This window comes from Mycolicibacterium tusciae (assembly GCF_002086795.1).
Lineage (GTDB): Bacteria > Actinomycetota > Actinomycetes > Mycobacteriales > Mycobacteriaceae > Mycobacterium > Mycobacterium tusciae.
Map to the genome: position 1 here is coordinate 286,222 of NZ_MVIM01000006.1, position 57,671 is coordinate 343,892.

General features: G+C 63.7%; 50 protein-coding genes, 1 tRNA gene and 5 pseudogenes (2 of these 56 only partly in view). 14 read left to right on the forward strand and 42 right to left on the reverse strand.

Annotated elements, in window-relative coordinates; genetic code table 11:
- On the forward strand, positions 1-1,849 hold the 3' portion of the coding sequence (locus tag BST47_RS14000; protein ID WP_083126188.1) for an ATP-binding protein. Its footprint begins 1,283 nt before the window's first position; only the last 1,849 of its 3,132 coding nucleotides appear in the window; its start codon lies beyond the left edge, outside the window; it ends in the stop codon at positions 1,847-1,849.
- Between the two features lie 132 nt (positions 1,850-1,981).
- Positions 1,982-2,251 (forward strand): hypothetical protein, encoded by a 270-nt coding sequence (locus tag BST47_RS14005; RefSeq protein ID WP_083126111.1) that lies wholly within the window; start codon positions 1,982-1,984, stop codon positions 2,249-2,251.
- A 13-nt stretch (positions 2,252-2,264) separates the two neighbouring features.
- Here BST47_RS14005 and BST47_RS14010 read toward each other — a convergent pair whose 3' ends face one another.
- The 3 genes from BST47_RS14010 to BST47_RS14020 all read right to left on the reverse strand — a co-directional run bounded on the left by BST47_RS14010 (position 2,265) and on the right by BST47_RS14020 (position 5,351).
- Positions 2,265-3,065: a mycofactocin-coupled SDR family oxidoreductase gene (locus tag BST47_RS14010; protein WP_083126112.1), complete on the reverse strand. Its 801-nt coding sequence runs from the start codon at positions 3,063-3,065 to the stop codon at positions 2,265-2,267.
- Between the two features lie 175 nt (positions 3,066-3,240).
- Entirely contained in the window at positions 3,241-4,614 is a 1,374-nt protein-coding gene (locus tag BST47_RS14015) for a hypothetical protein (protein WP_083126113.1), read from the reverse strand.
- Positions 4,611-5,351, reverse strand: coding sequence for a hypothetical protein (locus BST47_RS14020; protein ID WP_234809697.1), 741 nt, complete (start codon positions 5,349-5,351; stop codon positions 4,611-4,613). The genes BST47_RS14015 and BST47_RS14020 overlap by 4 nt, the downstream gene beginning before the upstream one ends.
- Before the next feature lie 288 nt (positions 5,352-5,639).
- On the opposite strand from BST47_RS14020, the gene BST47_RS31110 reads away from it, so the two are divergent.
- The gene (locus BST47_RS31110; protein ID WP_234809698.1) at positions 5,640-5,966 is read left to right on the forward strand and encodes a hypothetical protein; all 327 of its coding nucleotides are present in this window, start codon (positions 5,640-5,642) and stop codon (positions 5,964-5,966) included.
- A gap of 17 nt (positions 5,967-5,983) precedes the next feature.
- Here the strand turns inward: BST47_RS31110 and BST47_RS30680 are convergent.
- A tRNA-Ala gene (locus BST47_RS30680) sits at positions 5,984-6,058 on the reverse strand.
- A 476-nt stretch (positions 6,059-6,534) separates the two neighbouring features.
- On the opposite strand from BST47_RS30680, the gene BST47_RS14030 reads away from it, so the two are divergent.
- A complete protein-coding gene (locus tag BST47_RS14030) occupies positions 6,535-6,822 on the forward strand; it encodes a type II toxin-antitoxin system RelE/ParE family toxin (RefSeq protein WP_083126115.1) in 288 nt (95 codons plus the stop codon).
- A gap of 14 nt (positions 6,823-6,836) precedes the next feature.
- On the forward strand, positions 6,837-7,136 hold the full coding sequence (locus BST47_RS14035) for a HigA family addiction module antitoxin (RefSeq protein WP_083126116.1): 300 nt from the start codon (positions 6,837-6,839) through the stop codon (positions 7,134-7,136).
- A 26-nt stretch (positions 7,137-7,162) separates the two neighbouring features.
- On the opposite strand, the gene BST47_RS14040 is transcribed toward BST47_RS14035, so the two are convergent.
- Positions 7,163-7,459, reverse strand: a complete 297-nt coding sequence (locus BST47_RS14040) for a hypothetical protein (RefSeq protein WP_083126117.1) — start codon at positions 7,457-7,459, stop codon at positions 7,163-7,165.
- 377 nt (positions 7,460-7,836) lie between these two features.
- On the opposite strand from BST47_RS14040, the gene BST47_RS14045 reads away from it, so the two are divergent.
- A complete protein-coding gene (locus BST47_RS14045) occupies positions 7,837-8,583 on the forward strand; it encodes a DUF5131 family protein (RefSeq protein ID WP_083126118.1) in 747 nt (248 codons plus the stop codon).
- Here the strand turns inward: BST47_RS14045 and tcmP are convergent.
- From tcmP to BST47_RS14110, 14 genes and pseudogenes are all read right to left on the reverse strand, one after another.
- Positions 8,580-9,731, reverse strand: a complete 1,152-nt coding sequence (tcmP, locus tag BST47_RS14050) for a three-Cys-motif partner protein TcmP (RefSeq protein WP_083126119.1) — start codon at positions 9,729-9,731, stop codon at positions 8,580-8,582. The two genes, BST47_RS14045 and tcmP, sit on opposite strands and share 4 nt — an antisense overlap.
- A 203-nt stretch (positions 9,732-9,934) precedes the next feature.
- Positions 9,935-10,060, reverse strand: a complete 126-nt coding sequence (locus BST47_RS31445; protein WP_272937638.1) for a hypothetical protein — start codon at positions 10,058-10,060, stop codon at positions 9,935-9,937.
- A gap of 1,442 nt (positions 10,061-11,502) precedes the next feature.
- A complete protein-coding gene (locus BST47_RS14060; RefSeq protein ID WP_107528968.1) occupies positions 11,503-13,782 on the reverse strand; it encodes a heavy metal translocating P-type ATPase in 2,280 nt (759 codons plus the stop codon).
- 118 nt (positions 13,783-13,900) lie between these two features.
- Positions 13,901-14,128: a heavy-metal-associated domain-containing protein gene (locus tag BST47_RS14065; RefSeq protein WP_083126190.1), complete on the reverse strand. Its 228-nt coding sequence runs from the start codon at positions 14,126-14,128 to the stop codon at positions 13,901-13,903.
- Between the two features lie 167 nt (positions 14,129-14,295).
- On the reverse strand, positions 14,296-14,589 hold the full coding sequence (locus tag BST47_RS14070; RefSeq protein WP_067394808.1) for a metal-sensitive transcriptional regulator: 294 nt from the start codon (positions 14,587-14,589) through the stop codon (positions 14,296-14,298).
- 260 nt (positions 14,590-14,849) lie between these two features.
- On the reverse strand, positions 14,850-15,290 hold the full coding sequence (locus tag BST47_RS14075; RefSeq protein ID WP_067394810.1) for a hypothetical protein: 441 nt from the start codon (positions 15,288-15,290) through the stop codon (positions 14,850-14,852).
- Between the two features lie 15 nt (positions 15,291-15,305).
- Positions 15,306-16,070, reverse strand: coding sequence for a DUF305 domain-containing protein (locus BST47_RS14080; RefSeq protein ID WP_067394812.1), 765 nt, complete (start codon positions 16,068-16,070; stop codon positions 15,306-15,308).
- Between the two features lie 428 nt (positions 16,071-16,498).
- On the reverse strand, positions 16,499-17,014 hold the full coding sequence (locus BST47_RS14085) for a pyridoxamine 5'-phosphate oxidase family protein (RefSeq protein WP_234787776.1): 516 nt from the start codon (positions 17,012-17,014) through the stop codon (positions 16,499-16,501).
- The gene (locus tag BST47_RS14090) at positions 17,014-17,274 is read right to left on the reverse strand and encodes an SHOCT domain-containing protein (RefSeq protein ID WP_083126121.1); all 261 of its coding nucleotides are present in this window, start codon (positions 17,272-17,274) and stop codon (positions 17,014-17,016) included. The genes BST47_RS14085 and BST47_RS14090 overlap by 1 nt, the downstream gene beginning before the upstream one ends.
- Positions 17,275-17,318: 44 nt before the next feature.
- Positions 17,319-18,567: pseudogene (locus BST47_RS31515) on the reverse strand (heavy metal translocating P-type ATPase); the annotation flags it as partial.
- A 31-nt stretch (positions 18,568-18,598) separates the two neighbouring features.
- Positions 18,599-19,096: a YflT domain-containing protein gene (locus tag BST47_RS14100; RefSeq protein WP_067394814.1), complete on the reverse strand. Its 498-nt coding sequence runs from the start codon at positions 19,094-19,096 to the stop codon at positions 18,599-18,601.
- A gap of 522 nt (positions 19,097-19,618) precedes the next feature.
- Positions 19,619-20,101, reverse strand: a complete 483-nt coding sequence (locus BST47_RS31450) for a hemophore-related protein (protein ID WP_067395762.1) — start codon at positions 20,099-20,101, stop codon at positions 19,619-19,621.
- 1,007 nt (positions 20,102-21,108) lie between these two features.
- Positions 21,109-21,273, reverse strand: a complete 165-nt coding sequence (locus BST47_RS30685) for a hypothetical protein (RefSeq protein ID WP_165604485.1) — start codon at positions 21,271-21,273, stop codon at positions 21,109-21,111.
- A gap of 11 nt (positions 21,274-21,284) precedes the next feature.
- On the reverse strand, positions 21,285-23,312 hold the full coding sequence (locus BST47_RS14110) for a heavy metal translocating P-type ATPase (protein WP_234809711.1): 2,028 nt from the start codon (positions 23,310-23,312) through the stop codon (positions 21,285-21,287).
- Between the two features lie 555 nt (positions 23,313-23,867).
- Between BST47_RS14110 and BST47_RS31640 the strand changes: the two are divergent.
- Positions 23,868-24,059, forward strand: a pseudogene (locus BST47_RS31640) (transposase); the annotation flags it as partial.
- A gap of 188 nt (positions 24,060-24,247) precedes the next feature.
- On the opposite strand, the gene BST47_RS14120 reads toward BST47_RS31640, so the two are convergent.
- From BST47_RS14120 to BST47_RS31455, 4 genes and pseudogenes are all read right to left on the reverse strand, one after another.
- Entirely contained in the window at positions 24,248-25,231 is a 984-nt protein-coding gene (locus BST47_RS14120; protein ID WP_083126192.1) for an Acg family FMN-binding oxidoreductase, read from the reverse strand.
- A 166-nt stretch (positions 25,232-25,397) separates the two neighbouring features.
- Positions 25,398-26,041 (reverse strand): annotated as a pseudogene (locus BST47_RS14125) (alpha/beta-hydrolase family protein); the annotation flags it as partial.
- A gap of 261 nt (positions 26,042-26,302) precedes the next feature.
- On the reverse strand, positions 26,303-26,536 hold the full coding sequence (locus BST47_RS14130) for a DUF2933 domain-containing protein (protein ID WP_067395772.1): 234 nt from the start codon (positions 26,534-26,536) through the stop codon (positions 26,303-26,305).
- Positions 26,537-26,998: 462 nt separating this feature from the next.
- A complete protein-coding gene (locus BST47_RS31455; RefSeq protein WP_272937639.1) occupies positions 26,999-27,127 on the reverse strand; it encodes a hypothetical protein in 129 nt (42 codons plus the stop codon).
- Between the two features lie 730 nt (positions 27,128-27,857).
- On the opposite strand from BST47_RS31455, the pseudogene BST47_RS14135 reads away from it, so the two are divergent.
- Positions 27,858-28,041: pseudogene (locus BST47_RS14135) on the forward strand (transposase); the annotation flags it as partial.
- A 257-nt stretch (positions 28,042-28,298) separates the two neighbouring features.
- Here the strand turns inward: BST47_RS14135 and BST47_RS14140 are convergent.
- Both BST47_RS14140 and BST47_RS14145 read right to left on the reverse strand, forming a co-directional pair.
- Positions 28,299-30,761, reverse strand: coding sequence for a phosphoketolase family protein (locus BST47_RS14140; RefSeq protein WP_083126122.1), 2,463 nt, complete (start codon positions 30,759-30,761; stop codon positions 28,299-28,301).
- A 56-nt stretch (positions 30,762-30,817) separates the two neighbouring features.
- On the reverse strand, positions 30,818-31,747 hold the full coding sequence (locus tag BST47_RS14145) for a DMT family transporter (protein ID WP_234809701.1): 930 nt from the start codon (positions 31,745-31,747) through the stop codon (positions 30,818-30,820).
- A 278-nt stretch (positions 31,748-32,025) separates the two neighbouring features.
- On the opposite strand from BST47_RS14145, the gene BST47_RS14150 reads away from it, so the two are divergent.
- Complete coding sequence (locus BST47_RS14150; RefSeq protein ID WP_083126123.1) at positions 32,026-34,932, forward strand: glycoside hydrolase family 65 protein; 2,907 nt, start codon at positions 32,026-32,028, stop codon at positions 34,930-34,932.
- Between the two features lie 717 nt (positions 34,933-35,649).
- Here BST47_RS14150 and BST47_RS31135 read toward each other — a convergent pair.
- From BST47_RS31135 to BST47_RS30250, 3 genes and pseudogenes are all read right to left on the reverse strand, one after another.
- The gene (locus BST47_RS31135) at positions 35,650-36,135 is read right to left on the reverse strand and encodes a type II glyceraldehyde-3-phosphate dehydrogenase (protein WP_234809702.1); all 486 of its coding nucleotides are present in this window, start codon (positions 36,133-36,135) and stop codon (positions 35,650-35,652) included.
- 28 nt (positions 36,136-36,163) lie between these two features.
- Positions 36,164-36,577 (reverse strand): hypothetical protein, encoded by a 414-nt coding sequence (locus BST47_RS31140; RefSeq protein ID WP_234809703.1) that lies wholly within the window; start codon positions 36,575-36,577, stop codon positions 36,164-36,166.
- A gap of 316 nt (positions 36,578-36,893) precedes the next feature.
- Positions 36,894-37,645 (reverse strand): annotated as a pseudogene (locus BST47_RS30250) (transposase); the annotation flags it as partial.
- Positions 37,646-37,793: 148 nt separating this feature from the next.
- On the opposite strand from BST47_RS30250, the gene BST47_RS14170 reads away from it, so the two are divergent.
- The gene (locus BST47_RS14170; RefSeq protein ID WP_234809704.1) at positions 37,794-38,381 is read left to right on the forward strand and encodes an LOG family protein; all 588 of its coding nucleotides are present in this window, start codon (positions 37,794-37,796) and stop codon (positions 38,379-38,381) included.
- A gap of 516 nt (positions 38,382-38,897) precedes the next feature.
- Here the strand turns inward: BST47_RS14170 and BST47_RS14175 are convergent.
- From BST47_RS14175 to BST47_RS14240, 13 genes are all read right to left on the reverse strand, one after another.
- Positions 38,898-39,164: a hypothetical protein gene (locus tag BST47_RS14175; protein WP_234809705.1), complete on the reverse strand. Its 267-nt coding sequence runs from the start codon at positions 39,162-39,164 to the stop codon at positions 38,898-38,900.
- Between the two features lie 1,339 nt (positions 39,165-40,503).
- On the reverse strand, positions 40,504-40,740 hold the full coding sequence (locus BST47_RS31645; RefSeq protein ID WP_083126127.1) for a transposase: 237 nt from the start codon (positions 40,738-40,740) through the stop codon (positions 40,504-40,506).
- Positions 40,737-40,970 carry a hypothetical protein gene (locus BST47_RS14185; protein WP_133056212.1) on the reverse strand — a complete coding sequence of 78 codons (234 nt, stop codon included), beginning with the start codon at positions 40,968-40,970 and terminating at the stop codon, positions 40,737-40,739. The genes BST47_RS31645 and BST47_RS14185 overlap by 4 nt, the downstream gene beginning before the upstream one ends.
- A 411-nt stretch (positions 40,971-41,381) precedes the next feature.
- Positions 41,382-42,458, reverse strand: coding sequence for a YVTN family beta-propeller repeat protein (locus BST47_RS14190; RefSeq protein ID WP_234809706.1), 1,077 nt, complete (start codon positions 42,456-42,458; stop codon positions 41,382-41,384).
- Between the two features lie 446 nt (positions 42,459-42,904).
- On the reverse strand, positions 42,905-43,162 hold the full coding sequence (locus tag BST47_RS14195) for a heavy-metal-associated domain-containing protein (RefSeq protein WP_420094036.1): 258 nt from the start codon (positions 43,160-43,162) through the stop codon (positions 42,905-42,907).
- Positions 43,163-43,368: 206 nt separating this feature from the next.
- Positions 43,369-43,776 carry a four-helix bundle copper-binding protein gene (locus tag BST47_RS14200; RefSeq protein WP_083126130.1) on the reverse strand — a complete coding sequence of 136 codons (408 nt, stop codon included), beginning with the start codon at positions 43,774-43,776 and terminating at the stop codon, positions 43,369-43,371.
- A gap of 1,063 nt (positions 43,777-44,839) precedes the next feature.
- The gene (locus BST47_RS14205; protein ID WP_083126131.1) at positions 44,840-45,778 is read right to left on the reverse strand and encodes a M56 family metallopeptidase; all 939 of its coding nucleotides are present in this window, start codon (positions 45,776-45,778) and stop codon (positions 44,840-44,842) included.
- Positions 45,775-46,161, reverse strand: coding sequence for a BlaI/MecI/CopY family transcriptional regulator (locus tag BST47_RS14210; protein WP_083126132.1), 387 nt, complete (start codon positions 46,159-46,161; stop codon positions 45,775-45,777). Before BST47_RS14210 ends, BST47_RS14205 begins: the two co-directional genes overlap by 4 nt.
- 149 nt (positions 46,162-46,310) lie before the next feature.
- Positions 46,311-47,021 (reverse strand): L,D-transpeptidase, encoded by a 711-nt coding sequence (locus BST47_RS14215; protein WP_337360515.1) that lies wholly within the window; start codon positions 47,019-47,021, stop codon positions 46,311-46,313.
- Between the two features lie 828 nt (positions 47,022-47,849).
- Positions 47,850-49,058, reverse strand: a complete 1,209-nt coding sequence (locus BST47_RS14225; RefSeq protein ID WP_083126195.1) for an MFS transporter — start codon at positions 49,056-49,058, stop codon at positions 47,850-47,852.
- A gap of 50 nt (positions 49,059-49,108) precedes the next feature.
- A complete protein-coding gene (locus BST47_RS14230; RefSeq protein ID WP_083126135.1) occupies positions 49,109-50,221 on the reverse strand; it encodes a PLP-dependent cysteine synthase family protein in 1,113 nt (370 codons plus the stop codon).
- A gap of 116 nt (positions 50,222-50,337) precedes the next feature.
- The gene (gene lpqS / locus BST47_RS14235) at positions 50,338-50,763 is read right to left on the reverse strand and encodes a putative copper homeostasis (lipo)protein LpqS (protein ID WP_083126136.1); all 426 of its coding nucleotides are present in this window, start codon (positions 50,761-50,763) and stop codon (positions 50,338-50,340) included.
- Between the two features lie 370 nt (positions 50,764-51,133).
- Positions 51,134-52,663 (reverse strand): multicopper oxidase family protein, encoded by a 1,530-nt coding sequence (locus BST47_RS14240; protein ID WP_083126137.1) that lies wholly within the window; start codon positions 52,661-52,663, stop codon positions 51,134-51,136.
- Between the two features lie 759 nt (positions 52,664-53,422).
- Between BST47_RS14240 and BST47_RS14245 the strand changes: the two genes are divergently transcribed.
- The gene (locus BST47_RS14245) at positions 53,423-53,947 is read left to right on the forward strand and encodes a hypothetical protein (protein WP_083126138.1); all 525 of its coding nucleotides are present in this window, start codon (positions 53,423-53,425) and stop codon (positions 53,945-53,947) included.
- 1,111 nt (positions 53,948-55,058) lie between these two features.
- Here BST47_RS14245 and BST47_RS14250 read toward each other — a convergent pair.
- Complete coding sequence (locus BST47_RS14250; protein ID WP_083126139.1) at positions 55,059-56,168, reverse strand: PLP-dependent cysteine synthase family protein; 1,110 nt, start codon at positions 56,166-56,168, stop codon at positions 55,059-55,061.
- On the opposite strand from BST47_RS14250, the gene BST47_RS30495 reads away from it, so the two are divergent.
- From BST47_RS30495 to BST47_RS14265, 3 genes are all read left to right on the forward strand, one after another.
- Complete coding sequence (locus BST47_RS30495; protein WP_133056213.1) at positions 56,160-56,447, forward strand: hypothetical protein; 288 nt, start codon at positions 56,160-56,162, stop codon at positions 56,445-56,447. The genes BST47_RS14250 and BST47_RS30495 overlap by 9 nt on opposite strands.
- 105 nt (positions 56,448-56,552) lie before the next feature.
- Positions 56,553-57,293 (forward strand): response regulator, encoded by a 741-nt coding sequence (locus BST47_RS14260; RefSeq protein ID WP_083126140.1) that lies wholly within the window; start codon positions 56,553-56,555, stop codon positions 57,291-57,293.
- Positions 57,290-57,671: the beginning of a sensor histidine kinase gene (locus tag BST47_RS14265; protein WP_083126141.1), read on the forward strand. Its footprint extends 818 nt past the window's final position; only the first 382 of its 1,200 coding nucleotides appear in the window; its start codon is at positions 57,290-57,292; its stop codon lies off the right edge, out of view. The genes BST47_RS14260 and BST47_RS14265 overlap by 4 nt, the downstream gene beginning before the upstream one ends.

Here is a 57,671-nt window from a genome sequence, read left to right on the forward strand (position 1 = left end):
CACACTCTTGAACGAGCTGCTGGGGACAGACCCTTCGGTCGGCGGGCTGACGGCGGTCATCGCGGAACGCGCGGCGGGCAATCCGTTCTTCGCCGAGGAGATGGTGCGGGAGCTGGTGCAGCGGGGGACGCTGACCGGTGAAGCGGGTGACTATGTCTGTCGGGCGGATGTCGCCGAGGTAACGGTTCCGGACACCGTGCAGGCGGCGATCGCCGCGCGCATCGACCGGCTGAGCATCCCGGCCAGGCGGACGTTACACGCAGCGGCCGTGATCGGAGTCCGCTTCGAAGCGGAACTGCTTGCCGCGCTTGGGATCGACGCGGTGTTCGACGAACTACTCGGTGCCGAGCTGATCGATCAGGCGCGGCTGAACCCGAGCGTCGAGTACACGTACCGGCATCCCCTCATCCGCGCGGTGGCCTATGAATCACAGCTGAATTCCGATCGCGCTCAGTGGCATCGGCGCCTGGCCGCCGCGATTGGCGAGCGTGCGCCGGAGTCGTTGGAGGAGAACGCAGCGCTGATCGCAGAACATCTGGAATCCGCAGGCGACCTGGCGGCGTCCTATGACTGGCAGATGCGTGCCGGTGCCTGGTCGACCAATCGCGATCTGGTCGCCGCACGGCTGAGTTGGGAGCGAGCGTGCCGCATAGCCGATGCGCTGCCCGACGACAGCGAGCTGCTGTCGATGCGTATCGCGCCGCGCACGATGCTCTGCGCGACCGACTGGCAAGCCCGGGAAGTCCAGGACAGTCGGAGCCGCTTTGCGGAGCTGCAGGATTTGTGCGCCGCCGCAGGGGACAAGATCTCGCTCGCCATCGCGATGACGGGTCTGGCCACCGAGCTGCTCTACGCCGGACGCCTGCGAGAGGCGGCGCAACTGTCATCTGAGCAGATGGCGATGCTCGAGCCGTTGGACGACCCCACCCCCGCGATGGGATTGGCGCCCATCGCCTTCTGCAACTGGCTCGGTGTCTTGCAATTCGGCGAGATCGCGCGGTGGTCGCAGACCATCGTGGACCTGGCGGCCGGCGATCCAGTCAAGGGTGCCGGCTACGGCCTGGGATCGCCGCTGGCGATCGGGTTGGCGTGGCGCGGCGCTGCCCGGTGGTGGCGCGGCCTTCCCGGATGGCGCGACGACCTGCACGACGCCGTCGCGATGGCACAACGCAGCAACCCGGAAACCCACTCCGAGGCGATCGCCTGGACTTACGGTTTCGCGGTGCAGTACGGGGTGCTGCGGGCCGACGATCCCGTGGTGCGCGCCGGTGAGGACGCGGTACAGCGGGCCCTCGGGGCCAGCAACTATCGCGCGTTGGGGTTGGCCGCGTACGCGTTGGCTGTGGGGCTGTTGAACCGGGACGACGCGGCCGACCGTCGCCGCGGACTGGAGTGGATGATGCGGGCCCGTGAATTATGGTCGCGCAAGCATGTCAAATTCCTCCTTCCGGTCACCGATATCTGGGCCGCGCGTGAAACAGCCACGCACGGCGACCATGACACCGCGATACAGGAGATGCGCCAAGCCGTCGACGACATGCGCGAGGGCTACCTGTTCTATCGCGTATGGGGCACCGGTGTTCTCGTGGAGACCCTGCTGGAGCGTGGCGACGACGGCGACCGGGCCGAAGCGCTCGAGTTGGTCGACTGGGTGTCGAACCTGGCGGCCGATGGCGGTTCGGTGATGCTGGACCTCATACTGCTGCGGTTACGCGCGCTGATGGCCCGCTCAGACGGCGACGAACCTGCCTACCGCGAGTTGGTAGGCAGGTATGGCGCGATGGCGGAATCGCTTGGCTTCGACGGACATGTCGCGTGGGCCGAGGAACTGACCCAACGTCGTCAGTGAACTCGCGCGCTGCAATCGAGACCACGCCGGAAGCGTGTCCTGAATCACGGTCACGAACGCGCTGCCGGTGGTGTCTTAACTGGTGAAGGCCGTCGGCGATGATGCCCTGGCCCCCCAACCGGAGGTTCACCCATGGAAGTCAACAACGACCGCGGCATGCCGCCGACAGCGACGGGGATGCGCGTGATCGTGTTGCTGCTGGTATCGATTTGCCTCAGCATCGCACTCGGATTGGCGATGCTGATCGCGGCGCTCACACCTGCATCGGTCGCCGCCCCGTCGCCAATGCAGTCCGCGCCGTGCGGTATTGCCGTCCTCTGGCCCCAGAATCTCACGTCCAGTGCCGTCTGCCCCGTCGCGATCTCGTCATCGACGTGCTGCACGCGCCTGCCCATTGGATAACGGACAACGCACGTCAGTGAATTCGAGCGCTGCCGCCGAGGCCGATTTCGAGCACGCTGCCGGTGACGACGCCCGGATCTGTGACCAGATAGAGCAATCCGTGACTCACGTCCTCCGGTTCAATCCAGGGCTGCGGTATCGGATTCGCCCTCATCATCCGTTGGACCAATTCGTCGGGAACATCGTCCGCGCCGACTGGCTGCACCATCGGCGTGTGCACCGTGGTGGGGCAGATGACATTGACGGTGATGCCCTCCTTGGCGACTTCCAACGCCAATGACTTCGCGAGCCCGATGACTCCCCATTTGGTGGCGTTGTACGGCGCCAGTTCCGGGATGCCCATTCGGCCACCCATCGATGAGGTGACGACGATCCGGCCGAACCGCTGCCGTCGCATCACCGGAATGGCGGCCCGCAGCGTGTGGAACACGCCCGTCAGGTTGGTGTCCACGAGTTGGTGCCAGATCTCGTCGGTCACGTCTTGCAGCGGTCCGGTGCTCACGACGCCGGCGTTCGCCACCACGATGTCGAGACTTCCGAAGCTGCTCACGGTTTCTTCGACGGCGGCGCTCACTGCGGCGGGATCCCGCACGTCCATCACGATCGGAAGACAGGCGGAGCCGAGCTCCCCGACCAGATTGGCCGTGTCACGGAGGTCGTCTCCGGTGCCTAGTGGATAGGTCAAGTTCATCGGCCGGGGCGCATCGGCGACTACGACGGTCGCCCCTTCGGCGGCCAATGCCAACGCGTGCGCGCGCCCCTGCCCACGCGCGCCGCCGGTGATCAGAGCGACACGGCCGTCCAGCACACCCATACCGTCAGCTCACCGTCTCGTTGACCGGGTCGACGAAAACTGGTTTCGCTCCGAACATCCCGGCAATTGCGACGGCGAGAATCTGCACCCGAGCTCTGTCTTCGCTCACACGTCGCAACTTACCCCGACGTCGCGCCGACAACGATTCCGCGCCGCGCGTCCGGCAAACGTCGCTCTAGTGCAGACCTTGCGCTCGAAGGTCAGCGAGCATGGCCGTGATCGTCGCGAGGATCTCAGCATCTGGGCTGTGGAAGCGCCGTCCCAGCCGCTGAACACCAGCGTCTATGCGCTGGAGAAGCGCGCGATAGGCGTCACCGGCGGCCTCGGCGTAGCCGGCGGCGGCCTGCGCCTGAGATTGATCGGAGTACCGCGTGGCTAGCGTGGCCAATTCTTGGGTTAGATCCTTTGCCTGCTCTTGCACCTTCGCCGTCAGGTTGCGCGTGAAGTCGAGATCGGGCACGAACGGCGACTCGACGTCCTCAACCAGTACCACCTCCAGCACATGACAGATCTGGTAGAGCATGTCGATCGTGGTTTCGACAGACCAGATCTGGGCACGAAGCTCCGGCGGCGGAACGGGAATCGTCAACAGTTGGGTCGACACTTCGCCCCGCGCCCATCGCTCCATATTCAGGGCGTGGGCCTCCCAGCGAGCGACTTCCGCGTCGGCGGCTTCACGCGCGGCGGCGATCTCGGCCTCGGCGGCCTCCCGCGCGGCGGCCACGTCGCCACTCGCCTGCCCACGCGCCGCCGCCACCTCAGCGGCAGCGTCAGAGCGCACCTTTTCCAACTCGCGGCGCACCCGCTGCAGGGCTTCCTCGCCCGTCGCCCGCTCGGTTGTCCGCTCGGTGCTCCGTTCGACGGCACGCGCCTCCGCGGCGCGAACCGTCTCTTGGGCCGCCGCCACCTCAGCCGCCGCATCGGCGCGAACCCGTTCGATCTCGGCCTGCAGTTGCTGCATCGCCTGCTCGCCGGCTGCGCGCTCGGTCGTCCGTTCGGCGCTCCGCTCACGGGCACGCGCCTCGGCCGCCCGAACCCCCTCTTCTGCTGCCGCGACCTCAGCTGCGGCACCAGCTCGCACCCGCTCGATCTCGGCCTGCGCCTGCTGCACCGCCTGTTGATCGGCTGCCCGTTCGGCCCTTCTTTCGGCGTCCTTGCGCTCGGCCTCGGCCTCCACCGCGCGGACTCGCTCACCCGCCGCCGTGGCAACGCGTGCTGACTCCTCGGCTTCGGCCCGCGCGAGCGAGGCCGCCGCCTCAGCGTCGAGCCTGCCCTGATGCGCCGCGCGCGCCTGCTCCTCGGCCACCCGGCGCAGATGGTCGGCCTCGACGAGTTGCATCGCCAGCGATCGGCGTGGCACCCGGGGCCCATTGCGTTCGCGATGGTGGGCGAGTTCGCGCTCGCTCATCCCCGCCAACGCGACGGCTTCAGCCCGCGGTTGTAACCCCAACCGCTGCGCGGCGGCGACCGACTCCGCCGCCGCGCGTCGTGTCAACGCAGCCCATCTGTCGACGTCGAGGTCCTCGATGTGTTGGCGAGTCGTCGTCATCGGCGACGCCGCCCTCCGCTGGTCTCCGCCACCGTGGCGGAAGGCGTTTCGGTGGAAGACTTTTCAGCGGCGACGGTCGGTGTCGGCATGCTTGGTTTCCGGTGCGCCGATGCAGGCTTGTTGTCGCGAGTCTCATCGGACGGGCGCGTGGTCGTTGCCCCCGCGATGTCGGAAACCGGACCGGCCTGTTGTGCCAGAACCAACAAGAGCTGCTCCTGGTACACCGCCACAGCCTTGGCGAGCGTCTCATCGCCGAGTCGCTCGGCATCACGAAGCAACCCACTCAACAACTCCAGGGTCACCGCGGGCCCAAGCCCCAGAGTCGCCCCCTCGCTCGCGGCGGGCTCGATACCGGCGGTGTCGACCACCCACTGCCAGCGCTCCCACGCCAGAGCGTTCTCCGCGTCGTGACGAGCCTGTTGCTGACGGCTTTCGTCTCGATCTCGCTGCTGCTCAAACCGCTGACGGGCCCGTCTCGACGCATAGAGCACCGCGCACGCCGCGATGGCCGCTGCCAACACTGCCGCTAGGCCGGCAAAGCCAGGCGAGACCACGAAGTCCCGCGCAGGAAGATCTCCGATAATGCCTACCAGGGGTACATGCTCCACCCAGTCAGTCTCGCACCGTGTGGACATGCGCAGTAACGGAAATTCGAAGCAGTGCTCGTGGCTCGACTGCATATGCGCGCGATGCGCATCGCCACAATTGATCGGTCGGTCCCCCACGAATGTGATCAACTTTGCTGATCGCGTTTATTCGGCGCAGGAAGGGGCATGGCTTGACGGTCAGCGACGACCCAAGCACTGCCGCACATAGCGCACCGCGCAGGCCAAGAACCGGAGCACGAGTTGAACGTCCGAAAATGTCTGTCTCTCGTAGCCGCTTGCCTAGCCGCGGCACTTCTATTCGCACCGAGTGCTTCAGCTGAGCCACGACCCACAATCCCTGGAGCCGATGCCGCTATCGCCAAGGCCGAAAGCATCCTCGGGACAGACCAATTCGGCATCTACGGATGTGAAGCGCTGGTGGCCTACGCATTCGGCGTGCCCCAGGAGCAATACGGTTGGGACGGCGCTGCCGAGACCATGTACCAAACCCTCCTCGAACAAGGGGAGATCCACACCGACAGGGACCCGCCCCGTGGGGCACTCGTCTTCAGCAGAGGATTCGTCGGTGCCCATATCGACATCGCCCGCGGGGACGGGACCTATATATCCGGCGGCGTCCAGGGGCTCTCACCGGGATACGGCGACGGGAGCAACATCCAAATCCTGCCCAGTCCCAGTGTGGGGGACGACAACTACACCTACCGCGGTTGGAGTCTGGGATTTCCGGAGTCCGAGCCGCAATGACGCGACTCATCAAGGAGTGGAGCTAAGGGGATTCGAACCCCTGACCCCCACACTGCCAGTGTGGACTGTGATGTGCTGTCCTGTATCGCTACGTCCACGACGTCCCGATCTGTGCAGCTCAACTGCTGGTGTGCGTACTCATGCGTCCCGTGCGTATTTGCCGGTGATCGAGCGTCTTAGGACACCGCTAGGACACGCCGAACAACGTTCGCGCCGGGGCTGCGCGATGAGGGCTTGGGTAAGCGATGCGGGCTCGAGAAGGCTCGCCGCACAGGTATGCGGAGGACGCCGTCCGACCAGTTAGCGTTCAGAGGCTATGGCGAAGCGAGTGAGTCCAGCGATCCTGTCGCCCCGTCGGGAGGCGCTGACGCTCGCCTTCTGATATCGCCGGGTTTACGTCGTTACCTCAGTTCGTGCCTGTCAGACGATCGTGCACTCGTCGCCCAATTCGATTGGACCAAACACAAACGCAACAACGTCGGCCAGCCCACCCGCGTAATCCACCCGCGCTGGCGCGGGTGGTGTACTAACGTTTGACGTTACTAACGCGAACCGTTAGTATTAGCACGTGATCCGGTCGTTCAGCGACGGCGACACCCAGAAAATCTGGGAGCTGCGCTGCCCGAGGGGGATCAGCCAGGAACTGGCGAAAGCGGCTCGCCGGAAGCTGCAACTCCTCGACGCCGCGGAGAACATCAACGATCTGAGGGTGCCACCAGGCAACCGCTTGGAAAAGCTCACTGCCAAAGGCGGCCGTGAAGGGCAACACAGTATCCGCGTCAATGACCAGTACCGAATCTGCTTCGCATGGAGCAATGGCGGCGCCGACGACGTTGAACTGACCGACTACCACTGACAAAGGAGCAGACAATGGCTGATTTCGCACCTACCCACCCCGGCGAGATTCTTGCCGAGGAGTTCCTGGAGCCGTTAGGGATTACCCCCTACCGTCTGGCCAAGGAGATCGGCGTTCCGCAGACGCGCCTGAGTCAGATTATTAGCGGCCGGCGTGGCATCACTGCGGACACAGGACTGCGGCTGTCGCGGGCACTTGGGCTCAGTGACATGTTCTGGATCAACCTCCAGGCGCGCTATGACGCCGACATGGTTCGTATCGACAAGAACGACGAGCTCGAGCACATCCACCCACTGGCCGCCCGCGCCGGGTGAAATAGACGGCCGAACCAGTTGCCAACTCAATCGGTCCGGACTCCAAGCACCTTCGCGCCGATCGTCATCGCCCGCGCCATCGCGGCCGGGTCGTACCACTTCATGTTGTCGGCGCCATTGAGCGCTCGATCGGCGCGGCGCAGCAGGAATGAAGCGGCATCCTCGCGGCTGATCGCATCACAGATAATGGCGGTCGCGGCGTGCTTGGCGTCGTGCCATGACATTCCCGCAAAGGTGTCCTCAGCGGACAGAACCATCGTGAATTTCTGCAGAACTTCGCGGGGCGGCTCACCGCGGCCGATGACTTCGGGCGGCGTGCGCACACGATCAGCTCGAGCGCGCCGGCTTCGGGGTCAGCGGAGGACTCGGGAACGGTGTAGGTGCTCATCGCAGTGCGTCCATAGCGCCGGCGGCCTCAAGCAGCGCATTCGCGAGCTGGCGGGCATCGGCTGCGGTGAGTTCTTTGCAACCGGTGCCATACAGCGAGACGTGGCGCTCGACCCGTCCATCCAGGTACTGCCATCCGTCAACAATGACGCCCGCGCCGATCCTACGCCCGCTCGGCGAGGAATGATCCCGCTGACCTGGTTTTCTTCATCTGCGACCAGGTAATTTCCGCGTGTCGTTCGGCTCGGTTATGGTGTGCAAACTAGGATAATCGAACACGTGTTCGATATGTTGTGAGATTAGGGTGTGAACGATGGCTGATCGATCTGCAATCGAATGGACCGAGGCGACGTGGAATCCGGTCACCGGCTGCGACCGCGTATCCGCGGGCTGCGACCATTGCTATGCGATGACGCTCGCCAAACGGCTAAAAGCCATGGGTTCAGCCAAGTACCAGAATGACGGTGATCCTCGGACATCTGGCCCCGGCTTCGGTGTGACGACCCACCCGCAGGCCCTCGACGAACCTTATCGGTGGCGCCAATCCCGCGTGGTGTTCGTGAACTCGATGTCGGACCTCTTTCACGCCCGCGTGCCAACCAGCTTCATCCGCGATGTCTTCGACGTGTGCCGCGACACGCCGCGTCACACGTATCAAGTCTTAACTAAACGGAGTTTGCGACTGCGCAGAGTGGCCGAAAAGCTGGACTGGCCAAGCAATCTCTGGATGGGCGTCTCCGTCGAGAATGCCGTCGCGCTGCCTCGCGTAGACCATCTACGCGAAGTTCCAGCCGCAGTGCGGTTCCTATCCTGCGAGCCGCTCATCGGCCCACTCGACGGCATCACGCTCGACGGCATCCACTGGGTGATCGCGGGTGGTGAATCAGGACCCAAATACCGCCCAATGGACATCAATTGGGCACGGGGCATTCGCAACGCCTGTGCGGAGGCAGATGTCGCGTTCTTCTTCAAGCAGTGGGGCGGCCGCACACCGAAGGCGCTTGGCCGAGAACTCGACGGTCAACTCTGGGACGAGATGCCCTTAGCCGCAACGGTCTAAGTCACTGCCCTTCGGAGGATGTGCTGATGTGGCTTGGCCGTCTTGGTTACGTGTTCGATCTCGCCCGCCTTCACTAGCGCGCGAACCGCGGCGGTATATGCGGTCTCTTTGGCCTCTCCATATAGGTCGCCGAACACGTCCGTCACGTGATCGACCACCTTTTTCGGTTGGCCGTCAGCGGTCAGCCGACGCAGGTTGTCGGTGATGTGAGCGATTGCTTGGGAGTGCTCGTGCTGGAGTTGGTCTGCCACGGAGTCGAACAACATGCCTTCTAGCTCGTCGGGGTCCGGGCCGAGGAACTCGATCCACTTCTCGCGGGCCTTAGCGCCGGCAGCGCCGAAGACCCAAAAGCCGTAGGTCGCCTGTGTAAGGAATATCAGGAAGTAGACAGGCTGGTGGTGGACTTGCCGACGGACCGGCGCGACGACAAGTCCGTATGCGGTTCCTTTGGTGAGGCGCCTGGCGTATTCAACGGCCACATCGTGGGCCGCCGACTCCCAGTCCTGCCCACCAGAAGCCAGGTGGGATTGCAACGCCACGTCGCGCCACCACTCGCCTCCGCACACAGCGTCAGCCTTCGCGACTCCGCCGAGGTCGAGCAGGCCCTTTTTGAATTGGCCACCGGCTCGCCGGATCAGATCGGCGTTGAAGTTCAGCAAGACCTCGGTCCGCGGCCAGGAGCCCCGCGTGCGGAGGATGTCCTTGATGGAATCCATCGGTAGCACGGCACCGCAGGGGTCAAGGAAGACGAAAAAACTTGCACCATTTGCTAACTGGAGTGCGTCTCCGATGTGACCCCCGCAGTCGCCCTGGTAGCTGTCGATGTGAATATCTCGGGAGCGGTACTCGTCGGCCACTGCGTCGAGGGACCCGAAGTCCTTAGGGTTCTTCTCGACCAAGAGAAGATCGATCTGGGTGGTTGCCTTGACCTTCTGAGCGGCGAGCATCATGTGCTCGGCGGAACCTGCTTCACCAGTGTCGAAGCGCCCGCGGCCAGCGAATCCATCAAACAGCACAGCACGCTTCGGCTTGAGCGTGCTCGCCGTCATAGTCGCGAACCTGATGACGTATTGCTCAAGAATCGCATGCTTGTATACCGACTGCGGCCGAGGGCTTTCGAGCAGCCCGGCGTCTGTTCCGGTAGGCATGGTCTGTCCGCTACTCGTCGCGGGCGCGCTTCGCGCGGTTTCTCGTACCGGAACACATGTTCGATATTCTACCGCCGGGACCGGACAACCAAGCGGAGTGGAAGGCCGCTGGACGAAGACGTGATAGACAACAAAACGCCCCCGGTCACCACATGCACGGTGATGGCCGGGGCGCCCTGCCGTTGGTCAACGCCTACGCGGGCTCAATCCGTGCGGCTCAAGCCGTCGAGTTCGTCGGCGGCGGCGAGTGCGGCCGATGCGAGCGCCCGCAGCTCGCTCGACTGCACCGGCTGGCGCCGACCCTCGTCGATGATTGCGGCCTGTCGCAAGGGTGCCGTCGGACTGCTGCCGTCCCGCGAGCTGAATACGGATGCCAGCGGCGCGACGCTCCGTCCCTCCGAAGTAGCGCACGGGGTGGCCCTCGTCGAGTGGGTCGACCCACTCGGTGAGTCCTGGCGCGTCGGCGGGGCCGTCGACTGCGGGCGGTTTGGCGTTGGACATCGGCTAGCGAACCTTTCTGTAGCTAGCTGGCTGCCAGACTGCTCAAGTCATATTGAGGTCACGAGTACCGATTTCGTACTCGATACAACTTTTGCCCTGCATAGAACGTGTTGCGCGATAATGGGATTGAACCAGCTGCCGCATTGGCCACGGTGCATCCGCATGAATAACCGCTAATATCCACCAATCTGGGCGGTCCCCCTCGCCTATATCAGTGGGTCGGCAAGCCGCCAATGAAAGGCAAGGCAGTCCGTTTACCATGTCTCCCCGGTCAAGCTAGACGACGAGCGTGACCGCCTCCGTCGGAATGCTATCGGCGACCCTGGGCTAAGCGAGGGGTTATGAATTCGATTCGTGTGCCATTCTCAAACTTGTACTTCTGGTCGAATCCTGTTGCTTACAAGGATCTTCCGGCTCTCATGGATAATCTCTATTATCCATCAAATGCGGCTCGTGCGGTTGGCGGCGAACTCGTGATCGATAAGTTCCGCACCGCGCCGATAACGTCGCCCTCCCGTCTGCCACGTGCGCGTTGATGCCAGCGCGGCGCCGAGCCGACTGCGCCACAACAACGGCGATGGTGGTTCTGCTCGCCCGAATGCGCCCAGCGATTCGCCGCAGCACCAACTCAACACACGCGCGGGCCCGAAGATCGGCGGCTGTAGCGTTGCCCGCTTCGATGCGGCTTTGCGAAGAAACTTGCTGCTCAACGCATTTGGGTGCTGGCGGGCCTGAGGGGCGTCGCGCCGCGGTTAGTGATCGTAGGGCCATCTGCCGTCGGCGATTGGGGATTGGGGGTCAAATCGAAAGCGAGCCTCGTCGGGGTTGGTGCCCAGTGCTCGAACGATCTCGGTCCAGCCGTGGCCGTTGGCGCGGGCGTCGTGGACCAGGTGGGGCAACCATCTTTCGGCTTGCTCGATGAGACTGGCGATCAGCGCGATGCTGGCCAGGTCATCGCCGAGCCAGACTCCCCGGCGATCGGCCAGCGCGGCGACGGCGTCGTCGATGAGGGTCGTAGGTGTCCTCGCCGCTGCGCGGATCCGGAGTGATCACCGTTTCACGGCACGTGCAGCGGGCAGCACGACACTGATGTCGCGGTACCGTAAACAAGCTCGTCGATGTCACGGTTGCCTGACATCGAAGCCGGTGAAGTGCGCAAGCAAGCTCCCATCGCACTTTTCCGATATCGCTGTTATGCGGTGTACCAACGGGATTAGTCAGCCCAAAACTGTGGACCAATGTCTGGTATCCATGAACCGTTTCTGCTACTTCAAATGACAGCTTGGTTCGGGGCCCCTGGTGCTGTTGCCTCGGTGTTCACTGCGGATGAGGGTTGATGGGAGGCGTGGCTGGCGAAGCGGCGCAGGCGCAGACTGTTGCTGACCACGAAAACGGAGCTGAACGCCATTGCGGCGCCGGCGATGAGCGGGTTGAGCAACCCGAGTGCGGCCAGCGGCAGGGCGGCGATGTTGTAGGCGAACGCCCAGAACAGATTCCCCTTGATCGTCTTGAGCGTCGAGCGGGACAGCCGGATGGCATCTGCGCCGGCGCGAAGATCACCGCCGACCAATGTCAGGTCAGAGGCCTCGATGGCGACGTCGGTGCCTGTGCCCATGGCTAGGCCCAGATCGGCCTGCACCAGTGCGGCGGCGTCGTTGACTCCGTCGCCGACCATGGCGACAGTGCGCCCCTGCGCTTGCAGGTCTTTCACCGCATCGAGCTTGTCGGCTGGTAGCACCTCGGCGATCACATCTCGCGGGTCGATGCCGACCCGCGCGGCCACCGCGTGTGCGGCGCGCCGGTTGTCCCCGGTCAACAGAACCGGGCGCAAACCAAGCCGGCGGAACTGGCCGACCGCGGCAGCCGAGGTGGACTTTATTGTGTCGGCGACGACAATCACTCCGCGGATCGCCCCGTCCCAGCCCACCCAGACCGGGGTCTGGCCCAGTGTTTCGGCTTGCTCCGCGGCGTCGACGAGGATGTCGGGGGCGGTCAGCGACCACTGTTCCGTAAGGCAGCCGCGGCGCCCGACCAACATGGCGTGCCCAGCGACGACGCCACTGACACCCAATCCGTCGTGGTTGGTGAACCCGTCGACAGACGGCAGCGCGTCACCGTTGGCAGCGGCACTCGCAACGATCGCTTGGGCGATCGGGTGTTGCGAAGCGTTCTCCAAGGCCCCGGCAAGTGTCAGCACCTGCGCGGCGTCCTCGCCGACACCCGGGTACACGGCGATCAGGCTCATCCGGCCGGTGGTGACGGTGCCGGTCTTGTCCAGCACGATGGTGTCGACGCGGCGAGTCGACTCGAGGACCTGCGGTCCCTTGATCAAAATACCGAGCTGGGCGCCTCGGCCGGTGCCGACCAGCAGCGCGGTGGGGGTGGCCAGCCCCAGGGCGCACGGGCAGGCGATGATCAGGACGGCGACGGCGGCGGTAAACGCCGCCGCCGTGTGCCCGGCCAGCAGCCACACACCCATGGTGATCAGGGACAACGCTATGACGATCGGGACGAAGATCGCCGAGACCCGGTCAGCCAAGCGCTGCACAGGGGCCTTTCCGTTCTGGGCGTCGGCGACCAGTCGCGCCATCCGCGCCAGCTGGGTGTCGGCGCCGATCCGGGTGGCGCGCACCAACAATCGTCCGCCGACGTTGACGGTCGCCCCGATGACCCGATCTCCCGGTCGCACCTCGATTGGCACCGATTCCCCGGTGAGCATCGAGGCGTCCACCGCCGAAGCGCCCTCGGTGACAACACCGTCGGTCGCAACCTTCTCCCCCGGACGCACGACGAAGATATCCCCCAAGGCCAACTGGGCAGTGGGGATCCGGGTCTCGGCGCCGCCTCGCAACACCGCGACATCCTTGGCCCCCATGTCCATCAGCGCCCGCAGCGCCGCACCCGAACGCGTCTTCGCGCGTGCCTCGAAATAACGCCCGGCCAAGATGAACACGGTGAGCGCGGAGGCGACCTCAAGGTAGATGTGGTCGGCGCCCCCGCCCGTGGCCGGGAACAGGCTGAACGTCATCCGCATGCCGGGCATGCCGGCATGTCCCAGGAACAGTGCCCACAGCGACCACAGATAGGCTGCAGTGACACCCAGTGAGATCAGCGTGTCCATGGTGGCCCCGCCGTGGCGGGCGTTGACCCAGGCCGCCTGATGAAACGGTAACGCTCCCCAGACCACGACGGGCGAGGCCAAGGTCAGAGCGAGCCATTGCCAGTTCGTGAACTGCAGCGGCGGAATCATCGACAGGACCACGACCGGCACGGTCAACACCAGCGAGATCAGCAGTCGGGTCCGCAACGAGGCGGCCTCGTCGGATTCTGCTGCCGTGGTTTCGACGTCTTCACCGCCGGCGGCCACCGAGGGTGGCGGTGCGGCGGCGGTGTAGCCGGCGGCCGCCACAGCGGCGATCAGTTGTGCGGTGTCGATCGATCCGCGATAGGTGACTTTGGCCTTTTCGGTGGCGTAGTTGACGCTGGCGCTGATCCCGTCGAGCTTGTTCAGCTTCTTCTCGATCCGGGCGGCACACGAAGCGCAGGTCATCCCGCCGATCGACAACTCGACGCTGAGCGGCTCATCGAGCGCGGCCGCGTGATCGGTGGTGCTCACGTGCTGTTGTCTCCTACAGCCGACCCGCTTGCGGAGCGCGGTGCGGTGTTGGTTAGGAAGTGGCCAGGTGGTAGTCGCCGGCCTCGTGCAGCGCGGCGTGCACCTCATCGGTGTCGAGCGGGGTGTCGCTGGTGATGGTGACTGTCGAGGTGCCTGCGGGCACCAGCTCCACGCTCACACCGGTGACGCCGGGCAATGCGGTGAGTTCGTCGGTGACCGCGCCGACGCAGTGACCGCAGGTCATCCCGGTGACGGGGTAGCTGGCGGTGGTGGTACTCATGTCGTTCTCCTGCACGGGTGTGGTTGGGATGGATAGAGCAGTCTGTTGCCGCCCGCAGCAACCGCATCCGGCGGTTGCGGGCTCGGCCAGTGGCACCGAGGAGGTGAGATTCGGTTTCATCGGCTCATTTCGTCGGTAATAGGGGTCGTTCAGTAGGTGGGGTCTGTTCATGAGCGCACGAGACGGGCGATGGCCGCGGAAGCGTCGGTGAGCCGCTGCTGGGCCGCATCGCCGCCTTCCTGGACGGCGTGGCTGACGCAGTGGTTCAGATGTTCGTCGAGCAGCATCAACGCCACCGATTGCAGCGCCTTGGTGGCAGCCGAGATCTGGGTGAGTATGTCAACGCAGTAGGCGTCTTCCTCGATCATCCTCGCCACACCGCGCACCTGACCCTCTATGCGGCGCAACCGCTGCAAATAGCCGTCTTTGGACTGCAGGTAACCGGGCGCCGTCGTGTCCACGACTAGGACTCCTCTCACTTACCCCATGGGGGTATTTGCGTACTATACCCCTCGGGGGTATGCAAGTGTCAAGAGGATGGGAAACGGATTCGAGACCCTCGGCGTCAGAATCGTCCGTCCGCGCAGCGAACTGCGTGATCTCCATTTGGCGGGGTTGTCAACTCGCGCAGCGGCCGTGTTCGGTCACCAGGCGGTTGCAAAGGGCATTAATGCGCGAACTGGGTTCGGCCGTCGGCACGCGAAGGGTAGCCAGACCGGTGTCAGTGGTCATGGTCGAACACGACAAGAGTGTCGGCCAGATTGCCGTCGATAAAATACGCCCGGCACACGAAGGGGTCGTGCAGGGTTCCGCCGACCTCGCTCGGGGCCTCGACAATGCCTTCCACATTCCGAACGGTGATGCGAGAGTGGTCGACGCCGTAGAGGGGCCCCCCTTCCAACGACGAGAACAAGTCTTTCACCTCCGGATCAAGTTGCGTGCTCGTCACGGTGATGTCGGAAAGTCTCGCTGTCGATGGTGACGCTAGCCTCGCGACGACATCACGCTCGCACCGCTCCTGTGCCGCACGCGCGGACGCGTTCGCGACTGTCGAGTTGATGAGTCCGAAACCCCGCGTGCTTATGGCGATCACAACCAGGGTTGCACCACATATCGCAGCGGCTGCAAGAAGCAGCACGCGTGTCCTTCTCTGAGCGGCCATGCAGTCCGACTCTGTCTACAGCGAGGACAGAATCGACTTCATCGTGTCGATCTCCTTCTGCTGGCTGCTAGTGATCGACTTGGCCATCTCCACCGCCGCCTGGTACTGGCCGTTCTCGACCTCGTTCTGCGCCATATCGATCGCGCCCTGGTGATGGGCGATCATTTGTGTGAGAAACAATTTGCTGGCTTCTACGCCTTGCGCGTTCTTCAGGCGGTCCATATCGGCCTGCGACATCATTCCCATACCCGGCATGCTGTTTGCGCCGGGCGACATCGACCCGCCAGGCATCATCGAGTTGTCGGGCATGCTGCTGGAACCGGGCATGTCACCGTGATGGGCTCCACCGCCGTCACCGGGCGTCCCGCTAGCGCTGGGCATCGAATGACTTGGCATCCCAGGCATGTTGCTGGAGCCAGGCATGTCCATCCGGGGCATCGTGGTGGGCATCCCCCAGGCACTAAGCCAGCCCTTGAGTTGTTCGATTTCGGGCATTTGAGCGTCCTTGATTTGCTTGGCAAGGTCGGTGACCCGCGGGTCAATGCCTTGCTTGCCGAGGATTATGTCGCTCATCTCGATGGCCTGCTGATGATGCGGAATCATGTGCTGGGCGAACATCGCATCGGCGTTGTTGTGTGCTTGAGCCCCGGCGGGCATCGAGGTGGAGGCTGCGGGCGTCGAAGGCCCCGATTGTTCAGTGGCGGTGTTGCTACAGGCCCCGACAGCGAAAAGTGCACCCACGGCGGCCACCCCCGCCACCACTGTGTGGATCGATTTCATTTTAAAAGCTCCTTTTCCTGTCCAGCGCACCGGTCGTCGTCATACCTGTCGTTGGTCATCACAAGTCTCGACGTCTTCGCTCTGGCTCGGCTAGCGGTTTCTTGAAGATTCGGTGAAGGCCGGTCCTGCCAGCGGTCGTGAGTGCATAGCGGCTGCGCGCCGCAGGACATCCTAGCCGCTGGTGGTACTTAGGTTCGTCGACTCGCGTGCGAAGCTGCACGCCAGGGCTCGACGGAGTAATCGACGCATCGATGACCCGAGCGAGGGCAAGGTCTCCACCGTGACGACCACGAGCGCACGCCCGGCGGCGCACACGTGTAAGCCCTGGCCGCGATCCGCGACGACAACTAGCAGCCCTTTTGGCACTTGCATCTCGATGACGCGCCAGTATTGGAAGACTCGGTCGCGGTACAAGCAACGTTGTCCGCCTATCGACCTGCGGGTAGCTGTGTCTGTCCGGCCGCTTGGCGCGGTTGTCGCAGTATGTCGAGGGCTGACAGCCCAATGCCGTAACTGAATATCGTTTTGTTCGGCTGGATCGCGATGAAACACATTTGACCGCCCTGGCTGACTATGCGCTGTTCTGCAGCAAGGATCCGACGATGGAACCATGATTTTTGAAAGGCGCCGATTGCAGCGGTGTCGTTAGCCTCCAATATCGTTGCTAAACCCTGAAATTGGACGGCGCTCGGTGGGAACACGGGTAGCCGGTGAGGCACTGGGATGACGAACGCCACTTCCGGATGCTTGCGGATGTGGTGCACTTTGGCTGTGGTGCTTCTGGTGGTGACGAAGAGCGTCAACGGCTGATCGGGCGGTGACACGGCGTAGATCACGGCGGTGGCGTGAGGTGCTCCCCGTCGGTCCATTGTCGATAACGTGCCGAAGGTGCGTCGTCGGACGGCCCGGTCGATTTCGTCGAAGCCGCTGTCTTTGATGATCACTATGGTGTTGTTCGAGGGGCGCCCCGCAGAACCTGCAGGCGGTCGTGGTACTCCGCTTCGGTGATCTCGCCGCCGGCGAATCGTGCGGCAAGAAGTTGTTCGGCGGAGAGTGGAGGTCGGATTGGCTGGGTCGCGTCGCCGGCGGCGAGTTTGATCAGTAGTACGATCCCGCCGACCAGCAACGCCCAGAACAGCACCATTCCGATGCCCATGGCGGCGTATCCCCACCATCCCATGCCGTCGCCGTACCAAATCATCACGGCAATACCTCCTCGTGAACGTCGGCTGCTCCTGCAGCGCCTTACTACGATGGTTGAGACGCAGAGACGCTGACAGAGGCGTATGCAATCGGTTCGAGGGCCTTTGGACCCTCGCCAGAAGTCCGTTCCAACGCGCTCGTCATGCGTGCGTGCGCGGGATCCGGTGCTGGCGCGGGCAGGCTCAGCCGCTACCAAGAGGGCGTTGACAGCGACGATCAAGCTGGACAAAGCGGCGATCTCTGGGCGCAAGACGAGCCCGAATGCAGGCTGAAACGCTCCCGCGGCAATAGGGATCGCGATGAGGTTGTAGCCGACTGCCTACCCAAGGTTTTGTCGCATCTTTCGCAGAGTGCCCGCGGCCGATACGAAGGGCGATGGGTACATCGAGCGGATCGGAGCGCATGAGCACCAGGTCGGCAGTCTCGATGGCGACATCGGTGCCGGCACCAATCGCCACACCGAGATCGGCTTGAGCCAGGGCAGGTGCGTCGTTGACTCCGTCACCGACCATGGCGACCTTTCGACCGTCTCGCTGTAGTTCGGCGATTTGGGCGGCTTTGTCCTCAGGCAGCACGTCGGCGATGACCGTGTCGATACCCAGTTGCGAAGCGATCCGTCTGGCGGTCGCCTCGTTGTCACCGCTGAGCATGACGACCTGTGCTCCGATGTCGTGGAGAGCGGCGACCGCGCAGCTGATGTTGGTCGGGCCGCGTCTGCTAGCGCGATTACCCCGACACCGCGACCGTCCACTGCGACCAGTACGGCGGTGCGGCCGCTGGATGCCAGTTCGTCACGTCGGTCCATTATCTCGGCGCCTTGCTCGATCATGAGCTTGCGATTGCCGACGGCGACCACGTGTCCGGCCACGTCAGCGGTGGCTTCATGTCCGGGCACGCTTCGAAAATTGTTGAGCGGCAGTGACGTAGCGCCTTGCTCGGTGGCATAGCGCGCGATCGCCGCTGCCAGTAAAATGTTCAGATTCCGTCTCCACCGCCGCCACCAGCGCCGGGAGTTCGTCCTCGGCGATGCCTTCGACGACGGCGTCGGTGACCTCGGGTTCACCCTTAGTCAAGGTGCCGGTGTTGTCCGTGACGACGGTGTCGATGCGTGCTGAGGTCTCCAGTGCAGCAGCGTTTTTGAACAGGACACCGCGCTTGGCGCCAAGTCCTGTTCCGACCATGATTACTGGCGTGGCCAAGCCGAACGCGTCAGGCACGTGATCACCACCACGGTAATGGCGAACAGCATCGCGGTTTGCACGCTGGCGCCGAGGGCCCACCACACCGCGAAGGTGGCTGCGCGAGCCCGAGCGCCGCCAGCGTCGTCAGCCTCGCATGGTGGCCAGCAGCTGAGCGGCCTGCTCGGCGAACGCCGGCGTGCACACCACGTCGTAACGCTCAGCGGCCAGCGTCGACATCGACGTGAAATCTCGCCGGCCACCGGTCGCCCAGTGCTCGACGAACCCGAAGATCGCTCCCCAGACGGTGCCGATGAGCAAGCCAGCCACCATAACGCCGAACCAGGCGGTGCCAACGGCGAACATTCCCAACAGCAGCCCAATCAACAGGCCCCACCAGGCTCCGCTCGACGCGCCCGTGAGCGCGGCGCGGCCCTTGGTCAGGCGGCCGATGACGGCTTCCACGGTGGTCACATCGTGACCGAGGATTCGGAGGTTCTCCACCGGGAATTCTGAATCGGACATGAAGTCGACTGCGCGCTGAGCTTGCGCGTAGTCGCGGTAGCTGGCTATCACCCGGTACTCGGAGCTAGCGGCAGCCCCGCTGGTCGTGCCGGTGAATGGTTGATCGGAAGATGTGTCCATGGTGCTCCTATGGTGAGGCCGGTTGGCATCGAGATTCGCCGCCAGATGCCGACGGGTCAGCCCTGGCTAACCGGCCCGGCGCCGCGTCGGCCGACAAACTGTCCACACGCTGTCCGTCTCCGCATACTACTAAATAGCTTAGTAGTATGCGGAGCGTCTACTGAGTCGCTTAGTAGAATTGTCGGCCCTTTGGTAAAGGCCGGGTGCCGAGCACTCCGGGTTCAACAGCGACGCCTTCTACGGCCGCGATCGGGCAATGCCGTATTCATGCCGTTGCTGGTCGCCGGCCCTGAGGAAGCGATGCTTCTGCCATGAGCGACCGCGGTGCTGACCGCACTAAAACTAGCGCCGGTCGTCAGGCGCAGCCGGCGACGCGCTAGCGGCTCAAGTATGCCCGCGCTCGCCCATACTCGCCGGTGAGCAGAGAGCCACCCACCGAAGACGAGTTGCGCTCAGAGGTTGTGACGCCACGTCGCACCACTGTCATTTCCCGCGTAGTCATTAAGCGACGAGCGCCAAGACTCACTGCCCAGGCATCGCTCCAGGCGCCATCTGCCCGGGCCCCATGCCGCCGGGACCCATCTGTCCGGGCGCCATACCACCGGGCCCCATGCCGTCGGGCATCATCCCTGGGCCCATGGGCAAGCCGCATCTCGCACTCAGATCCTTAACCGGTTGATGGATGTTCTGAAAGGCAGCAGCCACGTCTGGGTGATTCTCGGTGAACGCTTGAATCACGCCGTGCCGCTCCTGGGGTGTGGCCTTGCTTCTGGCATCGACAAACACCTGTTGAACGTCGGGGCGGGAGTCGAGATAGTCAGCCATTCGAGTCATCGCTGCAGCGTGCGCGCGCATCACGGCGGCCGGAGAACACGGATCCGGCGGCGGTGGCTGCGCAACCGCAGCTCCGGCTGCTACCGACGCTACGATGCACGACGCCGCAACAGCGGTAGTCGCCCCACCCAGACGCCGTCTTACCCATCTGTATTGCAGAACCTCATTCATTTCATGTCTCCTCTCGATTGCTACTCCCCGACTACCGCCCGTTGCCGCGCAAACGCGCGTGTGTGCTATGCCCGTGCACGAACCGAACCAAAGGAGTTCGCACTAGCCATTGCTCCGAAGTGCAGTCACGTATTAATCGCCGACGGACATATAGGCTGGACGCGGCATCTGCCGCCGGAGGGCTCGGACCGGTGACTCGCCGGCTCTGCGCTAGCTTCATCAGCCTCTCCTTGTCGAGCCTGTTACTTCACTCCCTGCACTACCGAAGTGACTCTGCTATATGAGAATTGACGATAGCGTGTGACGCTGTCAAGGTTCTGCGAAAGAGGTGATTCGAGCATCTTCGTTCGCGGCTGATACTCCCTCCCTTGGCTCGGTAAAGCTCTACACGGTCGCTCGAGGAGCTTGCCACAGTAACAGTTAGCTCTCTTTGCGGCGACGCACACCGCACGCCGAAAGCGAGCAAAGCGGCCGCAATTTCCTTGTAGGCCAACGTCCTTGCCCAGTCGGTCAGCTTCTCCACCTCGACCCATCCTGGAGGAAGTGCGTCCCGACGTTGCCATGCTCAATCTCAACTGAACATTCCGCTCAGCGCATCACTGCCACTAGATAGACGTTGCAAGCTATATGTAGTTGGTCAATACTAAGATGATCCGTGTGCGGACTGTGCACACTGCAGTAGCGACTCGTCACGCACAAACACCCAAAGTTGGGCAAGCGAGCCGCCCATAATTGAAGCACCGTCGCGGTGACCGTCTCCGCAAGTCGGCACAGCATTCCGTCCGCAGGGCCGCCGATGGGCAGGCGCTCGAATGGCTCAGCGAAGTCGACCGCCGAATTGGATGCGCGACAACGGTGCTTGTGCTGACGAAACTAGAAGTGAGAATCTGCCTTACCAGACGGCGTGGGAAGTAGGGCAGGTTCGCTGGTAGGCCACGCTTGCAGAGTCCGGTGCCCGCCCTGCCTGCGATGCAGCACGTTCCGGTGTGGGTGCCGGCCAACACCGTTCACCCCGCGTCGACGTGCAGCAGCGGCGGCGCCAATGCTGTACGCGGGCCGACGCGACCGCGATCGATGTCGGGCATCGCAATCGGTGCCCGCGGCGGCGGGGCGGTTCCGCAGGCCGCCAGCATCAACACCGCGACAGCGACGACAGCGCCGCGTTCGGCCACGAAAGGATCTTCTAGGCATCGATACTGACTGATGCACCTCTGTTGGCGCGGATGTGGCGAGTGGCTTGTCGGATCCGGGCCAAGTGGGCGGGGTCCAGATCAAGGCGGCGCAACAGCTGGGCGTTGAGCGCGACGACGATCGTCGAGACCGACATGAGCACCGCCGCCGCGGCAGGCGGCAGCACCACCCCGATCGGGGCGAGTACACCGGCGGCCAACGGTACGGCGATGATGTTGTATCCGGTCGCCCACACCAGGTTCTGCCACATCTTGCGGTAGCTGGCGTGGGACAGTTCGATGATCGACAGCACTGCGCGCGGGTCGTTGGCTGCCAGCACCACCCCCGCGGATTCGATTGCGACATCGGTACCGGCGCCGATGGCCACGCCGACGTCGGCGCGGGCCAACGCCGGTGCGTCGTTGACGCCGTCGCCGACCATCGCCACCCGGTGCCCACGCTTTTGCAGTTCGGCGACCTTGGCGTCCTTGTGTTCGGGCAGCACCTCGGCGAACACCTCATCGATGCCCAGATCCGTGGCAACCGCATCGGCGACCTGTTGGGCATCGCCGGTGATCAGCGCCACCTTGACGTTTCGGGCGTGCAACGCGTCGATCGCCTGACGCGATTCCTCCCGGACGGCGTCTTCGAGTGCCACCGCGCCCAGCACCTGGTTATCGCGGACGATATGCAGCACCGAGGCACCGCGCTGCACCCAACCGCGGGTCACTGCGCTGACATCATCGGGGACCGACAGTCGCAGGTCGGCCAGCATGGCCGGGCCACCGACCGAAACGTCGGTGCCGTCGACGCTGGCGCGCACCCCCCGGCCGGGCAGGGACCGGAAGTCGTTAGCGACAACCCGCTCACTGGACGGCATCCGTGATTGGGCCGCGGCCACGATGGCCCGGGCGACCGGATGCTCACTGTCGGACTCGACCGCGGCGGCCAGCGCGAGCAGCTGCTCTTCACTGATCCCGGCGGTGGCAACGGTGCCGGTGACCTGATGTCGCCCCTCGGTCAAGGTGCCGGTCTTGTCGAAAAGCACCACATCCACCGTGCGCATCCGTTCCAGCGCCAGCCGATCCTTGACCAGCACCCCGGCGCGTGCGGCGCGTTCAGTGGAGATTGCGATGACTAGCGGAATCGCCAGCCCGAGGGCATGTGGACACGCGATGACCAGGACGGTGACCGTGCGGGTCACCGCATAGTCGAGGTTGCCCAACAACGTCCACACCGCGAAGGTGATCACACCGGTGACGGCGGCGAAATAGAACAGAAACGCGGCGGCCTTGTCGGCGAGTGCCTGCGCCCGCGAAGAGGAAGCCTGCGCGGCGGCGACCATACGCTGGATACCGGCCAGGGCGGTGTCATCGCCGACCGCGGTGATCTGCACCCGCAGAGCGCTGTCGGTGGCCACGGTGCCGGCCACCACGGTATCGCCGACCTGGCGGGTCACCGGCTTGGACTCGCCGGTGATCATCGACTCGTCAACCTCGGCGCGGCCGTCGGTGACTGCGCCGTCGGCTGGCACCCGGGCGCCGGCACGCACCAGCACCACATCGCCTAGCTCCAGCTCTGAGAGAGGGACCTCGCGGACTCCGTCGTCGGTGACCTTCTCGGCGGTGTCGGGCAACATCGCCGCCAGTGCGTCCAGTGCCCCCGATGCTGAACCCAGGGCCCGCATCTCCAGCCAATGCCCCAGCAGCATGATGACGATCAGCAACGCCAGTTCCCACCAGAAATCCAGGTTGAAACCCCCGATCCCCAGAGTGGTGACCCACGAGGCGACGAACGCGACGCTGATCGCCATCGCGATCAGCAGCATCATCCCGGGACGGCGCGATTTCACCTCGGCCCAGCCGCCGGTGAGAAACGGCATGCCACCATAGACAAAGATCACCGTGCCCAGAATCGGGGCGATCCATGTCATGCCCGGAAAGTCCGGCCGGGTGTAGCCGAACAGTTCGGCGATCATGTGGCTGAACACCACCACCGGTACCGACAGAACCAGGCTGAACCAGAACCGGCGGCGAAACATCTCCCCGTGCGCGCCATGGCCGGCATGTCGATCATGACCGTCATGTCCGGCCTGGGGATCCTGTCCGATGTAAGCCAGATGCTCTCCGTGCCCAGCGTGGGGATCTTCGGCGCTGGGCGCTGGGCTCTGCGCCTGGGGGGCGTGCTCGTGTCTGGCGGATCCCGGATGTGGGCCGACGCGTCCCTTCTCTGGGTTGGACATCACAGCTCCTGACAGCAAGTAGGTGGGATGAAACCAATGCAGGTATTCACCGGTCAACCCTGCGCGCTTGGTTGAATCGGCACTCTCAACGTCTACTGACCGCCATAGTACGACAGCGTCCCATTACTCGAATCTTTCGGGACGTCGCCGAATTGCGTCCGGTTGTGGCATCATCGGCACAAGCCCAAGTCGATGGCGTAATGGTCCGCGCCGGCGCTCGAAAAATCAAGGCGCACGCAATCCGTGTAGAGCCGATCATGTTCGCCGGCATTGGCGTTTCATGGACGCGGAATCCGGGTTCCGTCATGCACGTAGTGGACAACCGATAACCAGCTCTAGATAACACTACCGGCCTTCGGCAAGAACGAGATCTGGCTCGATCTCGCCGCCCTGGCCTACGAGCTGCTGACCTGGACCCAATTGCTGGCCTGGCCCGCCCCCCGCAGCTGGGAACCCAAACGATTACGCTTGCGGCTGCTGAGCGTGGCCGGGTGGATCATCATCACCGGCCGCCGCCACATCCTGCGCCTGAGCCGACGATGGCCTGCTGATCAACGGACTACGAAACCTCGCCGTACTCAACTGAATTCACCACCGGCAACCCACCACCAAGGACACAGGAGAATCAGCGACACCGCGCCGAGGACCACCAACGCCCAGTCCACCGCACCCGACACAACCGACCCCACCCCCCAGCAAACTGAGCCCTTCACCAAAGATCGAGGCTAGGGAGGCTAGGGGCCGATTTCGAGCACGTCGGTTAGCGGCCGCCGCGGTGTGGGAGGTGGCGGCGGATCGGTTGGCGGCGCGGTGCCGATTCGGATCAACACCTGCGGCTCGGCGGTTCGTCTGGTGAGGCGGCGCACGATTTCGCGGCTGGCGGCCGCTTCGATCATGTGTGTCAGGGTGCAGGTGCCCAGATCGGCCATGGTGGCCTCCAGCAGCACGGCGGAGAGCACTTCGCCGCAGACCAGCACGGAGTCGCGGCTGTCATCGTAGGTGGACAACACCAGAATCTTGGCGTCATCGCGATCGATGTCGGCGCGCCGGTTGGTCTCGCCGCGGACAGGAAAGGCCCGCCCCACATCCACCCGAGCCGATTCAGCGCCGGAGGCCAACGCGGTCGGCGGGATGCCCTGTGTGGATGGCGGTTGTGTTGTCCACCATGCTAATTCGGCGTGGTAGGACGCATCGTAGCGTCGCAACTGCTCGGTGAGCCGCGACGCGTGTGCCAATTGGGAACGGGCATCCGCGTCGAGGACATCCAGATACGTGCCGTTGCCGATGACCGTTGCGCGCAACACGGTTTCAAACGCCTCCCAGCTCGCGGGGACCGCGAACGCAAGCCGATCGGTACGCCGGTGGGCGATGGCCACCGCGCGGCCGCGTTGGGCATCGGTGACGAACACCGCACGCGCGAACTCAACTGTTGCCAGGTGATCGCGATCGTTCGGGTTGGGGAAGCGCTCGGTGAGGCTGTCCCAGCCCGCCGCGGCCATGGCCACCCGTAAATGATCCAACACGGCACCACAACTGAGCAGCACCTCCTTCCCGGTGTGGTCGCTGCCGTGACCGATACGGGTGGGATCCGCATGCAGATCAAGCACCCCGTCGTGTAGCACCCATCGCCAGGGTTGACTGTTATGCAGCGACGGCGCCCGCACCGCCAACTCCAGCGCATCCTGGATCACGTCCAACGCCACCATGTGTTCGTTCACGGCCACTCCCGAATCCTTCGCGCCTGTCCCCCACACTCAAGACTGGAGGCCGCTGGGGCGTCAATGCAGCGGTACTAGGACACGAAATCGAGGGCAGAAGGCCCCTTTTCAATCCGCGGGGAGTTCGTCAAAACCGCTGGGCCCCGACGGTGCCACGTCGGCTGGGCTATTGGGGCGTCTGGATCATCGCGGGCAGGCGCTCGGTTTTGTCGGCGGTCCATGCCGGTGGTCTGCAAGGCCAACGCCCAGGCGTCACAAGGTCTTTGACGTAGCGGTGGCCGTGGCCCTCGGGGACTCCGGTCGCCACGGCCATGTCCGCGGCGATCTGCAGGAATGTCACCACCGGAATCCACTGTAATTCATGCTCGCCAACGCGTCATTGCCGCGGTCCTCTTTGAGCCAATCCGGTTTGCGCAACGCCAGATCGGGATCCCACCAGGCGATGGGATCGCAGGGGTGCTGCAGATAGACGATGCGCAGGTGATCCCACCCAGCGTCGGGCCGGGAGAGATCTGCTGCGCGGGCAGCGAACCGCACGTTCTGGCCGCGCTGGTAGACCGGCAGCCACTGCGGTGAATCCGCGTCGCGGTCCTCGGTCAGCCCTGTCCACATCGTGTTGGTGAACGTCGGGCCGGAAAATATCGCCCCATCCGTGCGGGCGATGAGGTTGTTCAGCGACGAGAACGCCGCCTCGGCGCCGAAGGACCCCAGGCTTTCCCCGAACACCACGAGATTGGGTTGCTGCCCGTCGGGCAGCGTGCGCACCCGCGCGGAGACCGCTTCGAACAGGGCCTCACCGCGTTCGGTTGCGACGGTGCGCCCCGATGGCGGTTCGGTGCGCGGCGCCGAACGTTTGACGCATCGGCTTTTTGCGGCGACGGATTGGGTCCACAACGCCCTTACCGTCAGTGGCGTGGCTGGCGCGTGCACCAGGCGATCCCGCGGTAGCGTCCATGCGCGCCGAAAACGGCGACAACCATGCTTCGCTCGTCACGGTTGATCACCATGTCTTCTGACTTGCCGGTTGCATCGGCCATCGCGCTGCCGTCCGATCCGCGGTGTCTTTGGTGGTTATGGCCGCCCGGCGGAGTCGCGATGATCGTGGGTGTCGGTGGACTCACGATCGGAACCATGGCCATGGCCATGGCCGCCGCCCATTCCGCCCATCATGAACATCATCATCACCGGGCATGCCAGCAAGAGCAGGGCCAGCAGGACAAGCGACGCCGGGGCGCCCAAGACCATCGCGGCCAACGCGACGGCGACGACCGCTGCGCCATACCAAAGAGCGCGCTGAGTCTTCATCGGGGATCCTTTCATCGGTGCTACAGTGCCGATTTTGCACTACCCACCGGGACGCGCCAACAGCACAACGTCCACTAGCGGCGGGCCAATTGGGCTCTATCGCAACCGACCAAAGTCCCCGGCTGTGCCCGACGGGGCGCAATGCCGGCGCATGCCGGCCAGCGACGTTCGCCCCTCGCCTAATACTGTTTGAATTGGCAGACGATGGCGACACCGAAGCGCCGGCAACGATACATGCGGTGGGTGAGGCCACTGCGAGGTGTACGCGGTACTTCGCTCCCCAGGCGGTGCCGCCGAGGCGGCTCGATAACATCCCACGCCTTCTCGCTGGGCCGTTCGCAGGCGATGATGAGCGCGGCATCCATGCGACATCACCGAAAGAGATATCGCGCCCCCAGAGATCATCGCTGAACGGGTTTCTCGCACTTATGCTCAAGCGACTGCAGCGACTGTTCTGTCGTCTTACGGCGACGTGCTGCGGCGGGCGAGGATGACCGCTGCGGCAATGACTAACCCGGCGAGCCAGGTTAGGCCAATCAACAGCGGGCCGATCTGGTCGAATTGTGCGGTGAGGCCGGTATCGAAGACCACCTTCGTCCAATCGTATCCGGGCAGCGCCCGTGCCCCTGGTGGGCGGCGCAGGCCGAAGCATAGGGCTTTGGACGTTCGTCCCGGATCCGGCGGTGGCCTGCCGTGGTGGCGGTGAATTCGCGTCCTCCCCCGTCCTACCCGACCCTCCGCGCCGTAACGGCGAAAGCCGCCTCCGTGTCCGCATGCCCTCCAGGACGAAAATCATTGGCTCGATTCGGTTGTCGACCACAGCCGCAGAGACAACCTGACATTCTGCCCAACGTGAATCCGTCGACGACACCAGAGATGTGGCAGCGACGACAGCCGACACTGTCGGTGACAGACACAACTGACCGGAGTTGGCGCAAACGTGTGCGGTCACCACTGGTTGTTTTCGGCGAGGCTATCGCCGCAGCCGCAACCGCCATGATCGACCGCCTGGGGTCCACCGCGCCGAAGTGATCGCAACCAACGGAACACAAAGCTGCAGTTGACCGTTGCACGGACTTCGGCGCAGGCCGTCCCCCGGGTTGTATGTGCACTCCTGATCACCGGCGTCGACGACGCCGGCCGCTTGTTCGGAGTGCGTTGGATGGCCGAGTAATTATGACCGCACATCGAGCATTCAATGTCGCATGGTTAGCGGTATCGGCCAAACACGCCCCGGCGGTGACCGCGGCGGTCAATACGGTTTTTCGCCTACACCGACCCCGTCGACGTCGCTGCCCCGAGGGCACGTGTGAAGTGTTCGGGTACCGCGGTGGGTGACAGTGAGTCCTACGAGTTCTGGCGCGTGTTTTTGGCCTCGCTGCGCGCCCGCGGCCTGGCCGGGGTGCATCTGGTCATCTGCAATGCTACGCCGGACTGAAAACCGCTGTGGCCCAACAGTTACCGACTCATCATGGCAGCGCTGCCGGGTGCATTTCATGCGCAATCGGCACACCACGGGGTACCACGGCGCAAGAGCTTGATAGCGTCCGAGCCCATTCGGTCTCGGCCTCGAAATCCCACCACCCCAGGAGACTTACCCCCGCAACCAGCCAGGTCCAGGCGCCGGCGCCACGTTCACCCTCAGGTTGCCCATAGCCACCACGTCTACGCGACAGCTACCAACGCCGCGCCGTGACAGCCACGTGAGGCCCGGCTTTAGGTGAGTGTGGCCCCGGCCCCACCGACGGGTGTTCCCAACCGCTTACCCCGGCCAGGTCCATTCGGCGACTTCGGGAATGTCGGCGCCGTACTGTCGGGTCCAGGCCCTCGCCCGAAGACGGGCATCGACCATTTCCTGACGCAGCCCGGCGGCCCGGGTGCCTAGTGCGCAAACACGGTCGATGACATCGATGACCAGGTGGTACCGGTCCAGGTCGTTGAGCATCACCATGTCGAAGGGGGTTGTGGTGGTGCCTCTTTCCTTGTATCCGCGGACGTGGAGGTTCTGGTGGTTGGTTCGGTTGTAGGTGAGCCGGTGCACCAGCCACGGATAGCCGTGGAAGGCGAAGATCACCGGACTGCTTTCGGTGAACAGACTGTCAAATTCGTAATCGGGCAGCCCGTGGGGATGTTTGTCTTCGGGCAGCAGTCGCATCAGGTCCACCACATTGACCACACGAACCCGTAAGTCTGGGAGGCGATCCCGCAAAATCGATGCAGCGGCCAGGGTTTCCAGTGTTGGGATGTCGCCAGCGCATGCCAGTACGACATCGGGCACGGTTCCCACAACATCGTTGTTGCCGGCCCAGGGCCAGGTTCCCACCCCACGCGCGCAGTGCAGGGCCGCATCGGTCGCCGACAGCCAATCGGCTTGTGGTTGTTTGCCCGCGACCACCACGTTGACGTAGTGCCGCGAGCGCAGGCAGTGGTCATAGGTCGAGAGCAAGGTGTTGGTATCCGGGGGCAGGTAAACCCGCACGATCTCGGGTCTTTTGTTCATCACCACGTCCAGGAAGCCTGGGTCCTGGTGGGTGAAACCGTTGTGGTCCTGCCGCCAGACATGTGATGACAGTAGGTAGTTGAGGCTGGGGATGGGGCGGCGCCAGGGCACCGCCATGCTGGCTTGCAGCCACTTGGCGTGCTGGTTGTACATGGAGTCGACGATGTGGATGAACGCCTCATAGCAGGTGAAGACGCCGTGTCGGCCGGTCAGCAGGTATCCTTCCAGCAGCCCTTGGCACATGTGTTCGGACAGCACTTCGATCACTCGGCCGTGCGGATCGAGTCCTTCGTCGAACTCGCCGATGTCGGCCTGCCATTTGCGGCCGGTGACCTCCAGAATGTCCTGCAGCCGGTTGCTGGCAAGTTCATCAGGCGCGAAGGTCAAAAAATTCGTCCGATTCCAGTCGGTCACGTCGCGAAGCCACCGGCCCAACATCCGGGTGGCCGCGTGCGAGGTGGCCCCCGGAGCCGAAACCTTGACGCTGTACTCGCGCCAGTCGGGCAGCCGCAGATCGCGCAACTGGGTTCCGCCGTTGCTCACCGGGTTGGCGCTCATTCGTCGATCGCCGTCAGGCACCAGCTTCGACAGCGCGGCCACCGGTCGCCCAGCTTCGTCGAAAAGGTCCTCCGGACGGTAGGACTGCAACCACTCTTGGAGGACCTCGCGGTGTCGCGTATCGGTCCGCGCGGCGGGCAGGGGCACCTGGTGGGAACGAAACGTACCCTCGACCTGCTGCCCGTCGACGATGGGCGGACATGTCCAGCCCTTCGGCGTGCGTAACACAATCATGGGCCAGCGCCGGTCGGAGGGCCGGTCGGTATTCAACAGGGCCGCCTCCTTGATCTGTTCGACCTGGTTAAGACAGACATCCAGAGCGGCGGCCATCGCTTGATGCACGGTCGCGGGGTCATCACCGCTGACCACATGCGGGTCATAGCCGTATCCGCGCAACAATTCCAACAGGCGAGATTCGGGCATACGGGCGAAGATGGTGGGGTTGGCGATTTTGTACTCGTTCAGCGCGAGAATCGGTATTACCGTGCCGTCGCGGACCGGATTCAAGAATGTGTGCGCGTGCCAACTGGTCGCCAGCGGCGCGGTTTCGGATTCACCATCACCGACGACGCAAAAGACCGTCAAGTCAGGATTATCCAGCGCTGCCCCGAACGCATGGAACAACGAATAACCCAACTCACCGCCCTCGTGGATCGAACCCGGCGTCTCCGGCGCGCAATGGCTCGGAACACCCCCTGGATAAGAGAATTGGGTGAAGAACGCCTTCATCCCGGCGAGATCCTGCGGGATGTGGCTGTAAAGCTCGGAATAGGTGCCTTCCAACCAGGCGCACGCGTTGGGGCCCGGTCCACCATGCCCGGGCCCGGCAACAAACAAGGCGCTCAGCTCGCGGCGAATTATCTGTCTATTGGCGTGTGCCCACACCAAGTTCAGCCCGGGTACGGTGCCGAAGTGGCCGAGCAGACGTGGCTTGATGTGTTCGGGCTGCAGCGGCTCACGCGCCACAGGGTTGTCCAACAGATAGATCTGCCCGACCGACAGGTAGTTCGCCGCGCGCCACCAGGCATCGACAAGGTTCAGCTCATCGCGACTCAGCGGCCCGCCAGCATCCCCCAGGGTGTAAGGCTGCGGTGCGATGGATTCCCCGGTGCTCGTGTCCACGTCGTCGGCCGACGTGTCCCCTCCCATACTCGCTAACTGCGCCATCTACCGTGCCTTTCTTCGTTGCCATGATCAAGTCTGAGGTTGTTTGCGATGTCGGCTCAGCCATCACCCCTGATGTGCTGCGGCCGGGTCGTGATGCGCCCGGCAACGGCGACGATCGCCAGGGCGGTGACCACGGTTGCTGCACCCAGCAGTTCGGCCAAAGCCAGCCTTTCGCCGACCACGACGACGCCCAGCGCCAAACCCACCACAGGCACCAGCAACGTCCACGACGTCACCGCAGTGATCGACGCGCGCCGCAGCTCGACAAACCACAACAGGTAGGGCAGCGCGGTGCCCCCAACAGCCAGCACAAACAACGCCACCCAGCTGTGCGCCGACATTCCCACGGTCGGTGGCCCATCGATCACTGCTGCGAGGACGGCCAGAGCGGCACCGCCGACCAGAAACTGCCTGTAACCCAACTTCAGCACATCGACGTCGGCCAGCCGGCGAGCCAGCAGAGCACCCGCCGTGACCCCTACCGCCGCCAGCAGCGCCAACCCGTAACCCCGGCCACCGCCCGAGGGCACCGCAATGAGAAGCAGGCCTCCCACCCCGAACACCACCGCGGCGATTTCGGCGGTTCGGGGCCGCTCGCCGAACAGCGCCCACGCCGGCAATACCACCAGGAGCGCCTGTGAATTCGCCAGCACCGTGGCCATACCTGTGGCGATGCCGGTGGAGCTGGCGGCCATCGCCGCAAACGACACCGTGACATTCATCAGTGCCAGTACGCCGATCAACGCCCACGTACCCAGCCTCATCTGCGGCGATGGCGCCCCAGGAGTCCAGTTGACCGCTGCACCTAGGGCCCACAACACCAACCCGGCCACGATGGCGCGCCAGGTGACGAACCACAGCGTCGATACACCGTCGAGACCCCAGTCCAGCAACGGGAAGCAGGAGCCCCACGCTATGGCGATCACCACCATCCGCCACGGCCGCACCCCTCCCTTCGAGACACCACCGCGGCCGACATCGCTCACAGGCTCGCCTTCCACTGCGTGCGAATAACGCGCAGTTGACACGTCGGGCGCCGAGAAGATCTCCTACTATCGAAGATAGTACTAACCAAAGACGGGCTGGGCGACACCAGTCGTCAGTTGGCTGACAACTCACAGACCATCGCGACGGCTGCCCCCATCAGCAGCAGCGCGTGACTTCTTGGAAGCCGGATTGAGAGTTCCTCCCTATCGACGTATGCACCGTCTTCCTCGCGGTAACGCCGGCTCGGCCGTAGTCACACGACACATAGGTGGGCGAAATGGATCATGAGAATCGCTCCGCCAGCGGCTTACACGCGGTCATCATCGATGCCGGCGCGGTCCGGGCGGACGAATCAGTGGCGAAGCTGGTGCACACTTTGCACTCGGCCGGCGTACCCACCGCGGTTGTCCTCAAAGAGCTCCCCGCCGACGAAAGCCTTGAGGGCAGCGACGGCCCACCGGTTTTGCGCAGTAACAACTCCGACCGCGCAGTGTTTGTACAAGCCGCACGTCGCCTGCGCACCGCGCCGGTGGAAGCGGTCGTGGTGACGCGCGATGCGGCGGGTGTGCGCAGTGCGGCGGCGGCGGGGATCGGCTTGATTGTCGGGGTGGACACAACGGGCGACCGTTCTCAACTGATTTCATCGGGCGCGGACGTGGTGGTGACCGACGTGGCCCAGGCCAACCTGACCGGTCTGCTCAGCGGTACCGACCCCGAGCGTGCAGCCAGCCCGTCGGACGGCGCCGACGACCGATGGTGCGGCGGAGCGGACCCGGCAGTCAGTGGCTGGCTTCTCAGCTACGATGGTTTTGATCCCGACCACGAGGGAACCCGGGAAACGCTGTGCACGTTGGGAAACGGCTATTGGGCCACCCGCGGGTCAGCACCGAGCAGTACTCTCGGCGAAACTCACTATCCCGGAACCTATTTCGCAGGCGTATACAACAGGGTGATCAGCGATATCGGTGACCGGCTCGTCGAGTCCGAACATATGGTCAATGCACCCGATTGGACTTACGTCAGAATCCAGGTAGCCGACGGCCAACCCATGTGTCCCGGAAGCACCGAGATGATCAGTCATGACCAACGCCTCGATTTGCGCCGTGGAGTGTTGACCCGCACCACTCGTTACCGCGACAGCCACGGCCGCGTCACCCGAATCACCAGCCGACAGCTGCACTCGCTGGCAACGCCACACCTGGCCGCTCTCGAGATTGCAATCAAGGCGGAAACCTGGGCCGGACGGATCCACGTGCGTTCAGCGGTCAACGGTGACGTGAGCAACAGCAACGCCGCCGACGACGCGCCGTTGAATCATCACCACCTGACGATTGTCGATGTGACTCAGCCAGACGCAGAGACGGTGGTCGTCGAAGCCGTCACCAACCAGTCGGGGATCAGCCTGGTCACCGCAGCGCGAACCCGGCTACGTCAGGGCCAGGACCCGGCGGTGGACGGAAAGGCCTTCACCGAAACCGCGCTGGCCGGCCATGATTTCGTGCTCGACGTCGAACCCGATGCTGAGGTGATCCTAGAAAAGGTCGTCGCGGTTGCCACCTCACGCGACCGGGGCATCTCAACAGCACCGTTAGCTGCCACCGACCGAATCCGACAAGCACCCCACTTCGACCAGCTGCTCGCCGAGCACGTCAACGCATGGCAACAGTGGTGGTCCCGGTTCGGCATCGGCATGCTGACCGGAGCGCGCCAGCGGCTCGCGCTGAACCTGCACATCTTCCACACTCTGCAAACCGTGGCAGCGGCCAGCCCCGAACTCGACGCCGGCGTACCCGCACGCGGCCTGCACGGCGAGGGCTATCGCGGACACATCTTCTGGGACGAACTGTTCATCTACCCGATGCTCACATTGCGCCGACCCGAACTAACCCGCTCGCTGCTGCTCTACCGCTACCGCCGACTCGCGAAGGCGCAAACCGCCGCGCGCACTGTTGGGCTGGCAGGGGCGATGTTTCCATGGCAGAGCGGAAGCGACGGCCGCGAGGAGACGCCCACCGAATTGTTCAATCTGCGCAACCAGCAATGGATGCCCGACAATTCCCACCAGCAACGTCACGTCGGCCTTGCCCTGGCTTACAGCGTATGGCAGTACTACCAAGCCACCGCCGATATCGATTTCCTCGTCCATCACGGTGCCGAGATCGTGGTGGAGGTCGCCCGGTTCTTCGCCGACCTTGCCACCCACGACGCAACTGATGACCGCTTCGACATCACCGGCGTGATGGGCCCTGACGAATTCCATGACGGCTACCCCAACGCCCCCGGCGAGGGACTACGCAACAACACCTACACCAACGTGCTCGCATCCTGGGTACTGACACGAGCGCGCGACATAATTGACCTGCTACACCAGCGCGACTGCGGCCCATCGCTGTCTCGACTCGCAGTCAACGCCGAGGAACTGAACCGATGGGACCGGACCAGCCGGCGGCTGCGGATTCCGTTTCATGACAGCGTCATCAGCCAGTTCGAAGGCTATGAGGACCTCGCCGAATTCGACTGGGACCGCTACCGCCAACGTTATGGCAACATCGGGCGCCTCGACCTGATTTTGCAAGCCGAAGGTGACAGCACCAACTGCTACCGACTGTCCAAACAGGCCGATGTGCTCATGCTGTTCTACTTGTTCTCCGCCGAAGAACTACGGGCCGTCTTCACCCGCCTCGGCTACCAGCTGCCACCAGAACTCATCCCCCGCACCGTGCACTACTACCTTTCCCGCACCAGCCATGGGTCCACCCTGAGCCGACTGGTGCACAGTTGGGTGCTTGCCCGGTCAGACCGTGCGCATTCATGGTCCCTGTTCACCGAGGCATTGGACAGCGACCTCGCCGACATCCAGGGCGGGACAACACGCACGGGTATCCATTTGGGTGCGATGGCCGGCACCGCGGACATGGTGATCAGATGCTACGCCGGAGTCGAAACCCGTGACGATGTCCTGCGCCTTCACCCACTGCTGCCCCGCCAGCTCGGCGCCGTCAGCTTCCAAATGCGCTACCGCGGCCAACCGATCGACGTCAAACTCAGCAGCAACCGTGTGGTGCTGGACCTTCATCCGTGGGCGACCGGCCCGATCCGGATTTGCCTCGAAGATGTCACACGAACACTGATCCCAGGCCAACGCTGGGAAATGGCACTGTCCGAGGCGAATACCACCGGCTAGACAACACGCATGGGACCAGAACCCGTCAACGCTCAGGAGAGCATCGCCATCTGCAACATCAACACGCAACGCCATAGCACTCTTACTACCCACGTATGCGGCCAGCTACTGGATATGTGCGAGAGCAGGGGCTGGTAGCGGCCCGGAACTTCTCGCTAGCGGCCGAGAGGACGATGATGGTGAGTCTTGCCTGTCCCGCAGGACGGCTTCGGCTGGCCGCTGCGAACGCTGGGCAGCTGCCGCGCCGGTATTTGGAGGGGTTGCAGTTCCGGCTATCCGCCGACAGCACGACGAACGGTCACCACGGCGGCGGGCCCGTGCCCGACAGTGACGACATTGGCCCCGTCACCGGTACTTGTGTCCCCCACCTCATGCCTCGATCACCATTGGCCGCCACCCGCCAACCCGGACTTTGCTTCGGTCCGCGCGGTGCCGTGCGCCACGCCTACGCTGTGTCGGCTTGGCCGAGTCGGAGGCGGTGTTGGGTCCGCGACCCGTCACGCATGCGAAAGTGGGTCACGAGCCCACCGGTGTCACCAGCCATCCGATGTTGCATAGAGACTAGCTATAGCTAGAATCACCACCGGATCGACCGGAGTGGTCTTGTGCTGGCGCATTCCTGGCTCGCCGAGAGCGGCGCTTCGAGACGACCGGTAGAAGGGTTTAGTCATCGGGATGGTCATCCATGTGGCCGGCAATTGACGGCGCGGCGCACCGTCATACCAGCTTTAAGCCAATCCCGAGGGCTGCATCAGTTTTCGCCATCGACGCCTCGGGGTCCTGGTCGCGACTTGTCAGCGCCCGTATGGCATCAATCGTATCCGGAATGACGATGGCCTGGTTGTCCACCATATAGGCATAGAAGGCTTCGCCCTCGCTGACGGCCACCATGTCTTCCCACAACGCGACCTCGTAGAGATCGTCGCGCGGGCGCCCGAGGTCTGCCATCAATTCCTTGACGGTGTTGAGCGCTGTCAAGCCATCATCCATGCGGATCATCGCGATTCGCGACGACTGCCGGAAGGCGTCGATGACTTCTTCGGCGCTGGCGTCTCGGGTGAGCTGAACCGACCAGCTGTGCAGGTGAGCCAGCGTCTGCGGCACCTTGACCGCGATCGTCACCACGTCCAGCTCAGCATCGACGGTCTGGGCATCCGGCCCCTGGTGGCTGGGAATCGTGGCCTCCGGCACCAGGGTGTTCATAATGCCGCCCTCATGACTCTCCCATGGGTCAGTCGCCCGGCGCATCGTAGTTCGCCTCGGCCACAAAGGAGTGCCCGGTAACCTCGTGATTCTCGCCACCTTGCACGATGAATTTCACCCCATGCGCACGGTAGTACTCAGCGTTCTGCGCGCCCAACGGTTTTGGCGTGCAATCGACCACCACCTCGGCATCGTTGAGTAGATCCTCGAGATTACCTGCTACTTGCAGACCCCCACCGCGCATGACCTCGGTACGGTCGTCAACGGAGGAGAAGATTCGGAACCCTTTTTGCTCGGCAATTCTCATTCGCCATCCGGCGTCGATATCTGCGATACCGACCAGTTCCAAATCTTCCTGATTTGCCACCGCATCGGCGACCCGCTTGCCGATGACGTCATATCCGTTCACCGCAACGCGGATCTTTGCCGACTGCGCGCTCACAGGTGCTCCGTTCTAAATGTTCTTCGTTCGGCCGGCCTCAGCCGAATCAGGCGGTTTGTTGGGTTTCGCGTCGCAAAGTGAATATCTTGGCGTGCCCGCATCGGTTCAAAGATGCCCCGGTGACCGAGCATGGCGGTCCTCGTGCACGGATTTCGAGTGCGGTGCGAAGCCACGGTCCAAAATCATCTGACAGCAGAGGTTGTAGAACAAAACACGAGGTGGCGAGGTAGACACTGTAAACGCTACTCCAGCCCAGGCCTGACGAGAATGCGATGTAGCTCCCACGGAAGCCGGCGAACATGACGGCGAAGGCATTGGCGTGTTCTCCAACACCTCGCGCACTCGCCGCGGTGAGCGCCTTTGCCCCGTCGATGACCACCAGCAGCCCGTCATCGAACGTCAATCCATGCCCGACCAGGCCTGCCAGCAGCGAGCCCATCCCGGTCTTGTTCTCCGTTGGAGTCCTCCCCAGCCGACCGATTTCTTTGTTCCGTCGGCGGTGATCGCCAGCGCCACCACCGCGCACCGCTCAGCCATGTGCTAGCCATCGAGCATGAGGACCTCGAGTCGCGGCCCGTCAGGCCGTGGACATCAGCTCGGCCAGCGCGGTCTCGGTCCGGCGCACGAACCGGCGCGAAATCGCCGAGCGGCTGGTCGATTTCTTCTCCTTGTCAACCCGGCTCGGCGGGTGTGCCGGCGGGTGGCCACCCCAGCCAGTATTCGCTCCATCACCACCTGGGCCAGCAGGTCGTCGGCGACGAAGTGCGCGTAGCTCGTCAACGACACCTCCTGACTGTCGAGTCCGGGCTCGCGGCCGGGGTCACCGATCCCCTTCCCGGCGACGTGACGCACCGCGGCCCGGCCACCGTTTTGCTTACCCTTCGGCCGATAGGCCTCGGCGATCTCGGCCTCAAACATCTCGGCCATCACCGCCATCTTTGGCGGCCACGCTCATCGCGATCAGCCCTCACGTGCGGCGCCAACGATATCGAGAGCGCGCGCTTGATCTGGGCGCGGAGGACTCCGTCGATTGATGAGATGTATGTCCGCCGCGCGTGGGACCATCATGGCGATGCCAGAGTCAACAGAGCACCCTCCAGCGACTTGCGACGAGGAACTGCTGCGTTGGTTGGGACCGGACTTCGCTCTACTCGCCGGCGGTGACCCCGACCGGGTGACTCGGATTCGGGACGAAGTGGCGTCCGGATTTACAGCCTTGGCGAAGGTCACGAACGCCGTGTCATTTTTCGGCTCCGCGCGCACGCCGCCGGATCACCCGCACTACAAGCTGGCGCACGCACTGGCTGCACGGCTGGGCGCGCTGGGTTTCGACATCATCACGGGTGGAGGACCCGGGATTATGGAGGCCGCCAACCGCGGCGCACGCGAGGCTGGCGTGCGTTCGATCGGCCTTGGCATAGAGCTCGCCCAAGAACAGGGCATCAATCCCTTCGTCGATCTCGAGCTTCACTTCCAGTATTTCTTTGTCCGCAAACTGATGTTCGTCCGCTACGCGAACGGGTTCGTAGTCCTTCCGGGAGGCTTCGGAACGCTCGATGAGCTCTTCGAGGCCTTGACTCTGATACAAACCGAAAAGATCCGCCACTTTCCGGTCGTGCTCGCGGGATCGGCGCACTGGAGTGGACTGCAGCGATGGATCCGCGAACGGCTGCTCAAGCCGGGAATGGTTGCGGCCGATGACGTTGAGCTACTTGTGCTCGCCGACGATCCTGACGAGATCGGCGAGATTGTCGATCGTTGCCGCCATCGTCAGTTGCAGACCTACCGATCGTCTGGATCGTGAGTTGAGCGGGACTGTGGTGTTGCCTGTTTCACCGCACAATTGTTCGGCGTCGTCTCGGTTGAGGGCAGCGGAGGCGATATGGCGATTACTTCGAGGTGCCGCAGCCGACGAGCACCAATGTGGCACGGTGAGCCTCCCACCAAGCCAGGCCAATCCGCGCCCTCAGCTGCCCGGTTCAGTCAGAGTGGGCGGTGGGCCCAGGGTCGAAGAGGATTTTGGTCCAGCCGTATCCGGGCAGCAAATCCGCCGTCGACCGAGAATGAAAGACGGTGCCCGAGCCTTGCGCGGTCGAACACGCGACAATGACCAGCCACGGGTGTGGACTACATGTGCCGATCGGATTCCGGTAGTACTGAAGTATCCGACGATGCCAGGCCGCGCAGAACTTCTCCAATTTCGTTGGAAGTCTACATGAGTCGGGCTGATCGACGACTATTGCTAGTGCTTGCGCCGTGGTTTGCTGGTTCGCTTACCATGGTTGCGGAGCCAACAGCTTTGCGCCGGACAGTGCCGCTTTTAACGGACGCTCTGGTGTTCGGCACGCGAACGACGGTCGACCGTGACGCGGCAGCACAGGTTATATGCCCAGACGAACACCACCCCGGCGTACACGCTGTAGACGATGCTCCAGCCCATGCCGGTCAAGAATCCGACGACACTCCAGCTGAAGCCGGGAAATGCGGCGGCAAAGGCACTGTCGGTAAACGTCGAGTGCGCCAGAGCCCGCCAGATGAAGCAGAGCACGTAGGTGATGACGCCGAACACCGCCAATGCTGAGCTCACGCGCGTGATGCTCAACCTCTTGTTAACCACCTGACGTCCCCTCGATGTATGCATTCTGTGTGTATGAACAACGACTGTGACTCAAAAAGTGCGACACCCGCAAAAGGACTTCTGATCACCACGCGGCGCCGAAAGTTCTCATTGCTTCAACCGCCCGGCCACTGGCGAGCCCAACTTCGACTCGTGGCGACCGACCGACCGCCAGTCCCAAGGTACCTGCTCACATCATGTTAGATCTCGCAAAACGCTTCGCTGGTTGTCCTCATAGAGACGACGCACTTACCGGATCGCAGTGCGGTGTTGGCATAGTCTCCTCGATCGCAATGCCCCGCGTAGCGGCCCCGTTTTGCAACAACTCAACCGCCGTCGGGGACGTCGATGCGCAGGTGCCGGGCTGGCGCGGCTATTAAGGTTCCCCGGCTCTAGTACTGGTACAGATAGTACTGATATGTCACGTACTGATGATGCAAATAGTACCTCAAGGGTGCGCACGGACACGTACGGAGATCGGGACGTGGTGCGATGCGCTCAGTTTGTTCCGGCGCATTTCGGAGCCGTTGGCAGGCCTAAGACTAAGCCGTCATGTCTGAGCAGGGCGCAACCGGTGAGGGGCCGCCTCGCAGACGTCGTTGACGGCCTTGCGCGGGACGCCACCATCGCTAATATGGACATTGTTAGTACTAGGTCACCCAATGGAAACTTCCAGCGGGCCTTAACGGCAGAGAGCATCGTGATGGCTATCGACAATCCCGTGCGGCGGCTTTTTGTGAGGGTGTGGATTGCAGCCGCTGCTGGGCTCCTCCTGTTGGCCCCGGTCCCGGCTGTGAACAGCGAGCCGACCGCGTCAGCGCAACCGTGTGTATCCGGCGAGGAACCAGATCCGTTGACCGGGACGTGTGTGCCCCACCTCGTTCCCAGAACACCGCAAGGCGCCATCCCCGGGAACCCCGACGTACCAGCGGTGCTGGGGCGGCCCTGCACTACACCCGCGGAATGCGCCCGCCTGGGGCGGGATCCGGGGACTCTGCCCCCCCAACCGGTTCCGCATTCCAAGACCGGCCACGACGGTAATGCAAGCAGTCACCCATAGCCACAGCGCGTCGGCCGCAGTTTCCGAAGACGACCACACCCCTGCGATCCGGGACGAGTCGGACATCTAGAAAACGAACGTTCCGGCGTGTCGCCCCGCGGCGTGAACTTGCGATGTGGCTCGCGCTCAGTAGGCAATGACGACCCGACGAGGATGAAGACGGCGAGCGAACCCCGCGGTTACCCAGCTCGATGACGACGTCCTGCAGGAACATCGTGCCCTCGCTGTGTCGAGTGCAAAGCCTTGATTTCATCGACCGCGACCTCGGTAAATATTGGAGATCCGCTCCCCGCGACACCGACACGCGTACACCTCGGCCAGGCGCATCATGATATCGGGGGTAGCTATGCCGCGCGGATACAGTGACAGCACAATGGAATTGATGCTGTTGAACCGGCGGTCTTTCTTCGCCGCAAATCGCCGGATCAAACGACCCGTGCGGTCGCGGGGCGAGTCAATCTTGACGCGACCATTGAACGTGGTCACCGTTTTCGGCGTCGTGCCGTTCGCGAGAATACCCGAGCCAGGCCCTGCCGGACCGCCTCATACCCGAAGATATGGGTCAGCTCCGAGTTCAGCGCGCGTTCCAGCACGGCCTTGGTCAACTCGTTTCGCAAACCATCAGCGCCGTCGATCGTGGTTCCCTCTTTGACCGCATCCTTGATCAGCGAATCCAACTCGGCGGTAGACGTCTCAGCGGTAAACGTCTCCGCCAATCGCCGAGGCGCGTTCCGCCGTACCCGCCACCTGACGTGGTCTTGCCCGCAAAACATCCTTACTGTCTGCCCGAACGGCGCTCCGCTGATGGACTACCCCGGCCTTACACAGACGGAATGCCACGGCCCGTGGGAGGGCTGTCCTCGTACAGGTGCCCGCGGAGAGCGCGCAGCACTTTGGTGCCGTCGGGGAGCTGGTGATCAGTCCAGCCTTCGAGCCCGGGGATGAAGAGTCTTGATCACATGATGAGTGCTGCAGTGGTGTAATGCCCGGTGCTGCTGATACCTCGTTAGTATGACTTCCGGTCGGTCCACCTGTGGCGAGCGGTGTGGTCATGCGATGCGTGCAAGACCGTCGCTGGCCGCGACCGATTTGAAGGCCTGTCAAACTGCAGTCGGTGTGGTCTGTGGCTAATGCCCATGGTCGTCGGGCGACTCTTCTTGACTGCTGGTAGCCGGTTCTGGCAACTTCAATGTCGTGGTTGTGGACGCGCCCGGTGCGGGGCGGCGGATTGAATAGCTGATGCCGGTGGGTTCGGCGCCGGTTGGAACCGTTGCCGCCACCGAGGACGTGGCTAATTCGATAACCGAGACTGTGTCGCTGTAGCTGTTGGTCACCCATGCCCGTGTGCTTGTGTCATCGATAACGACACCGTGGGGTCCGGAACCGGTGTTTACTCTGCTGCGCACGGTCATTGAATGGGTGTCGATCACCGACGCGGTGTTTCCCGGCTGGTCGCGTGTGCCCTGGTCTGCGGACACGACGGTTTCTCCATCGGGAGCCAGAAAGACCTGGACTGGCGGGGTCGGCACGGATACGGTACCGACCACCGTCCGAGTAGCCAGATCCACCTTCGCCACCGACGACGGATCACTGATTCCTGTGTAGGCGTAGCGGCCATCGGCGGTGACGGCCACCTGAGCCGGGCCCGCGCCCACGGGAACCGCGCCCAACAGCGTGTCAGTGGCGGGGTCGATCACATCGAGCGCGCCGGCCATGGTGTTGGCCACGACGATGATTGAGCCGTCGCCGGCGGGTCGCAGACCGTGCGGCATCCCGCCAAGCGTGATGCGGCCGGTCGGCTGCAGTTCAGGGGCCCGGTACACCGACACGGTGCCATCTGCCGCATTGGTCACGTAGACTTTGCCGTTGGCTTCGATGACGTGCGCAGGCTCTGCACCGGTTGGGGCGGTTGCCTTGACCGCAAATGTCGCCGCGTCGATCGCCACCAACAGATTTTCGCTACCGCTGACCGCGTATACGGTGTCCCCGCCAGGGCCCATTTGAACGTTGTGCGGCTCCTCGATCCCGTCGAGCGTGGCGATCACGGCGTTCGTCGACGCGTCGATGACCGTGATGCTGTCGCCGTCCTCATCTGCTACCCATACCGAGCCGGTTACGCTGCCAGCTGGCTCGGGCGATGCGCCTTCCTGTCTCGCGGGTCCATCCGCTTCGCCCGAGCAACCCGTCAATGCCATTGCCAGCATCACGACTAGGGCTATCGGATGTAGCGGAACTCCCCTTTTACTCATGGTTGAAATTGGCTTCAGCCGATGCGGCACATAGTGAGTCCATCGGAACACAGCCGGTCTCGCATCAGCGCCGGCTGGCATGTAAGGAACGACTGAGGCGCCACCCGAGCTAGGGAGATCGGACCGGCGCCCCAGCCGCCCCGACACATACTAACCTAAATAGTAGATAGCGAAAGTACTTCCTGAGACAGATACCGAAAGTTCGCGTATAGCCGTGTCGTTCGTGGCAAACTGCCACGGGTGCAGATACCGAGGCGGCTTTCGAAGGGCGCTGGAAGCGTCCGGAGCGTCACCCGCCCCCGGCGCCATTCGAGCGGTTGCAGCCTCCCTGAATCGCCATGGGGAGCCGTGCCAGAGAGCTGCCGTTCTCGACGCTTGTCAATAAGTAAGCGCCACCCGCGTCAGCACCTGGGCTGGTTTCGGCTGAGTGTGGCATCGTGGCGTGCCGCCACTGTGGACACTACCTGGACGGTACTCATGTCATCCGCACGGCGGTATATCCGGACTCGTTCTACGGCCGCCATTATGGCCGCATCGGCGATGGGCTCCTCACTGGTGACGACCAGTTCGCCGGTGGCAGCGCTCACCTCGACATGCTTGACGCCGCCGAGGGATCTGACTTCCTCGCGGACCGACATCTCACAGTGACCGCATGTCATCCCGGAGACGCGTATTCCGCTGTGGCCATTGGTGTATTCCTCCTCATGGGGACGATCGGCCAGCTCACTCCGTTTAGGAAACCGGGGCAGGTCAGGCTCTGCGTGTCATGCCGCAGAAGCGGGCCGGGCCCATACTGAATCACAGAAGCCAACGATGCCATCGATGCCATCGGCCTGCTGGCTACCCTCGGGAGGCTTCGCAGCGATCAGCCCAGCGATGAGAGCAGCTGTTCGCACGCCTGCCCGCAACGCCGACACACCTCGGAGCAGATTCGGCAGTGTTCGTGGTGCTCGGCATGCCTAGCGCATTCATCGCCACAGGACTGACACGCCGTGGCGCAGGCCTGCAACACCGGACGGGTCAGATTGGCATCGTAGCCGGTGTGGCGCGAAAGCACCCGACCCGTCGTCTCACACAGATCTGCACAATCGAGGTTGGTGCGAATGCAGGTGGTCAGCTCTTGGACCGATTGTTCACTCAGACAGGCATCTGCGCATGCGGTACATGCCTGTGCGCATTCGATACACGCCTCGATGCACGCCGTCAATGCCGCACGGTCGATGCCGCCGAGATCCTGCGGGTAGGTTTCCAGCATTTCAGCCGCGGTGCTCATTTGCCTCACTCCATCACTGTTGTCAGGTGTTGTGCCGCGAGGTTTCATCAAGACGCGGCTATCCGTGTGACCGCGGCCAGCCTGACGGCACAGCCACAACTCATGGACGACAGGCGCATACCCCACACATCTACGGTGAAACTCCGTAGGCCAAGCGTAGGGCAAGGGCGTGCCGTCGACAAGTACCCCGCGCGCCGCAGCGGCCTGCATCGAACGCCGGCGGCTTGGATACCGGGACGCGATACGCCAGTTAGCCTGCACCACACCGACGCGATGAACGCGACGCTGACGCGATACCGATCAGCAGCATCATCCCCGGGCGACGGACTTCAGCTCGGGCCCACCCGCCGGTGAGATAAAGGCATACCGCCGGAGACGGATAAGCGTGCCACAGATTCGGTGCGATCCACGCGACACCACGCTGCCCGCCATCCGAGGTAGCCGAACAGTTCGGCGACCATGTGGCTGAACAGCACCACCGGTACGGACAAAATCAGGCTGCCCCAGAGAACCTGCCGCGCAACACATCCCCGGACGTCCCCGTGCCCGCCATGGCGGTCATGGCCCGAGCCCGGGCTATCTTAAGCGACGTAGGCCAAGTGTTCGCCGTGTCCGGCCTGGGGGTCGTGTTCGCTCGGGATAGGACTCTGTATCTGAGGGGCCGTGGTGTCCGAGCCGTTCGAGGTGTCGGTCAGCATGTCCGTGCTCCGGGCGAGAGATCACAACTCCTTCTGTGGGCCGCCGTGTGGCCGGTGGCGCTGTCGCCAGCCCGTTCGCGGTCGCGTGTCCGGCGGTCGAATCGGATACCGTGATCTTCTACTGGCCGTCTTAGTAGGACAATGTCGGACTCCGCAGAGTTCTAACTTGTCTGCATCCGAGTTGGCGATGATGTCGGCTGAACAACGCTTGACAGAGCTAAAATCGGTTGCGGGCCTGCGTCGGACGGGCCGCACATGTTCGCCGGAGCAGCCACCGGCCACGCGGTTTGCCCTACTACCAGGCCAGCGCGCGGTCGGCGGCCACACCGATCCTCTGGTCTCATGCTTGCGCGACATTCCTGGAGCTAACCGCACATCAGCGTGCCCGATGCCATCAACGCAAGAATAAGCAACGGTCCGCCGGCCATCAGCGTCGATGCGCTGGTCAACGCTGCCCGGGCGCGTATCTGCGTCGGCGGTGTTGCAGGAACCGCCAGACGTTCGGCCCTGCTGAGCACCGCCACATCGGCCGCCCCCAGTGACCCTGCCGGCGCTGCTCCGGCCAGTGACATCAATCCCAACAGCAGCGCGCGGTGACCGAATCGACGGGCCGCCGCGTCGTCGGCACACATCTCCAGTATCCGCGAGACCTCAGTGGCACCCTGTGTCATCAGCGAGAGTTTCGGGAAGACCACCGCCAGACTGCGGAGGGCGGCTATCACTTGATGATGGCGTCCCGCCAGATGAGCGCGCTCGTGTGCGAGCACGGCGCCCAGCTGATCGTCGTCCAGGGCCGCCAGCGCACCGGTCGTCACCACAATGACCGGTGGGCGACCCGATACGCAATAGGCGGCACGCTCGGAAGCATCGATCACGAACACGTCCTGGCCAACCGGCCGACCTACCAACCGCACCCCGTCAGCGTGCTCGAGCGCCCCTGCCCGCAGGCGAGCAAGAGCGCGGGCAATTCGGGCACCGGCGAGCGACGCGGCGATGACACCGGCGGCTGCGGCGGCGAGCAACAGTACTTGAGGGATGCGACCGGCATACCCAGTCAGCACGTCGCACAACACGGCAAGACACGACGCCACCACACCGTTGCTGTGTTCGCCGCCGGTGACAAGGTCCCCGACGATGAGCACTGCGGCCATCAACCAGCTGATAAGCACACTGCCGATGGCAGTCAGCCATGCCGCCACACCGTAGCGAGGAGCATGCCCTTCACGGGTGAGCCGACGCAAAATCGGCGGGCCGACCACGCACACCACGAAGCTGTAGAGCAGCAGGCACGCAGCGACGCTCACCGTTTACCTGTCCGCTTCTTCGGCAGCCGCCGCAACGCCGTGCGCAGCCGCTCAGATTCCCGGGGACCGATCTGCTCGATGAAGTGGCTCAGCACCAGGTCAGACCGCCCCCCGCCCTTGAGGGCATCGCGCATCAATCGTGCCGTGTGCTGCTCGCGCGACAGTGTTGCCCAGTAGCGATACGCCCTACCGTCGCGTTCGCGGGCCAGCCAGCCTTTGGTATGCAGATTGTCCATGGTGGACATTACCGTGGTGTAGGCGATTTGCCGTTCGGCGGCCAGTTGCTCGAAAATCTCGCGAACCGTCATCGACGCCTCAGGACCGTAGTCCCACACGCGTTCCATGATGACCGCTTCCAACTCGCCGAAACCGCGCACCCGCACCGTTGAACCTCCACTGTTCGACGATGAGCTTACCGGCCACCATGGCATACGCGCGATTCAACAAGCGCTGAAGCAGGGCGCACAGAAATGCGCAGGGTTGGCCGCTGTCGCCGAAACGGCGTCAACTCACGCTGGATCGGCGCGAGCCGCTATGCCTGAACGGTGACGGGATCCCCTACTCGCACCATGTCGAAATACCACTCGGCGTTTTCCGGGCTGAGGTTGATGCAGCCGTGACTGACATTGGCCGATCCCTGCGCGTCGACTGACCAGGGGGCCGAGTGCACGTAGACACCTCCCCATGTCACACGCACGCCGAATTCGCCGTCGATAAGGTAGCCCTCCGGGTCGTCAAGGGGAATACCGATGGTGCGTGAGTCGAACACGACGTTGCGCTGCTTCTCCAACACCGTGAAGTCACCGACAGGTGTTTCGAAACCGGGTTTACCCAGTGATGCCGGCATTTCACGGACCACCTCGCCGTCGACTTCGAGGGTGAATGTGTGCGCATCGATGTCAGCGACACTGACCACCGCAGCACCGGTGCTGAACTCGGTCTTCAACCCGCCAGCTCGCACTTCGATCCTATCGTGGGCCGGCCAATAGCCGGTCGGCTTCCACTCCAACGTTGCATCGTCGAGCCATGTGAACTCACCGGTCGTCGACTGCGAAGTGGTGATTGCAACCGTGCGTTCGGCGGCCTTCCTATTGACGACGGGCGCAATGTACTCCACCACCACTGGGTGGGCGACCCCGACCACCTCACCGGGACCCGGAAGGACGCGAATCGCGCCGAAAGTCTCGGTGGCCGCAGCTTCGGCGGCTGGCGTGCCCGCCGACGGCGTCAGGAAAGCAGCCACCACGGCTACCGTGGCCAGGAGCCATCGCAACTAACCTCCACCACCTTCGTTCAACCGCGGCGTGCGCCACAAACGGTACTCTACGTACTTACTACGTATAGTAGCTCTAAACGGTCCGCGACGAACCTCCCCTGCCACACGGTTGGACTACGCGCTCGAACGTCATACATCCTTGCGTTGATCTCACGGGTCAGCCCGGCCACGACACCCTTGTGTGCATTGGTCGATCGGCCGCTAGCCACGTCGCCGCAGCGCGGCCTCTCCTAGCAGGTGACGTCGACGTACATTGTCCTGTACACTACCCGCTCCACGGTGCGGTCGCGCATGTCTCTGCGCATCTCGGTGACGTCGCGTCCTGGTCGAATCGAGCTCACGGCGCACTTCGTAAGGGGCGCGGATCCGGTCTTGCTCACGATGACCGTATATCCGCTGTCCTCAAGGCTTTTCACCGTATCCTGCGCAGAGCCAGGGCCCGTTGGGGCAGCAGATGCCGACGCAGCGACCAACACGGCCGCAGTGGTGATACCGGCGACTATCGTCGCCATCTTTGCCAATGTAGCCATGTCCACTCCCAATTCGCCGCTGGACCAACCATTCATCGCCCTGGTTAGTACGTAGTAGCTCAGTAGCTATTAGTTAAAGGTACCTCAAAGCACTGACAGCATTACCGGTCTTGCGGGCACGGTTGGATAACGATGAGAACGCCTCTAAAATAGCCACTTTCGGCCTTTCGAAAGATCCGATGGCCGCTTTTCGGAAGTTCATGCAAGGGCCCGCACCGTGACGCCCGGTCAGTCACTGCGCAGGAGGGCGGTCCAGCTAGGGCGCTCAACCCGGATCCACGGCTGCTTTGACCGGCACCGGCTGCAGTCGCCCGCTGCGATTAAGGTAGAAGAGCGCTGATGCCGTCAGCCCGCCAATTAGGCTCAGCGCTGCCCAGATCAGCTCTGGTGCTCCGGCATCGCGCGCGGCTTGCATCAGCGCACCGGTACCCAAGTTGCCGGCGAGTATCCCGACACCGATGATGGTGTTATAGAAGCCGTAATGTGTTGCGACCAACCGGTTGTGGGCGAGTGATACCACGGTGTCCATTTCGAAGGGAAATACCGCTGCTGATCCGACTGCGAGCAGTGCAGCGGCAGACAGCAAGGCGATTGCGGATGCCGCCAGGCCGAACCGGCCGCTATCGGGAACGACGGCCACCGGGACGAACGCGACCGCCAAGATGAGTGTTCCAATGATTAGTGAGCGTCCCGCGCCCCATCGTGCACCGAACACGCGAGTGATGCGCAGTTGTCCGCCCACGGCGACCAGTCCAGAAACCACGAACACCGCTGCAACCAAGAGCGTTTCGGCGTCTGGCGCCAGAATCGCTGCGTGCAGCGGCAGTGCGAGATATACCTGGAAGGACAACACGTAGGAGCCGATCATGGCCGCCGCGAACAGCAGAAAGGATCGGTTGGCCAGCACGGCGCGCCAGTCATCGAGTACGGACGCCTTCTCGGCGTTGAGTGTGGCGCTGTGCTGGGGAAGGGCGAACAACTGGGCAACGGTCAGTAGCGCGAACACTGTCGCCGCCGCTGCCGCGGTGACGCGGAAGTCGAGCGCCATCAGTGCCAGTCCCGCCAGCGGACCGGCCAGAATGCCCGCCTGGTAGAAGATGTTGAACACTGCGAACGCTTCGACGCGCCGATCACCGGAATCGGCTGCCAGGTAAGCACGTACCGCCGGGTTGAACAATGCCCCGGCGAAGCCCGTGGCCGCCGAGGCGATTAACACCATCGGCAGTGACTCGGCCACGACAAGCAACCCGAACCCGGCGGTACGCAGTAGGCATCCCGCCACGATGAGCGGTTTGTAGCCCAACCGGTCAGCGAGCGTGCCTCCGATGATGAACATGCCCTGCTGTGAGAAATTACGCACGCCCAGCACGAGACCGACCGCCCATGCTGCGAGCCCCAACGGGCCGGCCAGATATCCCGCCAAGTAGGGCATCAGCATGTAGAAGCCCAGGTTGATGCCGAACTGGTTGATCATCAGCAGCCGGCTCGGCCAACCAAAACTCCTGAACTGTGCGGCCAGTGCCCTCACGGCACCACCGCCACGGGGTCAACCACCCGCGCGCACCGCGTCCACGACTGCACGACGCACTCTGTCGGCTCCGCGACGACCGCGGGCTCTGCACCCGGGGGGCCTGCCAGGATTCCGTGTGCCCGGCAGTAGTCGTCGTTGTAGACGGTGTCGAAGTAGCGTTGCGGGCCGTCGGGAAACACCGCGGCGATCCTTGTACCCTGCGGGTAGGTGCGCGCCGCCCAACCGGCCACCAGCGCGACCGCCCCCACACTCCACCCGCCGCTGGCGTAGTGGGTGGCTGCCAAGGTTCGGCACGCCCACACCGCCTCCGCGGGCGCCACCCAGTGCACCTCGTGGAATGCGCGGTAATCCACATTGCGGGGGTAGATGCTCGAGCCCAGGCCGCGCATCAGCCGCGTGCTTGCCGGCTGGCCAAAAATCGTCGAACCAACGGTGTCCACGCCGATCAGCTGCAAGTCGGGATTAAACTCGCGCAACACTCGCGCCACGCCGGCTGAATGCCCGCCGGTGCCCACGGAGCACACCAAGACGTCGATGGACCCCAGCTGATTCTGCAACTCCAGCGCTAAGCCCCGATACGCCTCGACATTGTCGGGATTGTTGTACTGATCCGGATACCAGGCGGTCGGATCACCGGCCAAAATCTCGGCCACCCGATCGCGCCGCGCCTGCTGCCAACCGCCCTGCGGGTGTGGCTCGGTCACCAGATCCACCTGCCCACCGTATGCCGAAAGCATTCGTTGAACAATCGGTTCCATACCGGGATCAGCGACCAGCGTCACCGGATGCCCGTATACTGTGCCCGCCAGCGTAAGCCCCAGCCCGAGTGTGCCGCTGGTGGATTCGACGATCCGGCCACCCGGCCGAAGATCGCCACGGGCGAGGGCTCGCTCCACCATGTGCATGGCTGGACGGTCCTTCATCCCGCCGGGGTTGAAGCCCTCGAGTTTGGCCCAAAAGCCCCGCTCTTCAGAGCTGAATGGAGCACCGATCCACAGCACTGGAGTGCGGCCGACCAGCGTGGCAGGCCGGCGGTGATACCGGCCGACGGCGCGGCGACGTGAGGCGGACAGGTCGGGCGTGTGTACGGATAGGACATGGTTCATGGGGTTTCCACGCTTCTGCGTCGGAGCCGCAGCGCTGAAGAGGACGCGGCTATGGATGGTGGGCAGCAGACATCGACCCGAGTCCGCTCAGCGCGGAGAGGTGATGCGCCGCCCACTCAGCAGCGTGTGATACAGAACCGGGTGAGCCGATCACGACCCCAGAGCACAGCCCGGGCCGCCCGCGGTGGGCCACGCATGGATGTGCCGACCGTGGCGCCCCACCAGCCCAGCGCCAAAGCCACGGCGGTGACCAATCCAAGTGCGAGGGGCAGGGTCGTGACTCGGGGCAGCACAGCCGCGGCAATACCGTGGTGCAGGTCGATGATGGACCCGTCCAGACAGTGTGGGTGATCGACGACTTCAGCGAACTGAGACCCGAGTGCCGATACCACAGCATGGGGCCCGTGCGGCGCCGGAGGATCCAGGCAGGTGGCTGCCGACCCGGTGACAGCGACCAGCATCCACGAGATCACTGCCAGTCCGATCAGTCGGCGCAGCGGTGTCGTGGTTCGCGAGCCCTCGTGTTTCACAATGTTGCCCACAGTAACAGCGCGCACGCAGGCCACGGCCCAGGCTCGAAGTTGATTCCGTGTTGTTACCGGGTCGCGATTCTTTAGTTCGCCCGACCAGGCCCCCGCCCGGCGTACCGCCATCAGAGTTTGCAATCTTCCTGCCCGCCACCGGATCTCTTCATCCGGCGCCACCCACCCGGCCACTTCTTGAGGAATCGTTCCTGCATATACGTACTATTTGCTTACGTACACAGTTTGGCAGCATTGGGCACCCATTGGTCTTCTACGCGTCAGCGCTCGTCGAACTGCTCGGAACCTAAGGCGTGCATGAACAAGTTACCGACGCAGGAGATGTTACGGATATCACTGAGTCATTCTGGCGAAGGCCGACGCACGGCCCTCAGGTCCTGTAGTTCAGGCTGGTCATCATGCCGGCCTCCTGGTGATAGGTGTTATGGCAGTGCAGCATCCATATCCCCGGGTTATCGGCATCGAAGACCACCGTGAGTTTCTGCATCGGAAGCACATTGACGGTGTCCTTGCGGGGGCCTGGCCGCCGCTGGTCGGCTGTCACTACTTCGAAGGTGTGGCCGTGCAGGTGCATCGGGTGCCACATCATGGACATGTTGTTGAACGTCACCGCGACGCGCTGGCCCTGCTGCACGTTCAGCGGTTCGGTAGCGGCGAACGGCCGACCATTGATCGTCCAATCGTAGCTAGCCATTGATCCTGCGAGGTCGGCGGGCAGTGCCACGTCGGCGGTGCGGCTCGGCAGCGTCACGCTGGGCGCCGCGCTCACCTGCTCTACCGTGCCGACGCGGCCAGACAACTCCGGTGGCCGGAAATCCGGCGCAGCAGGCGCACCGGCTCCGGTGAACAGCAGCGCTCGCGCCACGGCGTTCTTACCTTCAGCGGCGGCGACGAGCGGAAAGACCCCGTCACCGGCGGTGATCACCACGTCATAACGCTCCCCCATCCCGACCAACACAGCGTCAAACTCAGTCGGAACCACCGGGAAGCCGTCGGTATGTGTGACCATCATCGAGTGGCCGGCCAGCGCCACCCGAAACGCGGTATCCGAGCCGGCGTTGATGAGCCGGATACGAACTCGTTGGCCAGGTATTGCGCGAAACGTGCTCGGGGCTTGCGGGATTCGGCCGTTCATCAGGTAGTACGGGTAGGTGATATCTCCGGCGTCGCCACCGAGCAGTTCGCTGCCGCCCGTGCCGCCCACCCCGGGCACCGTCGCTGATCCGGGCATATCGCCCATGTCTCCCATCCCCGGCATATCGTGCGCAGGCGGGCCCATGGCGCGAAGCCCCTCATAGAGCTGTTGAGGGCTCGAACCCACACCGTCGGTCCAGTCGTCCAGCATCACCACCCATTCGGCGTCATAATCGCCGGGCTCGGTCGGGTCGTCGACGATCACCGGAAGGTACAGGCCGGTGTCGGCCTGCAACCCGGTATGGGGATGCGCCCAATAGGTTCCCGGGTGCGGCACCGAGAATCGGTAGATGAAGTCGCGTCCGGCATCGATGTTGGGCGTCGCCGGAGCGGCACCGTCCATATCGTTGCGTAGCGCGATGCCATGCCAGTGAACCGACGTCGGCTCGCTCAATCGGTTCCGAACGGTGACCGCCAACTCGTCGCCGACGCTGGCCCGCAGCAGCGGCCCCGGCACGGTGTCGTTGTAGGACAGCGTCTCGGCAATCACCCCGCCGATGTCGGCGCGGGTGCGCTGGGCGGTCAGTGTTGCGCTGACCGTGCGTCCGCTGTGCGGGCGACGCGACTCCGCGACCGCGACCGGATCCGGTTGCGGCGTCTGGTTGGCTGAGCGCGTGCAACCCGCCAACACCATCCCGGCCGCGGCGGTGACCCCCAGAAACCGCCGTCTGCTCAAACCGCCGCCCGACGCCACGAACTCGCTCATCACACGCTGGCTTCCCGGAGCCCGGGTTCACACTCATTTGGGCGTCCACCGCCCGCCCACCGGTACCACATCATGTCTATCCGGTCTCCTTCCCGTCTTCACCGTGCGCTCGGGTACCCACCGAATTGATGAAGGGGATATGAAGATTCGTTAAAGACGCCATCGGTTCAATACACCGCTGAATGATGGAAGTAGAGCGCCGCTGCCACCGATGCCACGATGTCTAGCCTCTTGGCGCCAGCACCCCGGACCTGGCGCCAAGCTGCCAATGCGCTGTTCGATGCGGACCATGTGGCACGCGTTTGGCGCCGCAAACCAACGATGGTGTGCTGGCGCACGATCCGGTTATCCGCGAGCGTGCAGGCCACTGTGCACAACTCACCGGCATCCTAAAATGTCGGGAACACTCGTAGCAGCGTTGGGAGGCTGCCGGCGACCACCGAGTCGAACGCCCCACCCGACCACCCGCACCAGGCCGCTGGCACGGCCTACCCAGCCGTTGATGATCGGCTGCGCGCCAAGCACATATCGGGCTCCGGCGCAGAGGCGCTCGACCTCCACTATCTGATTGAGCCTGCACCACCGATCAGGTCTTCAACCAATCTTCGCAGGATCTCAATCGATTCGGTGCATATCGCGGCGCACGGTTGAAGTCGGGTAGAGGAAATCGAACCCGACATCGAGGGGGTACTGGAAGGGGCTCGCTTGCACCAGATGGCTGGAACGCTAGCCAACGATCATCGACAGGATCCGCCCACCATGACCAAGATCATCGTCACGGCAGGCGCCATCGCCGCTACCGTTGCGGCAATTGCCCTGTTCTCGTTGCCGGGTATTGCATCGGCTGCGCCTGACCTGGTGGGCCAAACCTACGCCGAGGCCACGAACGCCATCGCGCAGCAGGGTGGCACGGCAATCATCGCGTCACGGGTCGGCGCCAAGCTTCCCCTCAGCAAGTGCATCGTCACTGGCGTTTCTCAATCGACATTCGTGAGACCTCCGTTCGTCCAGGCTGTCCCTGGCCGTGATGGGCGGTACGCACGTCAAGGAGTCCGCTACCGAATGGTTACCAACGAATACCGGCTCAGCTTGAACTGCAATGCCGCCGTTGCTACCGCGAACACCCCGGGAAACTCGGCGGCAAGCCCTGAGGGCCGGGAAGCCAAGAGAGAGCAGGAAGTCCAGGAATGGAGACGTACCGCCAAAGGTCAGCAGTGGTGCAAGCAGGCAGAAAAAGAGCACCCTGAATGGTTTCCCCTCGTCGGATGCCAGGCGGATAATTAATACACGGTCCCGAGGCGCGGCGACATCAGTATCCCGGGTGACCACGTTGGCGAACAGCATCACCAGACGCGCGCTGACACTTCACATTGAATGAGGTCCACCTGCTTCAAAATCCTTGGCACCAAGCCACGCCGGAATGGACGACCCAGACTTGCGGCGGGCGAAGCGGCAATCCGCGCAGGACACAGGCGCAAGCTGCGCCCCGCCGACGCACTGGCCGGCGCGGCAATCTCCCTGAGAAGGCAGGCCGGCCAGCCACTCAACCAGCGCGCAGCTCGCTTCATGATGTCATTGGCATGCCCGACTTTTCGGCCCATCCATGCGAGGACTACGACCAGTGGCGATTCGGGGGCCGAACCCTCGACTGGCCGATTCAGGGAAGATGTGGTGGCCCGCCCCCAGGACCGGTTTGAACATTAGGGCCGCCTGGCGCACGAGGGGGAAGGTGAATCTGTGTGCATGTTCGGGCGAAGTGCACTGGTGCGTGGGAAGCCAAAGCCGGCGGAGCGTGACCGCTGCCGTAAGGACTAGCACTCCGAAGAGCGGAAGGAATTCCGATGCTGCCTCGACTCAACTACTTGTTCTTCGTCGCACGACGGCGGCCAGCGACGAATCGTCGCCGCTCCAGCAGAATCGACAGTAGCCCCACTGGCTGACGAATTAGGGCCGAAAGTCCCTACGCGACGCGATGGCTGGTCAATGCTGTCGACAGGGCTGCTAACCGCCCCAATGCTGCCGGAGGTACCAATATGTCTGAGTTCAACGAGACCATGAAGACCGCGGCTTTCATGCGCTCTCGGGTTGGTGAGCCGGCCGGTCGGTCAGTTCGACTCCGCAATCGTCTCAACGGCGAAACCTCACCCGCTTGGACACTGCCGTAATAGGCCGCCCACTCACTCGCCTCGTCATCACGGCGTTGCCATACCTGACAGCAGCCGCGCCCGGCTGCGGGTCCAGGGATCTTTTCGCAAGGCACCTACTCAAGAAGGGAAATGCGCATCAAGCGGAGCAGGGGTTCGCAGAAAGGTGCCGCGTCATCAGCGTCAACGATGCCGCGACACCAGCGCGTCAGAGTCGCGACCGAACCTCGCGTAGTCTCCCACCATGCCGATTAGTCCCGTGTCGGCATCGGATCGATCACCGTGGCGCAGCGGGTCCATGACGTGACGACCTCCTGGGTGGGATCGTCGATCACGTTCGGCTGCTCGGGCGGCTGTGCTAGCAACAAGTCATGGCGACGGCAGTAGTCGTCGTTGTAGACAGTGTCGAAATAGCGTTGTGGCCCATCGGGGAAAACCGCGGCGATCGTCGTGTCACTTGAGAAGGTGCGTGCCGCCCAACCCGCGACCAGCGCGACCGCGCCTACACTCCAACCGCCCGTTGCGTAATGGGTGGCCGCCAAGGTACGGCAGGCCCACACCGCCTCCGCCGGCGCCACCCAGTGCACCTCGTCGAATGCGGCGTAGTCCACGTTGCGTGGATAGATACTCGAGCCCAGCCCTCGCATCAGCCGGTTCGCGGCGGGTTGACCGAAAATCGTTGAGCCGATGGTGTCCACGCCGATCAGGTGTAAGTGCGGATTGAACTGACGCAGTACCCGCGCGATGCCAGCGGAATGGCCTCCGGTTCCGACCGAGCACACCAGCACGTCGACCGTGCCCAGCTGAGCTTGGAGCTCCAGGGCCAGCGGCCGGTATGCGTCGACGTTGTCGGGGTTGTTGTACTGGTCGGGACACCACGCCTCGAGGTCTTCGGCCAGCAGTTCAGCGACGCGGTCTTTGCGCGCCTGCTGCCATCCGCCCGTCGGGTGCGGCTCGGTGACCATGTCGACGTCGGCGCCGTAGGCCCGCAGCATCGACACGATGATGGGCTCCATACCCGGATCGGTCACCACGGTCACCGGATGGTGATACACGATGCCGGCCAACGCCAACCCTAAGCCCAGTGTGCCACTTGTGGATTCGACGATGCGCGCCCCCGGACGCAGGTTCCCGCGTGCTCGGGCGCACTCCACCATGTGCATTGCGGGGCGGTCTTTCAAGCCACCGGGATTGATGCCTTCGAGCTTGGCCCAAAATCCGCGGTCCGCGCTGCTGAAGGGCTCAGAAACCCGCAGCACCGGCGTGCGACCCACTAGGTTCTCGGGTCGTTCGTAGCGGCCTAATCCGCGGTACCGCATCGCGTGCAGTTCGGGCGCATGGATAGACAAGGGATGACTCATGTGATCGTCGCTTCTCCATCGATCGGGGACGAGCCTGGGGGCCCGTCCGCTCGGGTCGTATCGGCCGAGTCAATCGACATGTCGCCCGTCGCCACACCCTCGCCGCGGGTATCCCGGTCGCTGGAAAAGGCACCAAACCACGCGACCGCCGTTGCGACGACAGCGGTCCAGGATGCGGCTAGTGCGCCGGCCGCCAGCCAGCTCTCCCAACCCCAGTACGGCAACATGAATCGACTCGGCCTCCTTCCGGACTCCAAGGTGCCCGTCGACGTCCGCTGATTCAGTGGAGGTTTTGTGAAGATTTGCTCAAGACCCGATCGGCTGGCACCAGTGTGCCGCGGGCGAGCCCAGTGTCGGTGTAACTGGTAGCTGTTCACGGGCACTATGGACGCTATGGATGGCACGTCAACTCAGGGAGGTCTGGGCGCGCCGGGCTACCGAGCCTTGATCGTCGACGATGAGGCGGCGCTCGCCGAAGTGGTGGCCAGTTATCTCCAGCGCGAACAGTTTGAAACCCGCACCGCCGTTGACGGCTCGCAAGCGGTGGCTCTGGCCCGCGAGTTTGATCCCGACGTGGTGGTGCTCGACCTGGGGTTGCCCGGCGCCGACGGGTTGGAGGTGTGCCGGCAGCTGCGCAGCTTCTCCGATGCCTACGTGGTGATGCTTACCGCCCGTGACACGGAAATGGACACCATCGTAGGGCTGACCGTCGGCGCCGACGACTACATCACCAAGCCGTTCAGTCCACGCGAGTTGGTAGCCCGTATCCGCGCTCTGCTGCGCCGGCCACGCACGGTGACCGGCGGCGACCAGGCTGCACCGCCGCGGCGCTTCGGGAAGCTGCAAGTCGACATCGCCGCCCGAGAGGTGCACCTCGATGGTGAGCCGATCCGGTTGACGCGCACCGAGTTCGACTTGCTGAGCGCGTTGTCTGCACGCCCGGGCGTGGTCTTGACCCGCCGCCAGCTACTCGAAACGGTGCGGGAGGGACCGTGGGTCGGCGACGAGCACGTCGTCGACGTGCACATCGGTCATTTGAGACGCAAGCTGGGCGACAACGCGAGCACCCCGCGCTACGTGCTGACCGTGCGCGGCGTGGGATACCGGATGGGAGGCGGACAATGAGCACGCCTGCGAACGCCCAACGAGCGCCGGTGCGCGCCTGGTGGCGCCCGGGGATCGGCATGCGACTACTGGTAGCTCAAACCATGGTGTTACTGGCCGGTGCGGTCACCACCTGGATCGTCGCCGCCATCGTAGGGCCACCATTGTTTCGTGACCACCTGCGCCAGGCCGGCGTCGCGCCACATTCGGCCGAGCAACATCATGCCGAGGAGGCCTACCAGTACGCCATGGTCGCCGCGGTGGGCGGCGCATTGGCGGTCTCGGCACTGGCGGCCTTCGCGGTCAGCTGGTACATCAGCCGGCGCCTGCAGCGCTCCGTCACAGAAGTAGCCTCAGCGGCGACCGCGGTCGCCGACGGCCGCTACACCGTGCGGGTAG

Coding starts and splice junctions, on each gene's coding strand:
- BST47_RS14005 (WP_083126111.1), top strand. CDS start 1,982: ATGGAAGTCAACAACGACCGCGGCATGCCGCCGACAGCGACGGGGATG.
- BST47_RS14010 (WP_083126112.1), bottom strand. CDS start 3,065: ATGGGTGTGCTGGACGGCCGTGTCGCTCTGATCACCGGCGGCGCGCGT.
- BST47_RS14015 (WP_083126113.1), bottom strand. CDS start 4,614: ATGACGACGACTCGCCAACACATCGAGGACCTCGACGTCGACAGATGG.
- BST47_RS14035 (WP_083126116.1), top strand. CDS start 6,837: ATGGCTGATTTCGCACCTACCCACCCCGGCGAGATTCTTGCCGAGGAG.
- BST47_RS14045 (WP_083126118.1), top strand. CDS start 7,837: ATGGCTGATCGATCTGCAATCGAATGGACCGAGGCGACGTGGAATCCG.
- tcmP (WP_083126119.1), bottom strand. CDS start 9,731: ATGCCTACCGGAACAGACGCCGGGCTGCTCGAAAGCCCTCGGCCGCAG.
- BST47_RS14060 (WP_107528968.1), bottom strand. CDS start 13,782: ATGACCTGCGCTTCGTGTGCCGCCCGGATCGAGAAGAAGCTGAACAAG.
- BST47_RS14065 (WP_083126190.1), bottom strand. CDS start 14,128: ATGAGTACCACCACCGCCAGCTACCCCGTCACCGGGATGACCTGCGGT.
- BST47_RS14075 (WP_067394810.1), bottom strand. CDS start 15,290: ATGGCCGCTCAGAGAAGGACACGCGTGCTGCTTCTTGCAGCCGCTGCG.
- BST47_RS14080 (WP_067394812.1), bottom strand. CDS start 16,070: ATGAAATCGATCCACACAGTGGTGGCGGGGGTGGCCGCCGTGGGTGCA.
- BST47_RS14100 (WP_067394814.1), bottom strand. CDS start 19,096: ATGGACACATCTTCCGATCAACCATTCACCGGCACGACCAGCGGGGCT.
- BST47_RS31450 (WP_067395762.1), bottom strand. CDS start 20,101: ATGAATGAGGTTCTGCAATACAGATGGGTAAGACGGCGTCTGGGTGGG.
- BST47_RS14110 (WP_234809711.1), bottom strand. CDS start 23,312: ATGTTTCGCCGCCGGTTCTGGTTCAGCCTGGTTCTGTCGGTACCGGTG.
- BST47_RS14130 (WP_067395772.1), bottom strand. CDS start 26,536: ATGAAGACTCAGCGCGCTCTTTGGTATGGCGCAGCGGTCGTCGCCGTC.
- BST47_RS14140 (WP_083126122.1), bottom strand. CDS start 30,761: ATGGCGCAGTTAGCGAGTATGGGAGGGGACACGTCGGCCGACGACGTG.
- BST47_RS14150 (WP_083126123.1), top strand. CDS start 32,026: ATGGATCATGAGAATCGCTCCGCCAGCGGCTTACACGCGGTCATCATC.
- BST47_RS31135 (WP_234809702.1), bottom strand. CDS start 36,135: ATGAACACCCTGGTGCCGGAGGCCACGATTCCCAGCCACCAGGGGCCG.
- BST47_RS14190 (WP_234809706.1), bottom strand. CDS start 42,458: ATGCTGGCAATGGCATTGACGGGTTGCTCGGGCGAAGCGGATGGACCC.
- BST47_RS14195 (WP_420094036.1), bottom strand. CDS start 43,162: ATGACATGCGGTCACTGTGAGATGTCGGTCCGCGAGGAAGTCAGATCC.
- BST47_RS14200 (WP_083126130.1), bottom strand. CDS start 43,776: ATGAGCACCGCGGCTGAAATGCTGGAAACCTACCCGCAGGATCTCGGC.
- BST47_RS14225 (WP_083126195.1), bottom strand. CDS start 49,058: ATGATCAACCAGTTCGGCATCAACCTGGGCTTCTACATGCTGATGCCC.
- BST47_RS14230 (WP_083126135.1), bottom strand. CDS start 50,221: ATGAACCATGTCCTATCCGTACACACGCCCGACCTGTCCGCCTCACGT.
- BST47_RS14240 (WP_083126137.1), bottom strand. CDS start 52,663: ATGAGCGAGTTCGTGGCGTCGGGCGGCGGTTTGAGCAGACGGCGGTTT.
- BST47_RS14245 (WP_083126138.1), top strand. CDS start 53,423: ATGACCAAGATCATCGTCACGGCAGGCGCCATCGCCGCTACCGTTGCG.
- BST47_RS30495 (WP_133056213.1), top strand. CDS start 56,160: ATGACTCATGTGATCGTCGCTTCTCCATCGATCGGGGACGAGCCTGGG.
- BST47_RS14250 (WP_083126139.1), bottom strand. CDS start 56,168: ATGAGTCATCCCTTGTCTATCCATGCGCCCGAACTGCACGCGATGCGG.
- BST47_RS14260 (WP_083126140.1), top strand. CDS start 56,553: ATGGACGCTATGGATGGCACGTCAACTCAGGGAGGTCTGGGCGCGCCG.